Annotated in this window: 50 protein-coding genes, 1 tRNA gene, 3 pseudogenes and 1 CRISPR repeat array (1 of these 55 running past the window's edge); of the genes and pseudogenes, 21 read left to right on the top strand and 33 right to left on the bottom strand. The window is 67.7% G+C overall.

Annotated features, from left to right (window positions below; all coding sequences use genetic code 11):
• Positions 1–217: 217 nt before the first annotated feature.
• Both hrpB and Q0309_RS07370 read right to left on the bottom strand, forming a co-directional pair.
• On the bottom strand, positions 218–2,707 hold the full coding sequence (hrpB, locus tag Q0309_RS07365; RefSeq protein ID WP_299439049.1) for an ATP-dependent helicase HrpB: 2,490 nt from the start codon (positions 2,705–2,707) through the stop codon (positions 218–220).
• Positions 2,708–2,780: 73 nt separating this feature from the next.
• Complete coding sequence (locus Q0309_RS07370) at positions 2,781–3,194, bottom strand: hypothetical protein (RefSeq protein ID WP_299439051.1); 414 nt, start codon at positions 3,192–3,194, stop codon at positions 2,781–2,783.
• A gap of 237 nt (positions 3,195–3,431) precedes the next feature.
• Here Q0309_RS07370 and nth point away from each other — a divergent pair, with 237 nt between their 5' ends.
• Positions 3,432–4,079 (top strand): endonuclease III, encoded by a 648-nt coding sequence (gene nth / locus Q0309_RS07375; RefSeq protein ID WP_299439237.1) that lies wholly within the window; start codon positions 3,432–3,434, stop codon positions 4,077–4,079.
• Positions 4,080–4,121: 42 nt separating this feature from the next.
• Here the strand turns inward: nth and Q0309_RS07380 are convergent, their stop codons facing one another.
• Positions 4,122–5,240, bottom strand: coding sequence for a DUF2125 domain-containing protein (locus Q0309_RS07380; protein WP_299439053.1), 1,119 nt, complete (start codon positions 5,238–5,240; stop codon positions 4,122–4,124).
• A gap of 381 nt (positions 5,241–5,621) precedes the next feature.
• Between Q0309_RS07380 and Q0309_RS07385 the strand changes: the two genes are divergently transcribed.
• Positions 5,622–6,236 carry a gamma-glutamylcyclotransferase gene (locus Q0309_RS07385; protein ID WP_299439055.1) on the top strand — a complete coding sequence of 205 codons (615 nt, stop codon included), beginning with the start codon at positions 5,622–5,624 and terminating at the stop codon, positions 6,234–6,236.
• Here Q0309_RS07385 and Q0309_RS07390 read toward each other — a convergent pair.
• The 9 genes from Q0309_RS07390 to Q0309_RS07430 form a co-directional block, all read right to left on the bottom strand.
• A complete protein-coding gene (locus Q0309_RS07390) occupies positions 6,226–7,110 on the bottom strand; it encodes a bile acid:sodium symporter family protein (RefSeq protein WP_299439057.1) in 885 nt (294 codons plus the stop codon). The two genes, Q0309_RS07385 and Q0309_RS07390, sit on opposite strands and share 11 nt — an antisense overlap.
• Positions 7,111–7,149: 39 nt before the next feature.
• Positions 7,150–8,085 carry a 1,4-dihydroxy-2-naphthoate octaprenyltransferase gene (gene menA / locus Q0309_RS07395; protein WP_299439059.1) on the bottom strand — a complete coding sequence of 312 codons (936 nt, stop codon included), beginning with the start codon at positions 8,083–8,085 and terminating at the stop codon, positions 7,150–7,152.
• On the bottom strand, positions 8,082–8,861 hold the full coding sequence (locus tag Q0309_RS07400; RefSeq protein ID WP_299439061.1) for a class I SAM-dependent methyltransferase: 780 nt from the start codon (positions 8,859–8,861) through the stop codon (positions 8,082–8,084). The genes menA and Q0309_RS07400 overlap by 4 nt, the downstream gene beginning before the upstream one ends.
• On the bottom strand, positions 8,858–9,337 hold the full coding sequence (locus Q0309_RS07405) for a type II toxin-antitoxin system RatA family toxin (RefSeq protein WP_299439063.1): 480 nt from the start codon (positions 9,335–9,337) through the stop codon (positions 8,858–8,860). The genes Q0309_RS07400 and Q0309_RS07405 overlap by 4 nt, the downstream gene beginning before the upstream one ends.
• A gap of 115 nt (positions 9,338–9,452) precedes the next feature.
• Complete coding sequence (locus tag Q0309_RS07410; RefSeq protein ID WP_299439065.1) at positions 9,453–10,058, bottom strand: hypothetical protein; 606 nt, start codon at positions 10,056–10,058, stop codon at positions 9,453–9,455.
• Between the two features lie 39 nt (positions 10,059–10,097).
• Positions 10,098–10,559, bottom strand: coding sequence for an outer membrane lipid asymmetry maintenance protein MlaD (gene mlaD, locus Q0309_RS07415; RefSeq protein WP_299439067.1), 462 nt, complete (start codon positions 10,557–10,559; stop codon positions 10,098–10,100).
• Positions 10,560–10,629: 70 nt separating this feature from the next.
• Complete coding sequence (locus Q0309_RS07420) at positions 10,630–11,127, bottom strand: MlaD family protein (RefSeq protein WP_299439069.1); 498 nt, start codon at positions 11,125–11,127, stop codon at positions 10,630–10,632.
• A gap of 25 nt (positions 11,128–11,152) precedes the next feature.
• Complete coding sequence (locus Q0309_RS07425) at positions 11,153–11,491, bottom strand: NADH:ubiquinone oxidoreductase subunit NDUFA12 (protein WP_299439071.1); 339 nt, start codon at positions 11,489–11,491, stop codon at positions 11,153–11,155.
• A gap of 93 nt (positions 11,492–11,584) precedes the next feature.
• A complete protein-coding gene (locus Q0309_RS07430; RefSeq protein ID WP_299439073.1) occupies positions 11,585–12,337 on the bottom strand; it encodes a TetR/AcrR family transcriptional regulator in 753 nt (250 codons plus the stop codon).
• On the opposite strand from Q0309_RS07430, the gene Q0309_RS07435 reads away from it, so the two are divergent.
• Entirely contained in the window at positions 12,257–12,721 is a 465-nt protein-coding gene (locus Q0309_RS07435; protein WP_299439075.1) for a PaaI family thioesterase, read from the top strand. The two genes, Q0309_RS07430 and Q0309_RS07435, sit on opposite strands and share 81 nt — an antisense overlap.
• Positions 12,722–12,747: 26 nt before the next feature.
• On the opposite strand, the gene Q0309_RS07440 is transcribed toward Q0309_RS07435, so the two are convergent.
• From Q0309_RS07440 to ahcY, 5 genes are all read right to left on the bottom strand, one after another.
• Entirely contained in the window at positions 12,748–14,241 is a 1,494-nt protein-coding gene (locus Q0309_RS07440; RefSeq protein WP_299439239.1) for a cobyric acid synthase, read from the bottom strand.
• 210 nt (positions 14,242–14,451) lie between these two features.
• The gene (locus Q0309_RS07445) at positions 14,452–14,919 is read right to left on the bottom strand and encodes a hypothetical protein (protein WP_299439077.1); all 468 of its coding nucleotides are present in this window, start codon (positions 14,917–14,919) and stop codon (positions 14,452–14,454) included.
• Positions 14,916–15,239 (bottom strand): hypothetical protein, encoded by a 324-nt coding sequence (locus tag Q0309_RS07450; RefSeq protein ID WP_299439079.1) that lies wholly within the window; start codon positions 15,237–15,239, stop codon positions 14,916–14,918. Before Q0309_RS07450 ends, Q0309_RS07445 begins: the two co-directional genes overlap by 4 nt.
• Positions 15,240–15,446: 207 nt before the next feature.
• On the bottom strand, positions 15,447–15,890 hold the full coding sequence (locus tag Q0309_RS07455; protein ID WP_299439081.1) for a DUF411 domain-containing protein: 444 nt from the start codon (positions 15,888–15,890) through the stop codon (positions 15,447–15,449).
• A gap of 159 nt (positions 15,891–16,049) precedes the next feature.
• Positions 16,050–17,342, bottom strand: coding sequence for an adenosylhomocysteinase (gene ahcY, locus Q0309_RS07460; RefSeq protein WP_299439084.1), 1,293 nt, complete (start codon positions 17,340–17,342; stop codon positions 16,050–16,052).
• Positions 17,343–17,541: 199 nt separating this feature from the next.
• Between ahcY and mutS the strand changes: the two genes are divergently transcribed.
• Together mutS and Q0309_RS07470 are read left to right on the top strand one after the other, a co-directional pair.
• Positions 17,542–20,235 (top strand): DNA mismatch repair protein MutS, encoded by a 2,694-nt coding sequence (gene mutS / locus Q0309_RS07465; protein WP_299439086.1) that lies wholly within the window; start codon positions 17,542–17,544, stop codon positions 20,233–20,235.
• Between the two features lie 142 nt (positions 20,236–20,377).
• Positions 20,378–20,647 (top strand): annotated as a pseudogene (locus Q0309_RS07470) (IS4 family transposase); the annotation flags it as partial.
• Between the two features lie 36 nt (positions 20,648–20,683).
• Here Q0309_RS07470 and Q0309_RS18605 read toward each other — a convergent pair.
• Both Q0309_RS18605 and Q0309_RS07475 read right to left on the bottom strand, forming a co-directional pair.
• Positions 20,684–20,827: pseudogene (locus tag Q0309_RS18605) on the bottom strand (hypothetical protein); the annotation flags it as partial.
• A 5-nt stretch (positions 20,828–20,832) separates the two neighbouring features.
• Positions 20,833–21,570 (bottom strand): annotated as a pseudogene (locus Q0309_RS07475) (transposase); the annotation flags it as partial.
• Positions 21,571–22,061: 491 nt separating this feature from the next.
• Here Q0309_RS07475 and Q0309_RS07480 point away from each other — a divergent pair.
• Positions 22,062–23,234 carry an ATP-binding protein gene (locus Q0309_RS07480; protein WP_299439088.1) on the top strand — a complete coding sequence of 391 codons (1,173 nt, stop codon included), beginning with the start codon at positions 22,062–22,064 and terminating at the stop codon, positions 23,232–23,234.
• Between the two features lie 19 nt (positions 23,235–23,253).
• Positions 23,254–25,207: a CRISPR direct-repeat array (repeat unit 32 nt; unit sequence GTTTCAATCCGCGCCCCCGCGCGGGGGGCGAC).
• A gap of 207 nt (positions 25,208–25,414) precedes the next feature.
• On the opposite strand, the gene cas2 is transcribed toward Q0309_RS07480, so the two are convergent.
• The 8 genes from cas2 to Q0309_RS07520 all read right to left on the bottom strand — a co-directional run bounded on the left by cas2 (position 25,415) and on the right by Q0309_RS07520 (position 34,220).
• Entirely contained in the window at positions 25,415–25,705 is a 291-nt protein-coding gene (gene cas2 / locus Q0309_RS07485) for a CRISPR-associated endonuclease Cas2 (protein WP_299439090.1), read from the bottom strand.
• Between the two features lie 37 nt (positions 25,706–25,742).
• Entirely contained in the window at positions 25,743–26,774 is a 1,032-nt protein-coding gene (gene cas1c / locus Q0309_RS07490; RefSeq protein ID WP_299439092.1) for a type I-C CRISPR-associated endonuclease Cas1c, read from the bottom strand.
• Positions 26,771–27,445, bottom strand: a complete 675-nt coding sequence (gene cas4, locus Q0309_RS07495) for a CRISPR-associated protein Cas4 (protein WP_299439094.1) — start codon at positions 27,443–27,445, stop codon at positions 26,771–26,773. The genes cas1c and cas4 overlap by 4 nt, the downstream gene beginning before the upstream one ends.
• Before the next feature lie 14 nt (positions 27,446–27,459).
• Positions 27,460–28,320 carry a type I-C CRISPR-associated protein Cas7/Csd2 gene (gene cas7c, locus Q0309_RS07500; RefSeq protein ID WP_299439096.1) on the bottom strand — a complete coding sequence of 287 codons (861 nt, stop codon included), beginning with the start codon at positions 28,318–28,320 and terminating at the stop codon, positions 27,460–27,462.
• Between the two features lie 3 nt (positions 28,321–28,323).
• Entirely contained in the window at positions 28,324–30,189 is a 1,866-nt protein-coding gene (cas8c, locus tag Q0309_RS07505; protein WP_299439098.1) for a type I-C CRISPR-associated protein Cas8c/Csd1, read from the bottom strand.
• Positions 30,186–30,863, bottom strand: a complete 678-nt coding sequence (gene cas5c, locus Q0309_RS07510; protein WP_299439100.1) for a type I-C CRISPR-associated protein Cas5c — start codon at positions 30,861–30,863, stop codon at positions 30,186–30,188. Before cas5c ends, cas8c begins: the two co-directional genes overlap by 4 nt.
• Before the next feature lie 22 nt (positions 30,864–30,885).
• Complete coding sequence (locus Q0309_RS07515; protein WP_299439102.1) at positions 30,886–33,072, bottom strand: CRISPR-associated endonuclease Cas3''; 2,187 nt, start codon at positions 33,070–33,072, stop codon at positions 30,886–30,888.
• Positions 33,073–33,233: 161 nt separating this feature from the next.
• The gene (locus Q0309_RS07520; RefSeq protein ID WP_299439104.1) at positions 33,234–34,220 is read right to left on the bottom strand and encodes a WYL domain-containing protein; all 987 of its coding nucleotides are present in this window, start codon (positions 34,218–34,220) and stop codon (positions 33,234–33,236) included.
• A 125-nt stretch (positions 34,221–34,345) separates the two neighbouring features.
• On the opposite strand from Q0309_RS07520, the gene Q0309_RS07525 reads away from it, so the two are divergent.
• Positions 34,346–34,690 carry a hypothetical protein gene (locus Q0309_RS07525; protein WP_299439106.1) on the top strand — a complete coding sequence of 115 codons (345 nt, stop codon included), beginning with the start codon at positions 34,346–34,348 and terminating at the stop codon, positions 34,688–34,690.
• Between the two features lie 239 nt (positions 34,691–34,929).
• Here Q0309_RS07525 and Q0309_RS07530 read toward each other — a convergent pair.
• Positions 34,930–35,004 (bottom strand) — tRNA-Gly (locus Q0309_RS07530).
• A 395-nt stretch (positions 35,005–35,399) separates the two neighbouring features.
• On the opposite strand from Q0309_RS07530, the gene trxA reads away from it, so the two are divergent.
• The 8 genes from trxA to Q0309_RS07570 all read left to right on the top strand — a co-directional run bounded on the left by trxA (position 35,400) and on the right by Q0309_RS07570 (position 42,675).
• Positions 35,400–36,320, top strand: a complete 921-nt coding sequence (gene trxA / locus Q0309_RS07535; RefSeq protein WP_299439108.1) for a thioredoxin — start codon at positions 35,400–35,402, stop codon at positions 36,318–36,320.
• Between the two features lie 54 nt (positions 36,321–36,374).
• Positions 36,375–37,040 (top strand): LON peptidase substrate-binding domain-containing protein, encoded by a 666-nt coding sequence (locus Q0309_RS07540; protein ID WP_299439110.1) that lies wholly within the window; start codon positions 36,375–36,377, stop codon positions 37,038–37,040.
• A gap of 100 nt (positions 37,041–37,140) precedes the next feature.
• Positions 37,141–38,541 (top strand): 3-isopropylmalate dehydratase large subunit, encoded by a 1,401-nt coding sequence (gene leuC, locus Q0309_RS07545; protein WP_299439112.1) that lies wholly within the window; start codon positions 37,141–37,143, stop codon positions 38,539–38,541.
• A 16-nt stretch (positions 38,542–38,557) separates the two neighbouring features.
• A complete protein-coding gene (locus Q0309_RS07550) occupies positions 38,558–38,863 on the top strand; it encodes a BrnT family toxin (RefSeq protein WP_299439114.1) in 306 nt (101 codons plus the stop codon).
• Complete coding sequence (locus tag Q0309_RS07555; protein ID WP_299439116.1) at positions 38,856–39,125, top strand: helix-turn-helix domain-containing protein; 270 nt, start codon at positions 38,856–38,858, stop codon at positions 39,123–39,125. Before Q0309_RS07550 ends, Q0309_RS07555 begins: the two co-directional genes overlap by 8 nt.
• A gap of 124 nt (positions 39,126–39,249) precedes the next feature.
• On the top strand, positions 39,250–39,861 hold the full coding sequence (locus Q0309_RS07560; protein WP_299439118.1) for a biotin transporter BioY: 612 nt from the start codon (positions 39,250–39,252) through the stop codon (positions 39,859–39,861).
• A 415-nt stretch (positions 39,862–40,276) separates the two neighbouring features.
• Positions 40,277–40,855 carry a hypothetical protein gene (locus Q0309_RS07565; RefSeq protein WP_299439120.1) on the top strand — a complete coding sequence of 193 codons (579 nt, stop codon included), beginning with the start codon at positions 40,277–40,279 and terminating at the stop codon, positions 40,853–40,855.
• A gap of 236 nt (positions 40,856–41,091) precedes the next feature.
• Positions 41,092–42,675: a bifunctional GNAT family N-acetyltransferase/carbon-nitrogen hydrolase family protein gene (locus Q0309_RS07570; RefSeq protein ID WP_299439122.1), complete on the top strand. Its 1,584-nt coding sequence runs from the start codon at positions 41,092–41,094 to the stop codon at positions 42,673–42,675.
• Between the two features lie 569 nt (positions 42,676–43,244).
• Here Q0309_RS07570 and Q0309_RS07575 read toward each other — a convergent pair.
• Positions 43,245–45,701: a tetratricopeptide repeat protein gene (locus Q0309_RS07575; RefSeq protein WP_299439124.1), complete on the bottom strand. Its 2,457-nt coding sequence runs from the start codon at positions 45,699–45,701 to the stop codon at positions 43,245–43,247.
• A gap of 452 nt (positions 45,702–46,153) precedes the next feature.
• On the opposite strand from Q0309_RS07575, the gene Q0309_RS07580 reads away from it, so the two are divergent.
• The 4 genes from Q0309_RS07580 to Q0309_RS07595 all read left to right on the top strand — a co-directional run bounded on the left by Q0309_RS07580 (position 46,154) and on the right by Q0309_RS07595 (position 50,172).
• Positions 46,154–46,396, top strand: a complete 243-nt coding sequence (locus Q0309_RS07580; RefSeq protein WP_299439126.1) for a hypothetical protein — start codon at positions 46,154–46,156, stop codon at positions 46,394–46,396.
• Between the two features lie 123 nt (positions 46,397–46,519).
• Entirely contained in the window at positions 46,520–48,160 is a 1,641-nt protein-coding gene (locus Q0309_RS07585) for a Wzz/FepE/Etk N-terminal domain-containing protein (protein ID WP_299439128.1), read from the top strand.
• A gap of 15 nt (positions 48,161–48,175) precedes the next feature.
• Positions 48,176–49,063 carry a CpsD/CapB family tyrosine-protein kinase gene (locus Q0309_RS07590; protein ID WP_299439130.1) on the top strand — a complete coding sequence of 296 codons (888 nt, stop codon included), beginning with the start codon at positions 48,176–48,178 and terminating at the stop codon, positions 49,061–49,063.
• Positions 49,064–49,194: 131 nt separating this feature from the next.
• Positions 49,195–50,172 (top strand): AAA family ATPase, encoded by a 978-nt coding sequence (locus Q0309_RS07595; RefSeq protein ID WP_299439132.1) that lies wholly within the window; start codon positions 49,195–49,197, stop codon positions 50,170–50,172.
• Between the two features lie 15 nt (positions 50,173–50,187).
• On the opposite strand, the gene Q0309_RS07600 is transcribed toward Q0309_RS07595, so the two are convergent.
• The 4 genes from Q0309_RS07600 to Q0309_RS07615 all read right to left on the bottom strand — a co-directional run bounded on the left by Q0309_RS07600 (position 50,188) and on the right by Q0309_RS07615 (position 54,998).
• Complete coding sequence (locus tag Q0309_RS07600; protein ID WP_299439134.1) at positions 50,188–52,704, bottom strand: glycogen/starch/alpha-glucan phosphorylase; 2,517 nt, start codon at positions 52,702–52,704, stop codon at positions 50,188–50,190.
• Positions 52,705–52,775: 71 nt separating this feature from the next.
• Positions 52,776–53,303 carry a thioesterase family protein gene (locus Q0309_RS07605; protein WP_299439136.1) on the bottom strand — a complete coding sequence of 176 codons (528 nt, stop codon included), beginning with the start codon at positions 53,301–53,303 and terminating at the stop codon, positions 52,776–52,778.
• A gap of 187 nt (positions 53,304–53,490) precedes the next feature.
• Positions 53,491–54,294, bottom strand: a complete 804-nt coding sequence (locus tag Q0309_RS07610) for a hypothetical protein (RefSeq protein ID WP_299439138.1) — start codon at positions 54,292–54,294, stop codon at positions 53,491–53,493.
• A gap of 56 nt (positions 54,295–54,350) precedes the next feature.
• Positions 54,351–54,998: a polysaccharide deacetylase family protein gene (locus tag Q0309_RS07615; protein WP_299439140.1), complete on the bottom strand. Its 648-nt coding sequence runs from the start codon at positions 54,996–54,998 to the stop codon at positions 54,351–54,353.
• A gap of 565 nt (positions 54,999–55,563) precedes the next feature.
• Between Q0309_RS07615 and Q0309_RS07620 the strand changes: the two genes are divergently transcribed.
• Both Q0309_RS07620 and Q0309_RS07625 read left to right on the top strand, forming a co-directional pair.
• Positions 55,564–56,016 carry a thiol-disulfide oxidoreductase DCC family protein gene (locus Q0309_RS07620; RefSeq protein ID WP_299439142.1) on the top strand — a complete coding sequence of 151 codons (453 nt, stop codon included), beginning with the start codon at positions 55,564–55,566 and terminating at the stop codon, positions 56,014–56,016.
• A gap of 110 nt (positions 56,017–56,126) precedes the next feature.
• Positions 56,127–56,750 carry the 5' portion of a PLP-dependent transferase gene (locus Q0309_RS07625; RefSeq protein WP_299439144.1) on the top strand. It continues 672 nt past the right edge of the window, so 624 of the gene's 1,296 nt are visible here — the first part of the coding sequence; the start codon lies at positions 56,127–56,129; its stop codon lies off the right edge, out of view.

A 56,750-nucleotide genomic window follows, 5' to 3' on the forward strand; every position in this document is an offset into this window, starting at 1 on the left:
GCGATGTCGCGGTGGCCAAGCGCATCAATAATAGACGACATAATTCTGAGTTATCAGTGGAGTAGGTCTGCAAGATCATCACCGGGGCGATGTCATATGCATTGCCCAAGCCATATTTGGCTACAACGATATCATGTCTCCTGGCATGCGCAAAACAAAAAAACGAGCGGACCGTGGAAGTCCGGATCGCAGAAGTTCCGGAAATCCTTACCACCCCCTACCCGTTCGTCCCCCGCGTCGCCGGCGCCGCCAGCGGGTCCTCGGGCCAGGGGTGCTTGGGGTAGCGGCCCTTCATCTCCTTGCGCACCTCGGCCCAGGCGCCGCGCCAGAAACCGGGCAGGTCGCGGGTGATCTGCAGCGGCCGGCGCGCCGGCGACAGCAGCCGCAGCACCACCGGCACGCGGCCGCCGGCCAGGGTGGGGTGCGACTCGAGCCCGAACAGCTCCTGCACGCGCACGTCCAGCGCCGGTCCCTCCGGGTCGTCGTAGTCCAGCGCCAGCCGCGATCCCGTCGGCACGGTCCAGTGGGTGGGGGCGCGGGCGTCCAACTCGCGGGCCTTGTCCCACGGCAGCAGGCTGGACAGCGCCGCCATCAGGTCCACGCGGTCCAGATGGGCGCGCCGCGTCATCCCCCCCACGAACGGCGCCAGCCACACCTCCAGCGACTCCAGCAGGGCGGCGTCCGACAGGTCAGGCCAGCCGGCGCCGCCGTCGTCCCCGGGGCCGTCCACATGGCGCAGGAACATGACCCGCGCCCGCCAGCGTCGCACGCCCGGCGTCCAGGGCAGCGCGTCCAGGCCGAGGCCGCGCACGCCCTCCAGCAGCGCCGCCGTGACGGCGTCCGGATCGGGATCGGGCAGCGGCGCGTCCTTGACCACCAACGCCCCCAGCATGACCCGGCGACGGGCCAGCACCGCCTGCTCGCGCGGCGCCCAGGCAATGACGTCGCGGGTCTCCAGGGGTGCGATCCGGCCGGCCGTCACGTCGTCCGAGTCGAGCGGGGCGGCCAGCCGCACCCGCCCCTCGGCCCCGGCGCGGTCGGCGATGTCCGCCACCGCCAGCCAGTCGGCCGAGGCCAGCGGATCGGCCGCGTCCAGCACGACGCCGCGCCCGCCGGACAGCACGAACCGCCCGCCGTCGCCCCGAGCGCGGCCGATGCGGTCGGGATAGGCCAGCGCCAGCAAGGCCCCCGCGTCGGTCTCGGCCGGCGGCCCGTCGTCGCCCTTGATCCCGGCCAGCCGGCGGACCTGGCGTCCTGCCTCCCTCACGCCGCGCACCGGGCCGGACCCGCCGGCGCGCAGCGCGTCGAGCCGGTGGCGCAGGTCCGCATCGCCGCGGCCGGCTGGGAGCACGTCGCGCTCCGACAACAGGGCGGCGATGTCGGCCGCCAGCCCGCCCAGGCCGCGCGCCCGCCCCTCGGCCACCATGTGCGCCAGCCGGGGGTGCAGCGGCAGCCGCGCCAGCGCCCGCCCGTGCGGGGTAGCGCTCCCGGCCGCGTCCAGCGCCCCCAGCGCGCGCAACACCTCCCGCCCCGCCGCCCAGGCGCCGGCCGGCGGCGGGTCCAGCCAGCGCAGCGCCGCCGGGTCGCTCACGCCCCAGACGGCCAACTCCAGTGCCAGCGGCGCCAGATCGGCCTCGCTGATCTCGGGCGGGGTGAAGGGCACCAGGGCGCCGTGCGCCGCTTTCGGCCACAGCCGGTGGCACACGCCCGGTCCCAGCCGGCCGGCGCGGCCGGCGCGCTGGTCGGCCGACGCCTGGGAGATGCGCGCGGTCTCCAGCCGGGTCAGGCCGCTGCCCGGGTCGAACCGGGGCACGCGGGCGAGCCCCGCGTCCACCACCACCCGCACGCCCGCGATGGTCAGGCTGGTTTCGGCGATGGTGGTGGCCAGCACCACCTTGCGCTGGCCGGCGGGATCGGGGCGTAGCGCGGCGTCCTGGCGCTCGGCGGGCAGGCTGCCGTGCAGGGGCAGGACGGCCACCCCCGGCGGATCGCCCAGGGCCGCCGCGACACGGCTGATCTCGCGCATCCCCGGCAGGAAGACGAGCACGTCGCCCGCGTCCTCCGCCGCCAGCACGGCTCGCACCCGGTCGCGCACCGCCGTCGTCAGGCCGTCCAGGCCCGGCGCCGGCGCCGGGTGGTGATGCACGGTCACCGGATGCAGCCGGCCGGCGCTTTCGATCACCGGCGCGTCGCCCATCAGGGCGGCGATCGGCGCGGCGTCGAGCGTCGCCGACATCACCAGCAGGCGCAGGTCCGGGCGCAGGGCTTCCTGCGCGTCCAGGGCCAGGGCCAGCGCCAGGTCGCCATTCAGTGAGCGTTCGTGGACCTCATCGAGAATGACAGCGCCGACGCCCTCCAGCGTCGGATCCTCCTGGATCTGGCGGGTGAGAATGCCTTCGGTCACCACCTCGATGCGGGTGCGCGGCCCGACGGTGCTGTCCAGCCGGACGCGGTAGCCGACCGTGCCGCCGAGGGCCTCGCCCAGGGACTCGGCCATGAAACGGGCGGCGGCGCGGGCGGCCACGCGGCGCGGCTCCAGCATGACGAGGCGCCGGCCGGCCAGCCACGGCGCGTCCAGCAGCGCCAGCGGCACCCGCGTCGTCTTGCCGGCGCCCGGCGGCGCCACGAGGACGGCGTTTGGTCCGTCGGCCAGGGCGGCCCGCAGGTCGGGTAGGGCGGCCTCAATGGGCAGGTCGCGATGCGTCATCGCCGGGTGCGCCGGTCACGGGCAAACGCTCGAGGCTCGGCGGCCCGGCGGTGGGAGGCCGGCGGCGACGCGGTCACGCCCAGTCGGGCGCGTCCTCCTCGACCGGAAAGCCCTCCAGCATTTCCCGCGCCCATGCGCATTCCTCGATGGCCGAGAATTCGCGCAGCGCCACCTGCAGTTCCAGAGTGTCGACGAAGCCGCTGTTGAGCAGGGTGCCGAACACCTGCGTCGGGGTCATGCCGCCCGGATCGACCCAGTCCTCGTCGGTGGTGCCGAGGTGGCCGGCCCAGTGCTTGCGCCAGGCGATGTAACGGTCCCATGTGTCGCGGTCTTCCTCCGTGCCGGGCGCGACCAGGGCCACCTCGACATCGCGCACCAGGAAATTGTCGGCGCGGTTCCACAGGATCTCCACGTGTTTGCTGGGATAGCGGCCGGACGCGCCCAGGTACGCCGGATCGAAAGCCGGATTTTCGTTTTGACGTCGCATCGATCCTCTCCTGCGCCCGGACGGCGGCCCGGGCGTGATTACCGAAACACCGCCCACCGTGCGTCGGGGCGACGGTGGGCCAAAGCGGCACAAGGATGGGGCGGCGCCGGCCCCTCGTCAACGTCCCGGCGCGCCGCTTTGCGTCGGCCGGCCGGCGGTGTAGGCTGCGCGGCCATGAGCCCGATCGAGAACGCGCCACCACCCTCGCCCGAAACGCCGCCGCCCTCGGCGCCGCCGCTGCCGCCCGAGGCCGTCGAGGCGCTGTACGCCCGCCTGGCCGCCGCGTTGCCGGAGCCGCGCAGCGAGTTGGACTACATCAATCCATACACTCTGCTGGTGGCCGTGGTGCTGTCGGCCCAGGCCACCGACAAGGGGGTGAACAAGGCCACCGCCGCCCTGTTCCCGGTGGCCGACACGCCCGACAAGATGCTCGCCCTGGGCGAGGACGGGCTGAAGGCGCACATCCGCACCATCGGCCTGTTCAACTCCAAGGCCAAGAACGTCATCGCCTTGTCAAAGGCCCTGGTCGAGCAGCACGGCGGGCAGGTGCCGGCCGACCGCGACGCGCTGGAGGCGCTGCCCGGGGTGGGGCGCAAGACCGCCAACGTGGTGCTGAACGTCGCCTTCGGGATGCCGACCATCGCGGTCGACACGCACATCTTCCGCGTCGCCAACCGCACCGGGCTGGCGCCGGGCCGGACCGTGGGCGCGGTCGAGGACGCGTTGGAGGGGGTCACGCCCGACGCTTACCGCCGCCACGCCCACCACTGGCTGATCCTGCACGGCCGCTATGTGTGCAAGGCGCGCAAGCCGGGCTGTGCGGGGTGCGGGATCGCCGACCTGTGCGGCTGGCCCGACAAGCCGGTGGCGGCCGGCGCGCCGTGACGGTGGGCCGTGTGGGACGGTCAATTCCCGGCGCCGTCGGCCCTACTGCTCCGTCCGGATCTTGCCCTCGCGGTCGATCTCGAAGCCCGGCCGGACGCCCTCGGCGCCCAGCGACCCGGGCGGCGGACCCCACGGCATTCGCGGCAGCGCCATCACCTTCACGGGGCCGGCCCACAGGGCCTGAGCGCGCACCACCAGGGGCACCTCCAGACGCGGGATCCCGTCCGGCCCGGGACGCGCCATGCCGCCCAGCAGGACCTTGGCCATCGTCGCGTCGCGCCCGCGCAAGACGCGTTGGTCGTGCAACGAGTCGATCGCCGCCGTGAACCCCTCGATGCGCGCGTTCAGGGCGCCTTCCGGCTGCAACGCCACGTCCAGGCCGAGCCATCCCGCCGCCTGCAGCCGCAACGGCGGCCACACGACCGACAGCTGGTCGAGACGCACCCGACCGTCCTGCTTGCGCCACGCGGCCAGGGCTTGGTCCAGCGAGCGGTCGTGGGGGATCGGCCCCAGGGCCACGGCCTCGACGCGCACCTCCTCGATCACCGATCCCAACGGAACGCCGGCGTCCGGGGCGAGCGAAAGGTTGCGCAGTGTTAGCGACACCTCTTCCGTCACATCACGCGGTCCCGGGTCCCAGAGCGGCGAATGCGCATAGTCGAACGCCAGGCGCTCCAGCGTCGAGACGCCGCCGGCGCTGGCGGACTCGACCCGCAGGTTCGAGACGTCGGCGGTCAGCTCTTGCACGACGCCACTGCCCCGAACAGCCACGTCGATGGCCGCTTCGTCGGCGCGCGCGAACAGGGTTCGCGAAACCGGGCCGCCTGGAAGGGTGATCCGGTGCGGCGCGCTGTCCAGTTCGATGCGGGTGACGCGCGGCTGCATCGGCGAGACCGACAGGACGACTTGATCGGTGCGCCACGTCCAGCCGCCGCGCGCCGGGTCGGCCACGGCCGAGACCTCGCTCAGGATGGCCTTGATGCGCAGGGGAAACCCCTCCAGCTTCGCCGGGCCGTGCGTGATGGTCAGGCCCTGGGCGCTTTGGGCGGCGATGGTGGCGGCGATCGCCTGCCGGAACGTCATGCCGACGAACGCCCAGTAGCCGATGTACCCCAGGGCCAGCAGGGCGGCCAGCACCAGCCACCCCACGGCCGATGGCATCCGCAGGCGCGCCCGCCTCTTGCGGGGGCGGCTCGCGCCTGCCTTCTTCTTCTGCGGGCGGGCGGATGGCGCGGCGTCGTCCTGTGACGTCTCGGATGTGTTCGCGGCGGGTTTGCGAGACGGAGCACGGGCCATGGCGGAACCTCGGAACCAAGGGACACAGGGCGGATCGTGAACAATCTGAATCACCTCGTGTTTCAGATTGTTCACGTGAATCTGCCCTAAACCAAACAGTTAGGGCGGATCGTGACACCCCGGGACCATGCCACGCGACAGGTTAAACTATAGACAAAGCCACCCCCGCCGCGCCACCGTCCGCCTGCACGGTCACGGGACCGACATGAATCGGCCGCCGCCAACGGGGAGCAAGGAGGGGACTCCATGGACGAAGACGGGCCAGCGCCGACACCGCCAGACCCGGACCGCCGGACGGGTCCGCCGTCGTGGGGCCATGAGCCGGAGCCCGGCGAGCGCTGGGTGTTCGGGTACGGCTCGCTGATGTGGCATCCCGGTTTCCCGCACCGCGATCGCCGGCCGGCACTGGTGCGCGGCTATCACCGCGACATGTGCATTCTTTCGCTGCGCTATCGCGGCACGCCGGACCAGCCGGGCCTGGTGCTGGGCCTGCGCGGGCGCGGATCGTGCCGGGGCATCGCCTATTGCGTGGCGCCGGAGGACTGGCCCGACGTGCGGGCCTATCTGCACGAGCGCGAGATGATCACCTATGCCTACATTCCCCGCCGGGTCCCGGTCACGCTGGACGACGGCCGGCGCCTGTTGTGCCACACCTTCGTCGCCGATCCCGCCCACCGCCAGTATGCCGGACACTTGCCGCAGACCGAACGCATCCGCCTGATCCGCCAGGGCATCGGCCCGCGCGGCACGTCCCGGGACTACCTCGCCAACGCGGTCGCGCACCTTGACGACCTGGGGATTCGCGACGGCCACCTGCACGACCTGCTGGATCGGGTCGACGGGGCTCCCCCTAAATCATAAGCCCCGCCCGGACCCGGCGCCGCGCCACGGCGCGCGACCAGGCGATCAGCGCGGCGGCGCTCAGGTTCATCATCAGCGCGTACAGGATCGCCGGCACCACCATCTCCGGCAGTCCCAGCAGCGTGGTGGCGATGAAGATGGCCAGCGCCACGTTCTGCAACCCGCCCTCCATGGCGATGGCCACGGTGTCGGCCAGATCCAGCCGCAACAGGCGCGCGCTGATCAGACCCAGCGCCATGGTGCCGACGTTCAGCGCCAGCACGTACGGTCCGATATCCAGGAAATGGGCCACCATCGTCTCGCGCTGGCCGACGAAAGCGCCGATCACGATGACCGCGAAAATGCCCGTGGCCAAGCCACGGCAGGACGGGCGCACCGCCTCGCTGGTCTGCGGGAAGAGATGGTTGAGCAGCATCCCCAGGGCAATCGGTACGCCGGTCACGCCGAACACGCCGCCCAGGATCTGACCGAGCGGGAGCGCCACGGCCTCCGCCTCGCCCAGCAGCAGCCCCTGGCTCAGGCCCAGGATGAGCGGCACGCTGATGATCCCGACCAGACTGGAAATGGCGGTCATGGACACCGACAGAGCCGCGCTGCCGCCACCCAGCACCGTCAGCAGGTTCGAGGTGATGCCGCCCGGGCAGGCGGCCAGCGCCATGATGCCCAGCGCGAACACGGCCGTATAGGTCGGCTCGTTAGCGTACAGCAGCACCAAGCCGGCGCCGACCAGCGGCAGCAGAACGAGCTGGTTGATCAGTCCGGCACCCAGCGCCAGAGGCTGCCGGATGACGCGCGTGAAGTCGTTCACGCGCAGCCCCAGGCCGATCGAGAACATGATGAATCCCAGCCCCAGCGGCAGCAGGATCTCAATCATCGCGGACGTCCCTCCCTCTCGATCGGCGGCCCGCCCGCCTTAGAAGGCCAGCAGCCCGATCGAACTCGTCAGCACGATGGCCACCTGCACCCGTCCGGTCCGGGCCAGGGCCGCGTTGTAGTCGGCCGAGGACTCGGCGTCCCGCAAGCCGCGCCACACCCTCCAGACCAGGGGGAGGCAAACCAGGCCGAGCAGGGCGCCGGTGAAGGCGGGGGCCAGCAGCGCCAGCCCGCCCAGCCCCAACAGGGCCGCCCCGAGCAACAGGCCGTGCAGGTCCACGGCGCGCGCCCGGCCGATCAGGATGGCCAGGGTGCGCCGCCCGGCGCGGGCATCGCTCACCCGGTCGCGCGTGTTGTTGACCACCAGGACCGCCGCCGCTGGCAGCCCCACGATCAGCCCCATCACGACCGCGGGCCAGCCGACGGTGCCCGTGTGCAGATACACCACCCCGCCGACGGCGATAAGGCCGAAGAACAGGATCACCAGCAGCTCGCCCCACGGCCCGCGCGAGATCGGCCACGGTCCGGCCGAATAGGCATACCCGGCCAGGACCGACACCAGCCCGATGGCGGCGATCGGCCAGCCGCCCAGCACCACCAGCCACGCACCGCACAGGACCGAGACGGCAAACGCCAAGTGCGCCGCCCGCATGACCTGCCCGGCGGTCATCCAGCCGCGCTCGGTCACCCGCACCGGCCCCAGCCGGCTGTCGTCGTCGGTGTGGTTGAGGGTATCGGCGGCATCGTTGTGCAGATTGGTGCCGATCTGGATGGCCAGCGCCGACAACGCCGCCGCCAGGAACACATCAAGCCGGGCAACGCCGCTCGCCACCCAGGCCAGCACCGTCCCGGCCACCACCGGCGACAGGGACAGCGGCAGGGTGTGCGGCCGGATGGCGTGCCAGACCACCACCGGCCAGGACGGACGAGCGGCGGCTGGGGCGTCGCCAATCTCGGGCGGGGGCCGGTCGCTCACGACGCCTCCACCGACCGCGTGCCACCGTGGATGGCGGCGATGCCGAAAAAGAGGTTGCGATAGGACACGTCGACAAATCCCGCGCGCTGCATCCAGGCGACCAGGGTCGTCTGGTCGGGGAAGGCGCGAATCGAGTCCACGAGATAGCGATAGGCCTCCGGCTGGCCGGACACCGCCGCGCCCAGGCGCGGAATCCCGTGCGTCTGCCAAAGCCCGTAAGCCGGCGCGATCAGCGGCGCCGGGCGCGAGAATTCCAGGCACAGCATCCGGCCGCCGGGCGCCAGCACGCGCGCCATCTCGGCCAGCGCCCGCTCCCGGTCGAGGACGTTGCGCAGCCCGAAGCCGATGGTCACCAGATCAAAGGTCCCGTCCGCGAACGGCAGGGACTCGGCATCGCCTCCGACCCATCGCATACGCGGCCCGGCGCGGCGGTCCCGGCCCTTGGCCATCATCCCTTCCGAGGGGTCGCAGACGACCACGGCCCACCCACCGGCGGCCAACTGGGCGGCGATGTCCCCAGTGCCGCCGGCCAGGTCGAGCGCCAAGCCGCGCCCGCGCGGACGCCCGGCCATGCGCCGCAGGCGGCGCTTCCACAGGCGGTGGACGCCGCCGCTCATCAGGTCGTTGAGCAGGTCATAGCGGGGCGCGACCACGTCGAACATGGCGCGGATGCGGCGGGGCTCCTGAGGATGGTCCTCGGCCGCGCGTCGGGACGGCGCCTGGTGAGCGTCCGCCGCCGGCGCGCCGTCGACGGGAGGGGGCCCGGATGCGGTCAAGTGCTCTCCCTTTCCGGAATGAGGGCCATGTCCTCGGGGGCGCCCTGACGCCGCAGTTTGGCCACCCGCCGCCCGACGGCGGTCATGCCGGCGCGCAGCAGGCCGGGGAACACCCGGTTGAAGACGGCGCCCGCCAAACGGTCCGCCAGGGCGTATTCAGCCACCAGATGAAGGCGGGTGCGGCCGCCGTCGCGATCCTCGAACCGCCACGTCTGGCGCAGTTCGCGAAACGGCGGGTCGTGGGAGACGATGTCGATCCGCTCCGGCGGCGCGAACGTGGCCCGACTCAGGAAGGTGGTCGTGATCCCGCCGGCGCCGACGGTCTGACGCACCCGCAGCGCATCGCCATCCCATCCTTCGGTCCGCACGTGCTTGAAGCCCGGCATGAACTCCGGATAGCGCGCGATGTCGGCGATGGCCCGGTACACTGCCGGGCGGGGAAAGGGCAGATCGCGCTGGAGGGTCAGGGTGGGCATGGATCGAACGGGCCGTCCTGGGCGACAGGGTCGAATGGCCCCCTGGTTAGTCTGCCGCCGGGCGCGGGTCAAGGCGCGGTGCGGGCGCCCGGTGATCCTCCGGGTGCCGGTGGGATCACGGGCAGGGGTGGGCGCGGCTGTCGGGGATGCACACCGTCGCCCCCTGCAACACGCTGACCGCGAGGCGCTGGTCCTCTGGCGAGATACCGGGACCGGCCGCCGGGTCGAACGGTGCCACGCGCCAAGCGCGTTGCATGACGTAGACCCCCTCCAGCCCGCGCACGGCCTTGAAGAACGCCGTTTCCCCATGGCCGGTGCGCCGGTTGCGGCTGCACCCCAGAGTCCAGAAGGCGGTTTCGAATCCGTTGGTGTCGCCGTACTGCGGGGCGCCGCCCAGCTTCTGCTCGCAATCGGCCTCGTAGGAGGCGACGGCCCGGGCGTGCAGCGCCGCCAGCGTCGGCGGCGCGGTCGTCTTCAGCACCTGGACGGTGATCATGTCGCGCCAGTCGCCCGGCTGCTGGCCCTCGGGCATCATGTGCAGCACGCGCAGGGCCTCGCCCTCATCCGTGTGCACCACGCCCCAGCCCGCCGGCGCCTGGAAGCGAAGCATCTCGGCGCCGCCATAGGGCAGCGCGCTGTCCGGCGACTGGGCCAACGCCGGGGTGGGCGCGCCCGCCGCCGCCGCGAGCGCCAGCGCCACGACACGAAGCAGTTGGCGCATGGGTTCCCCCCCCGCTTGTCCGCGCGCCGGAACCGGCCGCTATCCGCCGGACCCGGCCGGCTGGGTGGCCAGGAAGATGATCTCGCCCACCAGATCCTCCAGGGACTGGTAGTCCTGCGTGCGGGCCAGGGAGTCCCCGGCGGCCAGCATCTCGTCCGACGATCCCGGGACCAGCTTGACGTAGCTGCCGCCCAGCAGCCCGTCGCTGGTGATGACGGCGCGCGTGTCGCTGGGGAGTTGCACACTTTCGAGCACGGTCATATCGACCACCGCCTCGAATGTCTCCTGATCCAGGCGCTGGCCCGTCACCGATCCCACCTGGATGCCCGCCAGCCGCACCTCGCCGCCGACCGACAGCCCGCCGACCTTGGTGAAGCTGGCGTGGATCGGATATCCCTTGACCTGGCGCAGGTCAGCCGTGGTGTAGGCGAACACCAGGAACACGGCGGCGACCAGCAGAACCAACGCCCCCATGATGGTTTCGAGGGGATTGCGGGTCATGGTCGGTGCGTCCTTTGCGTCTTGCCCCGTGGCCCCAGCGTGTTGCCCGAGCCGCCGCCCCGTTCCGGCCTCAATACCCGACCGGCTCGGACGGGTCCAGGCCGCGTTCCTGCTTGGCGCGGGCCACGATCTTGGCCAGCAGGTCCTCGATGATCACCGAATCCTGCGTGTAGTCAAAGCTGTCGCCGGGCGCCAGCGTGTCCAGCGCGCCGCCGGGTTCCAGTTCGACGAACTTGCCGCCCATCAGGCCGTCGGTGTTGATCATGGCGGCGGAGTCGATCGGCAGTTCGACGGTATCCGCGATCCGGAAGGTCACCACGGCGCGGTAGTAGGGGTCCAGGTCCATGCCGACCACCTCGCCCACCGGCATCCCGGCCAGGCGCACCGGGGTGCCCGGGGCGATCCCGTCGGCCTGGCCGAACCGGGCCGTCAGTTCATAGGAGCCGTCGGCGCCGAGCGGTCCGCCGGCGCGGTCGCCGATCCCCGACGAGCTGTAGGCGAACACCAGGGCCGCCGCCGCCAGGACGGCCATGCCGACCATCATCTCGCGTCTGGCCTCGGTGGTCACGAATGCCTCTCCCGTCCTTTTCCGTTCAGCCGCCGGGCGTCCACGCCTCGTAGTCGCCGGTGGCCGGGCGCCGCTGACCGCCGCGTCGCTCGTCGCCCGAGGGCACGTAGGCCTCCGGCGTGCCCGACAGGTTGGGCACATGCTCTTTGACCCAGGGCCGGGCCACGGTCTCCAGCGGCGCCTCGACGGTGTGGTGCAGCCAGGCGTGCCATTCGGCTGGCACCTTCGACGGCTCCGGGCTGCCCTTGTAGACCACCCAGCGTTTCGGGCGCCGGTACTTCGGCCGGCCGCGTTCCTGGAAATAGACGTTACCGAACTGGTCCGCGCCGACGCGGCGTCCTTTCAAAGAAAAGCCAAGGGGCATGGTGGGTCCGTCCGCTGTGCAAGCCAAGTCGTCACGCCGCAGACCGTAGCCCGGATGGCGCGAGGTGGGAAGAGGCATCGTCAGCGTGCGCCGTCACGCCATGCCCCGGCGGCCGAGCAGGATGGTCGTGATCCGCTCCGAGACGCGCGCGGCCTCGGCCGGGTCGTCGTGGCCTGGGGTCAGCAGGTTCTGGCCGAACACATAGGCATAGAACAGGCGCGCCCGCGCCCGCGCCTCGCCCGCCGTCGCCCCGAGCGCCTCGAACAGGGGGGCGACGTGGGCCAGGCGCGCGCGGTCGACCTCGGCCACCGCCGCGGCGGCGGTCGCGTCGTGGCGCGCCCAGTCGCGCACCGCCATCTCGATGGCCACGCCGCGCGGATTCGGGTGGTCGAGGTAGCGCGCCAACAGCCGCCGCAGCACCGCCTCGGCGTCCTCGCCCGCCTCCGGCATCACATGGCGGGCGATCACCGCCACGCGGCCGTCGCGCCAGTGCCCGAGCATCGTCGCCAACAGCTCCGCCCGGTCCTTGAAATGCCAGTAGAACCCGCCCTTGGTCACGCGCAGGCGCCGCGCCAGCGGCTCGACGCGGACATGGTCGACGCCGCCCTCCGCCAGCATGGCGAACGCCGCCTCCAGCCACGCGTTGCGCTGTGTCTTCGCTTCCCGCAGGAGCCCGTCTCCCGACTCGCGCCGCGCCTTGACGGCCCGAGCGCCGTTCCATACGCTGGCGTATAATTCTTCCGCCGCAGCCGAGGACCCCAGCCGATGACCGAGCCCGCCCCGGCCCCCACCTTCTCGCCCGGATGCCCCAATTTTGTCCAGCGCATCCGCGACAGTTTCGCGCAACAGGCGTTCATGACCACGCTAGGGGTCAGTGTGGCCGACGTGGCGCCTGGGGCGGTCACGCTGGAGATGCCGTACCGGGCCGACCTGACCCAGCAGAACGGGTTCCTGCACGCCGGCGTCACTGCCGCCCTGGCCGACAGCGCCGCCGGGTATGCCGCCTATACCCTCATGCCGGCGGACAGCAACGTGCTCAGCATCGAGTTCAAGCACAACCTGCTGGCCCCGGCCGTGGGGGCGCGGTTTTACGCGCGGGGGCAGGTGCTGCGCGCCGGGCGGCAGATCGTGGTGGTGCAGTCCACCGTGACCGCCCAGGCGAACGACGGCGCCGAAAAAGCCGTCGCCCTGATGCAGGCGACCATGATGCGTGTGGGGGGAGAGGGGTAAGCCCCCACGAGCGAAGCGGGTGCCGCCTACATCGCCAGCGCCAACAGCGCGTCCAGGTCCAGGTTGGCCTCGACGTGGGCGGCGAGCTCGTCGAGGGTTTCCTCGACGCGGCGTTCGTAGTTCAGCCGCACCGCCTCGCCGCCCATGCGGGCCAGCCAGTGGGCGCGGAAGGCATCGCCGCCGAACAGCCCGTGCACATAGGCGCCCATGGCGCAGCCGTCGGCGGACACCGCGCCCTCGTCCCGCACCGGGCCGTTCGGCGTCTCGCTCAGCCGTAGCCACGGCCGTGCCAGTCCGGGGCCGGTGGTGCGGCCCATGTGCATCTCGTAACCGCTGACCGGGCAGCCGCTGACGGCGTCATGCATGGCCAGATCGATGAGGCGCTTGTCGCCGCCGATCTCGGTTTCGATGTCCAGCAGGCCGAGCCCCGGCGTTTCGCCCGCCGGTCCCTCCAGGCCTTGCGGATCCCGCACCACCCGCCCCAGCATCTGGAAGCCGGCGCACAGGCCCACCACCTGGCCGCCCTGCCTCGCGTGGGCCAGGATGTCGATGTCCCAGCCCTCGCGGCGCATCACGTCCAGATCGCTGCGCGTCGCCTTCGACCCGGGCAGGATCACCACGTCGGTGTCCTTTGGAATGGGCGAGCCCGGCTGCACCCAGGAGACGGACACCCCGGGCTCGGCGGCCAGCGGGTCGATGTCGTCGAAGTTGGCGATGCGCGACAGGCGCGGCACGGCGATGCGCAGATCGCCGGCGCCGGGCTCGGCCGGGCGTTCCAGCGCCAGCGAATCCTCGGCCGGCAGGCGCGATCCGTTCTCGAACCAGCGCACCACACCCAGAAAAGGCCAGCCTGTGCGCTCGGTGATGGTCTCGCAGGCGGGTTCGAAGATGGTGAAGTCGCCCCGGAACTTGTTGATCAGATACCCGCGCACGCGCGCATTGTCCTCCGGCCGCAGCAGGGCGTGGGTGCCGACCAACGCGCCCATGGTGCCGCCCCGGTCGATGTCGGACAGGAACACCACCGGCAGGTCGGCCATTTCGGCCAGCCGCATGTTGGTGATGTCGGAGTCGCGCAGGTACACCTCGGCGCCGGAGCCCGCGCCCTCGACGATGATCAGGTCGGCGTCGGCGCGCAGCTTTTCGAGACTCCCAAGCACGGCCGGCATCAGGGCATGGCGCATCTGGTGATAGACCCGGGCCGGGCAGTTGCCCAGCACCCGGCCGCGCAGCACCACCTGGGCGCCGATCTCGGTTTGCGGCTTCAGCAGCACCGGGTTCATGTCGATCGACGGCGCCACCTTACAGGCGCGCGCCTGAAGGGCCTGGGCGCGGCCGATCTCACCGTGCGGATACGTGCCGTCCGGGTTGGGCGGCGCGTCGCTGTCGACCGCCACGGCGGCGTTGTTGCTCATGTTCTGCGCCTTGAACGGGCGCACGGCCAGCCCGCGCCGCTGATACGCGCGGCACAGCCCGGCCACCAGCAGGCTCTTGCCCACGTCCGAACTGGTGCCCTGGATCATAAGCGCCTTGGCCCGCTTGGTCGCCCCGGGCGGCGGCTGCGGGATGGGCAGGTCGGCGGGAATCTCGGGAACCTTGGGAAGAGGGCGCGGCGTGGTCTCGGTCATGATGTCCGTGCGGTCGGCGGGAACGAGCGGCGGACCATGCCGGATCGGCGGGGACGGATCAATGGGGGGAGCGGCGGCGCGGTATGCACCAACCATCACTGCTGGCTATTGCCTTTGCGGAAAACAAACGAATGCCACGAAGGCTCGGCGATCCATCACCGACGCGGAATTGAACCGACGGATGAGGTCTTCGGCAGCATCAATATCCTGAAGAACACTCGCTTTGATGAAACGCTTGCTTGGATCATAATCAGCAGCATGGCGCTTCTGCTGAAAGTCGGCCAAATTTAAGGCGAAGTCTTGAATATCCGTTGGCAACAGGCGGATTGCAGGTTCTTTATGGATGTTTTTCGCCCGGCCGTGATCCAGCGCCCGGTAGGCTCTGGTCCATGCGGCGCCATGCTTCACGGCACCGGGACCGCCGACCAGAAGGTCGGCGGCGTTCCGAGCAAGACAATGAAACAAGGCATAGTAGATCGTGCTCACGGCCCGCCGTAAGAACACTTGTCTCGGGCTGCCCTTGCCCTGCGGAACAAGCTCGCGCGCGGCGGCAATGAAATCGTCCGGATTCATAGCCCCGCATCCTCTGTCCCCTCCTGATCGGGATCGGGGTCAAGCTGCGACACTTCCGACACCGCGACGTAGGAGACGACGGGAAACGCCTCTTCGTCGGCCTCCTCGGTCAACGCCGTCACAAGATGGCGCAGGAACGGGATGGTCACTGCCACAGGGGGGCGCCCCTTGGCATCATCGTAAATGACATTGACCAGCAGGATCGGATCCCCATCCTCGCCCGCCGCCCGCTCCACCTGGGTTTCAAGAACGTCGACGCCCTCAAGCCGTTCGGCGGCCACCGACCGGATCAATTTCTGAAGGGAGTCCATGTCCGGCACGAGCATTTCCTTTGGCAGCATGCAGGCGACAGGCACTGTAGTTCTCGGTGTAGCGAGACACAACGCTGTTTCGCGGTCGGGCATACCCCGGAGCCGCCCCGGAGTCGATTGCTTTTCCGCCGCGCGACACCAGCGGCGCATCAAATGGGACGACTGGGCAATGCCGACGCCGGTCCCGAAAGAAGAAAGGTCCGATTTTGGGAGGTATCAGTGCCGCGAAAACACCTTAGTCTGCCCATCGTCGGTGAACAGCAGGGTCTCGTAAGGCGTGTCGTAGCCCGGCACGTCCATGCCCGGCGAGCTGGGCGGCATCCCCGGCACGGCCAAGCCGGCGGCGTCGGGGGCCTCGTTGAGCAGGCGCCGCACGTCGGCGGCCGGCACATGGCCCTCGATGATGTAGCCATCGACGACCGCCGTGTGACAGGACGCGAGGTCGCCCGGCACGCCGGCCAGCGCCTTCACCTGGGGCATCCCCTCGGTGTCCTTCTCGACCACCGTGAACCCGTTGTCCCGCATGTGCTCTGCCCAGTTGCCACAACACCCGCAGGTGGGTGACTTGTGGACGGTCACGACAGGCTGATGGGACTCGGCCAGGACGATTCCGGGGCCGAGCAACAGGCCGGCGGCGAAGGCAACGGCGGTGATGCGCATGGACGAGTCTCCCTGACAGGACGACGGCCGCGCCGGCCACGGAGTCCGGCCGGCAGGGCCTCAAAATCAAACCGGAGCCGGAATAGACATCCCGGCTCCGGTCCTGTCAAGACGCGTTCGGGACCTTCACGCACCCTTGCGCGCGCCCCCGAATGATTCCTAGTACCGGTACGTATCCGGCTTGAACGGCCCCTGCGGGGTCACGCCGATATAGGCCGCCTGCTCCGGCGACAGCACCTCCAGGTCCACGTCGAGTTTTCGCAGATGCAGGGTGGCCACCTTCTCGTCGAGGTGCTTGGGCAGCACGTAGACCTGCCGCTCGTACTTGTCGGCGTGGTTCCACAGTTCGATCTGCGCCAGCACCTGGTTGGTGAAGGAGGCGCTCATGACGAAGCTGGGATGGCCGGTCGCACAGCCCAGGTTCACCAGCCGGCCCTCGGCCAGCAGGATGATGCGCTTGCCGTCGGGGAACTCGATCTCGTCGACCTGCGGCTTGATGTTGTCCCACTTGCAGTTGCGCAGAGCCTCGACCTGGATCTCGTTGTCGAAGTGACCGATGTTGCAGACGATGGCCCGGTCCTTCATCGCCCGCATGTGATCGATGGTGATGACGTCGATGTTGCCGGTCGCGGTCACGAAGATGTCGCCGCGCGGGGCGGCCTTGTCCATGGTGGTGACCTCGTAGCCCTCCATGGCCGCCTGCAGGGCGCAGATGGGGTCCGCCTCGGTGACGACGACGCGGCAGCCGGCGTTGCGCAGCGATTCGGCCGAGCCCTTGCCGACGTCGCCGAAGCCGGCCACGACCGCGATCTTGCCGGCCATCATGACGTCGGTGGCGCGGCGCACGCCGTCCACCAAGCTCTCGCGGCAGCCGTACTTGTTGTCGAACTTGGACTTGGTGACGCTGTCGTTGACGTTGATGGCGGGGGCCAGCAGCGTGCCCTTCTTGGCCATCTCATAGAGACGGTGCACACCGGTGGTGGTCTCTTCCGAGATGCCCTTCACGTCTTTCATCAGATCGGCGTACTTCTCGTGCATGACCAGCGTCAGGTCGCCGCCGTCATCCAGGATCATGTTCGGGCGCCAGTCGTCGGGGCCGAAGATGGTCTGGTCGATGGCCCACCAGAACTCCTCTTCGTTCATGCCCTTCCAGGCGAACACGGGGATGCCGGCGGCGGCGATGGCGGCGGCGGCGTGGTCCTGGGTGGAGAAGATGTTGCACGAGGACCAGCGCACCTCGGCGCCGAGCGCGGTCAGGGTCTCGATCAGCACCGCCGTCTGGATGGTCATGTGCAGACAGCCGGCGATGCGGGCCCCCTTCAGCGGCTTGGACGGGCCGTATTCCTCGCGCGTGGCCATCAGGCCGGGCATCTCGGTCTCGGCGATATTGATTTCCTTGCGGCCCCAGGCGGCCAGTTCGAGGTCCTTGACCTTGTAGTCGGTGAACGTCATCGGGGTCTCCGGTTACGGGATGAGGAGGACAGAACGGCACGCCGGACCGCAGCCCGGGCCGGTTGGATCGGAATATAAAGATATCTTTATATGGTTATCAAGGACGGATTTTGCGGGCATGACCCATCCCGGCCAGACGTCTAGACTGTGCCGGCCCGCCCGCGCCGTCTCTCCACCCCGTTGCCCCGCAGAGTGGCCCATGACCGACCCGCAGCCCGCCCCAGCGCCCGACGCCACGACACCCATGATGGCCCAGTACCTGGAGATCAAGGCGGCGCACGCGGATTGCCTGCTGTTCTACCGCATGGGCGATTTCTACGAGCTGTTCTTTGACGATGCCGTCGACGCCGCCGAGATCCTCAACATCGCCCTGACCAAGCGCGGCAAGCACCAGGGCGACGACATCCCCATGTGCGGCGTGCCGGTGCACTCGCACGAGGCCTACCTGTCCAAGCTGATCCGCACCGGCCGCAAGGTCGCCATCTGCGAACAGATGGAGGACCCGGCCGAGGCCAAGAAACGCGGCGCCAAATCGGTGGTAAAGCGCGACGTGATCCGCGTCGTCACCCCCGGCACCATCACCGAGGACGGCCTGCTGGACCCGCGCGGGCACAACTATCTGGCCTGCGTGGCCGAGGCCGGCGGCGGGCTGGCCCTGGCCTGGGTGGAGATCTCGACCGGGGCCTTCGCCGTGCGCCCGGTGGACGCCCGCCGGCTGGGCGCCGCCCTGGCGGAACTGACCCCCGGCGAGATCCTTGTCCCCGACCGCCTGCTGGAACGCCCCGACCTGTACGAGGTGTGGGGCGAGTGGAAGCGCGCCCTGTCGCCGCTGCCGGCGGCGCGGTTCACCTCCCAGGGCGGCGAGCGACGCCTGAAGGAGGTGTTCTCAGTGGCGGCGCTGGACGCCTTCGGCGCTTTCGGCCGGCCTGAATTGGCGGCGGCCGGGGCGTTGGTGGACTACGTCGAAGCGACGCAAAAGGGTCGGCTGCCGCGCCTGGACCCGCCACGCCACGTCGGGGACGGCGCCCATCTGGAGATCGACGCCGCCACCCGGCGCAACCTGGAACTGACCCGCACCCTGGCCGGCGAGCGCCGGGGCTCGCTGCTCTCCGTGATCGACCGAACCGTGACCGGGGCCGGGGCGCGGCTGTTGGAACGCTGGTTGGCCGCCCCCCTGACCGATCCGGCGGCCATCGGGGCGCGGCTGGACGCGGTGGCGGCGCTGGTGGACGCGCCGGGGCCGCGCGAGGCCCTGCGCGAGCGCCTGCGCCGGGTGCCGGACGTGGAACGGGCGCTGTCCCGCCTGACCCTGGGCCGGGGCGGGCCGCGTGATCTGGCCATGCTGCGGGATGCCCTTGCCGAGGCGCCCGGCCTGCGCGGCGGTCTCGACGAGGGCCTGCGCGGGCTGGTGCCGGACCTGCTGGCCCAGCACACCCGCGATCTGGGCGACCACGCCACACTGGTGGACCGGCTGGCGCGGGCGCTGGACGTGGACCCGCCGCTGCTGGCGCGGGACGGTGGTTTCATCGCCCCCGGCTATCACGCCGGTCTGGACGAGGTGCGCGCGCTCCGCGACGAAAGCCGGCGCCACATTGCCGCCCTTCAGGCGCGCCTGTGCGAGGAGACCGGCATCGCCGCCCTGAAGATCAAGCACAACAACGTCATCGGCTATTTCGTCGAGGTGCCCTCGCGCCACGCCGACCGGCTGATGGCGCCGGACTCGGGCTACATCCACCGACAGACCATGGCCAACGCGGCGCGCTTCACCACGGTTGAGCTGTCGGACCTGGAGAACAAACTGCGCGGCGCCGGCGACAAGGCCTTGGCGCTGGAACAGGAGTTGTTCGCCGACCTGGTGGCCGAGGTGGTGGCCCGCGCCGATCCCATCGCCCTGGCCGGGCGGGCACTGGCGGCGCTGGACGCGCTGGCCGGGCTGGCGGAGCTGGCCGAGGCGCGGCGGTACGTGCGTCCGCAGGTGGACGACTCACTCTCGTTCGCCGTGCTGGGCGGCCGTCACCCGGTGGTCGAGGCCGCCCTTGAGGCCGAGCAGTCGGGCGGCTTCGTCGGCAACGCCTGCGACCTGGGGGAGGGCGCGCGGCTGTGGCTGGTGACCGGCCCCAACATGGCCGGCAAGTCCACCTTCCTGCGCCAGAACGCGCTGATCGTCCTCCTGGCGCAGATGGGCGCGTTCGTGCCGGCGGAGGCGGCGCACGTGGGCGTGGTGGACCGCCTGTTCAGCCGCGTGGGGGCCGCCGACGATCTGGCGCGCGGGCGTTCGACGTTCATGGTGGAAATGGTCGAGACGGCGGCCATCCTCAATCAGGCCACCGCGCGGTCGCTGGTGATCCTGGACGAGATCGGACGCGGCACGGCGACCTATGACGGCCTGGCCATCGCCTGGGCGACGCTGGAACACCTGCACGACGTCAATCGGTGCCGGGCGCTGTTCGCCACGCACTATCACGAACTGACGGCGCTGGCCGGGCGGCTCGACGGGCTGTCGTGCCACACCATGCGGGTGCGCGAGTGGAACGACGGCATCGTCTTCCTGCACGAGGTGGCGCCGGGCGTGGCCGACCGCTCCTACGGCATCCATGTGGCCCGGCTGGCCGGGCTGCCGGGGCCGGTGCTGGACCGGGCGGATGACGTGCTGAAACGCCTGGAACGCGGCACCGAGGGCACGCCCAGCCCGGCCCGCCTGATCGAGGACCTGCCGCTGTTCGCCGCCGCCACACAGCGGCCGGCGCCGCCGCCGTCCCCCGCCGGCCCGTCGCCCCTTGAGACCGCCTTGGCCGACATCAATCCGGACGACCTCACCCCACGCGAGGCGCTGGAGGCGTTGTATCGGTTGAAAGGGGTGGCGGAGCTCAGGAGTCCCCACATTGTTGACTAACGATATTTAGGCCCCATCTCTGCGGAGCACACAATATGCTGGGTTTGGTTTGAGAGGGGTCACGATGCATGGCACGGACAGCCGCGTTGAACGCAAGCTGGACGACATTCGGGCGTTTATTGACGAGGTGCATAGCGGGACGATTCACGCCAAACGGGTGAACTCTCTGGCGGGGGCGACGCTGGGCGTCATGGAGGGCGCCTCGCTGGCCGTGGGCGTGATCGGACAGTCCCTGGCGCAAGCCCGGGGTCGAGTCACGAAACACGCGATCAAGCCGGTGGACCGGCTGCTGTCCAATGATGGCATCGACGTCTGGGACAGCTTTGCGCGCCGGGTGCCCCAGCGGGTCGGCGAGCGCAAGAGCATCCGGGTGGCGATGGACTGGACGGACTATGACGCCGACAACCAGTCGCAGCAGGGCATCCTCGTTGGGGAAGACGCGCACCTTGCGGGTGCGGCGCTTGATCTCCTGCTGGATGGCACGTTCGATCGGATTGGCGGTGCGCATCCGGCGCCGATGCGCTTGCGGATGGCCAGGGTGGGGGCGTGATGGATGGCGTTCTGGGCCAGATGGAACTGGCAGCGCTGCCATGTGGCACCGCCGAGGACCGCCTTGCGGGCGGCGCGCAGGCCGGGGTGGTCGTCGCTGACGACGACCGTCACCCCGCGCAGCCCCCGGCTGACAAGGTCGTTGAGGAAGTCGCGCCAATGGACCTCGGCCTCGGACAGGGCGCAGGAGACGCCCAGCACGCGGCGGCGCCCGTTCGGGGTGATGCTCACGGCGGACAGGATGGCGGCATCACGGACCACGCCGTTGTCCCGGACCTTTTCATAGCGGGCGTCGAGGAACAGGTAGGTGACCGGTTCGAGTTGCCGCCTCCGCCAGGCATCGAGCTCATCGTCCAGCAGGGCGGCGGCGCGGCTGACCTGGGTCGAGGACAGGCTGTCCAGCCCGAACTCCTTCATGACCTTGGCGGCGTCGCGGGTGGAGACCCCCTGCACGTACATCTGGGCAATGGCCAGCATGACGGCGCGTGAACTGCGCCGGCCGCGCTCCAGGGACTGGGGATAGAAGGGCTCTTCGTGCCCGCGCGTCTTGGGGACCTGGACGGTCAGCGTCCCGGCCGGCGTGTCGACCGCCTTGGGCTTGTCGCCGTTGGCATAGCCCTGGCGGTCGTCTTTGCGTTCGTACCGGCCGGCGCCGATGTGCTGATCGCGCTCGGTCCGCATGGCCAGTTCGAACAGGGCGGTGAACACCCTGGCCATGCCGTCCGGTCCGGTTTTGATCAGCGGTTCCAAGAGCGTGTCCATGATGGTAACAGGGCGTTCGCGCATTCCGGTCTCCTTTTGGTCGAGGAAACACCGGAATGTGGGGCGTCCACGCGCGAGGCAACCCCTCGCGGGTGGGCTGACCCGGCCGCCGCCCGGCCGATTTTACAGACCTCAAGTTACACTGCCCAGGAGGGCCGCCCTCTTACCCTGGAGGGTCTTTCCCTCAACACCCTGAGAAACCAAAGAAAAAGGGGAGGGGTCTGGCGGAGCCTCCGCAGCGGGCATGAGGGGCGCGTGGGGGCTCGGACCCCGAAGGGTCGAGACGTTTCAGGCGGCACAGTGCGCCAAAGTGCGGTCCGGCAGGACCGGACACGTCCTATCCCGTGGCTTGCCATGGCTGTGGAGCCACAGCCGTCTGATGGACGCGACCCGGACCCCAGGCGTCACAGCGCGACAGGATCCTCGCAAATCCAAGAGTCCGTCTTGAATTTTCAAGGACACCAATCCGACAGACTATCATTGCAATCCGAAAGCCTGCTTTTTAATATGCGAGGATGATCACGCGCCGAGCCTTCCAGACCGTCCAGCAGGCCCTGACCCGACAGGCCGCCGTCGCCCTGATCGGGCCACGTCAGGTCGGCAAGACCACCCTGGCCCAGGACATCGCCGACGGAACCGATGCCCTCTATCTCGATCTGGAATCGCGAGCGGACCGGGACAAACTCGCCGACCCGGCCTTGTTCCTCTCGGCCTACGAGGACCGGCTCGTCATCCTCGACGAGATCCACCGCGTGCCGGAGGTGTTCCAGGAGCTGCGGGGCCTGATCGACAAGGGCCGGCGGACGGGCAACCGCACCGGACGGTTTCTCATCCTCGGATCGGCCTCCATGGACCTGCTGCGGCAGTCCGGGGAGAGCCTCGCGGGGCGGATCGAGTACGTCGCGTTGAACCCGTTCGATGTGTTGGAGGCAGCCCCCGATGGCGACGCCCTGCGCAGGCTGTGGGTGCGGGGCGGTTTTCCGGACAGCTTTCTTGCCACCAGCGATGGCGACAGCTTGGCGTTTCGGCAGGACTTCATCCGCACATACCTTGAACGCGACGTGCCGCAGTTCGGCCGCCGCATCCCGGCCGAGACCCTTGAGCGGCTCTGGACCATGCTGGCCCATAACCAAGGGGGCCTGCTCAACGCGTCGCGACTGGCCTCGGGGTTGTCGATCACCGCGCCCACGGTGACCAGCTATATCGACCTGCTGGCGGACCTCCTTCTGGTTCGCCGTTTGACACCCTTCCACGCCAACGTCGGCAAGCGCCTCACCAAATCACCCAAGGTCTATGTCCGGGACAGCGGCTTGGTCCACGCCCTGCTTGGCCTGGAGGACTACAACGATATCGCCGGGCATCCGGTTGTGGGGCCGAGTTGGGAAGGCTTCGTCATCGAAACCCTGTTGGCGGTCGCCCCGCCCCGAACCCGGGCCAGCTTCTACCGCACCGCCGCCGGCGCCGAAATCGACCTGCTGCTGGAGATGCCCGGCAAGGGTGGCCTGTGGGCCATGGAGATCAAGCACGGGCTCTCGGCCAAGCCCACCAAGGGCTTCCACAATGCCCGGGATGACCTGAACCCGGCCCGCGCGTTCGTGGTCACGGCCGGCGAAGAGAGCTACCCGATTGCGGACGATGTGGAGGCCATCGGATTGAGAGCCATGGCGGAATTGATCGCGGGGGGATGAGGGCATCCCGGGTGATCCGGTTTCAATCCGCGCCCCCGCGCGGGGGGCGACAAGGCGATTTCCAGCAGATCAGCGACAGCGGCGAGTTTCAATCCGCGCCCCCGCGCGGGGGGCGACGGGATCACGGTGAAACTCGGCGTGCGTTCCTTGTGTTTCAATCCGCGCCCCCGCGCGGGGGGCGACGTCGGCTGGAGGCGCGAACGGGTCATCGAAAGGGATGTTTCAATCCGCGCCCCCGCGCGGGGGGCGACGCGGACAGCCCAGGGTTCGCGGCCAGGACAGCGGGTTTCAATCCGCGCCCCCGCGCGGGGGGCGACCTGCCCCGGTTGCTACGCTGATCTCGACTACGATGTTTCAATCCGCGCCCCCGCGCGGGGGGCGACACGGATGTCGGCGATTTCGTGGTCAAACCAACTGTTTCAATCCGCGCCCCCGCGCGGGGGGCGACCACAACCCACGCGCACATAGCCCATGAGGGTGTCGTTTCAATCCGCGCCCCCGCGCGGGGGGCGACTAGCCTTCCCGCGCAGGTCGGCCAGCTTTGCTTCGTTTCAATCCGCGCCCCCGCGCGGGGGGCGACATCGACAGGCCCAGGCGGATCGCGTCCAGGAATATATGTTTCAATCCGCGCCCCCGCGCGGGGGGCGACCCGCGACTATGGGAACGTCGATAGTCTCTCCATACGTTTCAATCCGCGCCCCCGCGCGGGGGGCGACGTCGGTGATCTGCTCGGTGCGGCTCTTGGTCGGCTGTTTCAATCCGCGCCCCCGCGCGGGGGGCGACCGGCTTCGGCCGGGGCGCCACGAACCGAGAGGGAGTTTCAATCCGCGCCCCCGCGCGGGGGGCGACGAAGGTGACGCGGACCTTGAGGGCAGGCTGAAGGTTTCAATCCGCGCCCCCGCGCGGGGGGCGACTCATGGCCCGGTCGACAGTCATGGCGGTCGAGGAGTTTCAATCCGCGCCCCCGCGCGGGGGGCGACGGCCATGCAAGGCATAATGCTCGGCGGCGCTCTCGTTTCAATCCGCGCCCCCGCGCGGGGGGCGACCCGATGGCTGGCGTAGACACCTTGGCTTGCGCCGAGTTTCAATCCGCGCCCCCGCGCGGGGGGCGACCAGCGTCAGTTACGGCCTCGGTAGCAAATCCAACGTTTCAATCCGCGCCCCCGCGCGGGGGGCGACACACCGTGTCGTTGGCCGCCTGCCAGTCGCACAGGTTTCAATCCGCGCCCCCGCGCGGGGGGCGACGTGGAACTGGTTCACCCCGCGTGGCGTGCCGATGTTTCAATCCGCGCCCCCGCGCGGGGGGCGACCTTGGTCAGGCCCAGTTCGCGCGCGATGGGCTTGTTTCAATCCGCGCCCCCGCGCGGGGGGCGACGTGATCTGGCGCCGGTCCATGTTGCTGATCATCGCGTTTCAATCCGCGCCCCCGCGCGGGGGGCGACGGCCCGACCCGATGGCCTGGGCATCACCAGCCAGTTTCAATCCGCGCCCCCGCGCGGGGGGCGACGCCCTTGCCGTCCTGGCCGGTGTCTTCGGCGGCCTGTTTCAATCCGCGCCCCCGCGCGGGGGGCGACCCGCCGGGAGTAGATGACGCCCGCGCGCGTGCGGGAGTTTCAATCCGCGCCCCCGCGCGGGGGGCGACTGGGGCACCGCCCGAGCCATCGGCCCCGGCACGCTGTTTCAATCCGCGCCCCCGCGCGGGGGGCGACGCGTCCCCGCGCTGCTGGCGGGCGATGGTGGACTGTTTCAATCCGCGCCCCCGCGCGGGGGGCGACCTGGCCCGACCCGATGGCCTGGGCATCACCAGCCAGTTTCAATCCGCGCCCCCGCGCGGGGGGCGACCCAGGTCCTCGTACAGCGAGTGCGCGGCGGTATAGTTTCAATCCGCGCCCCCGCGCGGGGGGCGACACAAATCGTCTTTCCCCCACCGGTGGGGAGCGCGTTTCAATCCGCGCCCCCGCGCGGGGGGCGACTCCGTCTCTGTAACCCGTTGCCGCAGATAAGAAAAGCGCATATCCGACGCCAACCCGCTCTTGTGTCGTGGCGACGGACCATCCGCACGGGTCCTCATCCTTCACACTGTCAAAGATCACAACGACTTGGCGTTGGCGCGAACCTCCCGGGGTTCCGACGTCCGCTTGGGGTCCGCGCGCCCTCAAACGGATCGGCCACCAGCGGCGTCACAGAAGGAGGGGACCATCAAGGTCAAGCGGTCGGCGTCCGCCAATATGCTCGATCTTGCGTTTCCCGTCCGCCCCCAGGAAATAGACCCGCAGGCTGTCCCGCTCGGTATCCATTTCGTCGATGAGCCGTTGGCGCAGGGCGACCCATGCCGCCGGGGTGATCTCGCACTCGAACACCGAAAACTGCACCCGCTGGCCGTGATCCTGACACGCCCTGGCAATGCGCCGCAAACGGCGGCGGCCGGCCGGATCCGTCGTTTCCACGTCGTAGCTTACCACCACCAGCATTCCGGTCCCTTTCCGCGCGTGGGTTCAATCAATCACCTCAGCGCCACAGGCAGGGCGGATAGCCATCCAGGTCGCCGCGCAGGTGGCGTTTGAACAACAGCGCCTGGAGATGCCAAAACAGGCCGATGGGAACCACTTCGTCCAGGTAAGGGTGACGCCGCTCGTCGCGTTTCCGCTCCTGCCAGGCCTCGATCACGGTGCGCCGGGTGGCGTCGGTCATGGTGACGGCGCCGCCCTCCTCGGTTCGGAAGCCCTCCTTGCGAACCTGGCCACGGTTGACCAGGGTCAGTGCCAGGCGGTCGGCGAGGACCGTGCGAAATTCCTCCATCATGTCCAGCGCGAGACCGGGGCGACCGGGCCGGTCGCGGTGCAGGTATCCGACCTGAGAATCCAGTCCCGTGGCCTCCAACGCCGCGCGGATGTCATGGGCAAGCAGCGTGTACAGGAACGACAGCAGAGCGTTCACGGGATCCAGCGGTGGACGCCGGGTGCGCCCAGTGAAGGACAGCCCCTGATCGCCGCCGCCAAGCAGGGCGGGAAAGGCCGCCCAGTAGGTCCGCGCGGCCTCGCCTTCCAGGCCACGGAGCGCGTCAACCGTGGTTTCGCGCGGCAACCGCCCCAACAGCCCGTCCAGGCGCTCTACGGCCTCTGTCAGGTGTGGCGCGTTCGCCTTGCCGGAGGCCTCCCGCGCGGCGCGCCGCATCACGAGCCGGGCGTTGGCGATCTTGCCGGTCAGGAAGGCGCGGGCCAGATCGGCCGAGGCCACGGGATCGTCGGCCTTGCGGTATTGGGTCCGACGCACGAGCACACTGCCGGAGGTGGCGCCCTCCAGCCGGGCCAGGAAGCGGCCGGACGCGGTCAGGTGGGTCAGGGCCACGCCGTTCTCGGCGCAGTGCGCCAGGGCGTGGGGGCTGTGGGACACGCGCCCCAGGCAGACCACGCTTTCCAGGCCGGCGATGGGAATGCGGGTCGGCGGCCGGTCATCAATCCTGACCGCCAGGCTTTCCCCCTCTTTCGCGACGTAGGCCCCCTCGGTGGCAATGAACAAAGTGTTCAGAAGGCGCTTCATGGGTCGGCGTCCTCCTTGGGGTCTGGGTCCGCCAGCCGCCGCGCCACCCAGGCGGCCACCGCCCCGCCGCCGCCGCGCGTCGGCCGGCGAACGGCGTCGGGACGGCAGATCGGCAGCAGGGAACAGGCCTTGCATGGCGCCACGTCGGGCGGTGGCGGGGTGACGCCGGTTTCGAACAGAGCGTGGACAGCGGCGGCGACTTCAATGGTGCGCCGACGCAAGGTGTCGTCGAACATCACGTCGGTGCGCCGCCGCCGCTCGCCGTAGAACAGGGCGCCGGCGGGCACGGGGCGGCCAAGTATCTCCTCCAGGCAGAGCGCCTGTGCGCACAGTTGCACCCGATCCTCGTCGCCGCGCTTGGGTCGGCCCCGCTTGTGCTCCACCGGAAACGGAACCGCCGGCCCGCCGGACGGCGCCGGGTGGAACTCCACGACGTCAGCCCGGCCAACGAGCCCGAGGGCAAACGAACGCAAGGGCACGCCGGTGGCGCGGCGAACACCGTCGCGGGCCGCCACGCCGGCCTTGTCCACGCGCTCATGCGCGGCGCGCCCCTCGGCGGTCAGGGCGCTCTCGACCCAGGCCTGCTCCAGGTGGATCAGCGCGCACTGGCGCGGACACACCACGAAGTGTTGCAGGGCCGAGAGCGGGACCAGGGCATCCTCGGCGTACACCGGCCGGGCCTCGGCTACACCAACTCCAGCACCTCGATCCCGGCGGGCAGGTCGGCGCGGTCGAGGGTGACGGTGAAATCGGTGAAAGCCCTTGGGGTCTCCTTCGGGTCGTTCTGCTCGACCGTGATCCGCTCGAACAGCTTGTGGGCCGGGGCGTTGCCCAGCCTGCCGTCATGCCGGAAGACAATCAGCCGGCGGGTGGCCATCAAGCCCCGGGCGGCGGAGCGGTCGAAGTCGAACATGGTGCCCAGGGCCTCCCACAGCAGCGACAGGTCGCCGTCGGAAAAGCCGGTCCCGTTCGCGCCGTCGGCCAGATGCGGCGAGACGAAGCCGTGCGCCCGGTACAGGCCATAGGCGACGGTGGCCTTGCCGCCCATTTCGGTGCGGCCACCCTCGGCCGCGCGGGCCTCGGTCTCGCGGGCGACACGGGTGATGGTGTGATCGACCGGCAGCACCCGGTTTTCCGAGCGGGCGAAGGTCATCTGCACGGGTCCGCGCACCTGGCCGGCGTTGAACTTCTTGGTCGACATCACGGCGCCGAAAGCGCGCACGTCGAAGAAGTTCTCGCACATGAAGCGACGGGCGGTTTCCTCGGAGGCCTTCTCGCCTTCCTTCAGCCCCTTGTAGGCGTCGGCCCGCTGGATCTGGAGCACCGAGCCCTCGCGAACGTAGATGGCGTTGGGCGGTGCGTCCTCATGCTTGATGCCGACGTAGTTGCGCACCTTGCGCTTCAGGGCCACGTCGGTGACCAGGCCGTGGCCGGTCTCGGGATCAACGCGCGGCAGGTTGCCGGCGTCCGGGTCGCCGTTGGGGTTGCCGTCCTTGACGTCAAACAGCAGCACGAAGTCATGGCGGTTCTGGATGGGGGTGGTCATGGCTCAGGCCTCCGTCTCTTCGGTGTCGTCGTGGGGGTCGGAAAGGGCGTCCTCGGGCAGGGCGTCTTTCGCTGGCCAGAGCGCTGCCCTTTGGTGGTGATAGCCGAGGATGTAGCGCCCCTGGTCTTCAAGCGTCAGGGTGGCTGGGAAGCCGTCGTTCGCCGGTATTTTGTCGAGAATGGAGTCGAACTCCTTTTCCCGCTTCCGAACAAACCCCGGCTTGCTATGGCGCAGTTTCTTGAGATGCGCGTCGCGCAGCTTCATGAGGTCCCTGACCACGGAACGCGGCGCGGTCATGACGGCTGAGAAGTACCGGTCCCGAATCGTGGCGTTGATGGACGCATCGGACCCCCTTGCCCTGACAGACTGGTATTGCACGTCCTCCAGCACAGCGAACAGGCGACCCAGCAGGTAGCCGGGGTTGGTGTTTTCGGGATCGAGGCTCACGGTGATCTCCTTTGCGGGCATGTCGGACAGGCGGGTGCGGCGGTTGAGGGATGCCTTGATGAGCGCGGCCCGCACGCGCGTGACGGACTGGCGGCGCTCCCCAGAGCGCGGGTCACGTTTTCCCTGCTCCGCGCGGCAACGCTCGACAACGCGTGCCAGCAGGGTTGCCGGATAGGGCGTTCCCTTGAGGATCGCGGTCATCATTTCGGCGGCGAGGGCCGGGCGCAGTCTTTTCGGACGAAGATTATCAATGTCATTGTCCTTAGATGCGGCAGCGAGCAACCGCCGCAGGCCCGGGGTTTCGGACGGACCGTCGAAGCCGTCGACGGTCAGGTCCTCGAAGTGTTGGGCGAACCGCTCCAGCAGGTCGCCCACCGTACCCTCGTGCCACAGCCGCACGGCCAGCCGCGCCGCGTTGGGGGCCAGGGCGAGCACGTAATACGGCGTCGGGTCGTCGAAGGCCGGCGGGCGACCGCCGCGCCGGGCGCTGGTCAGGGCGGCGCGAACCGCGCTGCCGTCGGCTTCCGTCTGGACCGCCGGGGGCCAGAACACCATGGGGATGTCGGCTTCCAGAGGTGTTGTCTCGGCGGCCCAGAAGACAAACGTGACCTCGCCCTCGACATGATGGTGGGTGTGGTTGTCTCGGCGGAGGAGTTGCTCCAAAGCCTTGACATAGGCGTCGGCAGTATGTCGTCCGACAGGGGCATTCAGCCCTTGCGTCCAGCCATGCGACGTAAACGCATCTTCTTTGAACGAAACAAGTCGAACTCCCATGGACTGGGCTGTCCCCATTCCATAAATAGCAGGGTGTAGCCTAGCCAAGAACTCGCGGTGCCCCGTGACCAAGCATCGAACTTCGGTGTCGCTCTCGCCCTCTGCTTCGGCCAGGGCGGCGATGGCCTCGCGCACGGCGGGGCGCTCGCACACCAATCGGGCCTCGCCGGCGAGCTTGAAGGAGACGTTGGCGTTGGCCGCCGTGACCTCCGCCCACCGTGGGTTGGCGGTGAGATCTGAAAAGTCGCCCGCCTCCAGGAAGGCGCGCACGGCGTCGAGGCCGTCGTCGTCACCCACCGTCTCGGCCAGCGCGCGCAGGCGCTCCAGGAACGCGGCGTGACGCACCGGCACCTTGGCGGCCTGCTTGGCCTTAGCGCCGTCGCGCGGGATGCCGAAGACGTACTCGGGATTGTCCCAAAGAGCATTCGGAACGATTTGATCAGACGTTCGAGACACTCTGAAGGGGACCACAAATGGGGCGCCCCGCTTGCCGTCGCCGGTGGCGATCAAGGTCCGGTAGCGGCCATCCGGGTGAAGCTCGACGATCCAACGGATCTCGGCTTGTTGGAAGCCGAATGGCTGTATGGCACCTTTGGCGCCCTCGGCCAGCAGACGGTCGTAATAGGCGGTCAGGGCTTGCAGGATCATCGCATCACCTCCGGCGCGTCGGGGCGCGGCACGGTCATGCGGCCGTTCTCCAGTTTCGCCTCGAAGAACAGGGGCGTGGGCGTCGGCCCCGCGTGGTCGATGTCGAGCAGCATCCAGCCCAGATCCCGGGTCTCGGGGATGGGCGCGGGCGTGGCCTCGTCCACCGGCTCGAAGTCGGCGGCGAACTCGCGCGTGCCCAGATAGGGGCGGTGGAAGCACTGCCCGGCGGCGGCGCGGCGGCGGAACATCTCGTGGTACTTCTGAAGGCTGTCCCCGGCGCCGGCCCGGGGCGTCAGGTCGATGCGGGCGTGGATCACGTAATCCACGTTCTTCAGCAGGATCGCCGCGCGCTGTTGTCGGTCGGCCACCGTATCGATACCCAGTGCCGCCGTGCCGCCGCCCATGACCTTGCGGACGTTGGCCAGCGAGGCGCGGTGCCCCACCTCGTTGCGGCGCACGGTCTCGCGGGCGATGGGGGCCAGCACGTCGATACCCTCGACGATCCAGCGCATCTGCGGCTTCCAAAGGATGGCCTCCAGGACGCCCCGCGCCGCCGACGGCGTGATGACGTCGTAGCTGACCCGCTCGGTCTTCATCTCCGGGCGTGAAAAGCAGGCGTTCCGCCCACGGACCCTGAGACTGAGAGGGGCCGAATGTCCTGATTCGTTCGGCATGTTGCCTCCTTCACGTGCGTGCCTAATGGATGAGTGCCGCGTCACCCTCGAACCGCAGGCCGACCTCGGCGTCGTAGAAATCCGCGCGTTCCAGCACGATCAGGCCCTCCACCTCGGCCAAAGCACCGGCGTCCGAAAGGGCTTGATGCGCCTGACGGGTGACCGGCACGGTGAAGCGTTGTAGCCGACGCAGCAGGTCGCGCGACGGCCCGTCGCGGCGCAGGGTCTCGATCAGGTCCCTGCCGTCTCCGAAGGGCACGAGGACGGGAGTCTGACCGTCCTCGATCATCCGGAAGGCCTCGGCGGCGGATCGGAATTGGAACGCCAGGGGGTCGCCCTCGCGTCGCTGTTTGCCCATCCGCAGAAGCTTGCAGATGCCCGGATCGTCCAGGGCCTCCCCCTTGGCGAAGTACAAGTCCTGGAAAAAGCACTGGAACGCCTCGGGATTCAGGGCCGCGGAACCTTGCTCGCGCAGGATCGGCTCCGCCGCCGCCGCCGCCTGTCCGAGATGCCCCTTCGGGGGTCGCGTTTCGGGCCTGAAAACGACGAAGCGGCCGAGCCCGTCCAGCTTCCCTTCCCGATTGCAGCGCCCGGCCGCCTGGGCGAGGCTGTCGAGCCCGGCCATGGCCCGGAACACCGCCGGGAAATCGAGGTTGACCCCGGCCTCGATCAGGGAGGTGCTGACCACATGGATCGGCTTGCCGTCCTTCAGGCGCTGACACACGGCGTCGAGCAGCCCCGCGCGATGGGCCGCGCACTGCCAAGTGGACAGGTGGATCGTTCCGGCCGGCAGCCGCTCATGCAAGGCACGCGCATCGGCACGGGTGTTGACGATGGCCAGCGCTTGGCGTTCCTCCGCGATCTCCGCCGCCAGATCGTCCCACGACGTAACGTTCGGGCGCACCTCCATCCGCACCCGTTCCAGCACCGCGAACAGGCGCGGCGGGTCGGGGGCGATCTCGGTCGGCGTCGGCAGATCCGGGAACACCGCGCCCAGCGCCGGCTGGGTGGCCGTGCAAAGCACCACCGTGGCGCCAAAATGGCGCAACTGGTCGATCATCATGGTGATCGGCTTCAACAGGTGCGCCGGCAGCGCCTGCGCTTCGTCCAGGACGACCACGGAGCCGGCGATGTTGTGCAGCTTGCGGACCCGCGAGGTGCGGCTGGCGCACAGGGACTCGAACAACTGGACAGTGGTGGTGACAACCACGGGCGCGTCCCAGTTCTCCGACGCCAGTCGCGCCCGGGGCGAGACGTCGTCCGGGTCCAGGTTGCTGTGGTGCTCCAACACACCGTCCAGATTGCCGAAGGCCTTGCGGAAATCGTTAGCCGTCTGATCGATGATGCTGGTAAAGGGCGCGGCATGGATCACCCGCCGCAGACCGTTCGCAAGGGCGTGGTCGAGGGCGAAGGTCAGGCCGGACAGGGTCTTGCCGCCGCCGGTCGGCACGGTGAGTGAGAACAGCCCCGGCGGATCAGTGGCCCGGGCGCGGCAGGCGGCCAGCACCTCGGCTCGCACGGCGTTGACCCGTCCGCTCGCGCCATCGAACCCTGACATATAAGCGTCCAGGCGCGCCTTGAGGGCGGTCAGCTCCGGCCAACCGGCGCGCGCACCGGCCCGCGCATCATCAAAGAATTCTTCGGTGTCCAGGAAGTCGGCATCGAACAGGGCCGATGCCAGCATCCGGATCCAAAGCGCGGCATCGACGTCCGCAGGCGTCGAGAGAGACGCCGTCTGGTTCAGAATATCGCCAGGTGGCGCGGCGGCGCGCATCGCCTCCAGATGGCGGCGATCCGACAGGCGTTCATCGAGCCCGCGCCGGCCGCCGGCCGCGTTCCAGTCGGCCAGGCCGGCATGGTGACCGGCGATGACGTAGGCCAACAGGCGCCCGACATACGGACCGAGCTGTTCCATCTCCACCGCCCACTGCGCGCCGGCGGTGGAATGATCGACTCGACGCCGCCCGGACGGTGCGCTCTGGCCCTCCAGATGCGCGTGCGTGTCGGCGGCCCGGATCATCGCTTGAAAGTCGGCGGCATACTTGCCCAGGTCGTGCCACAGCCCCGCCAAGCGCGCCATATCCCCGGCGCCGAACGCGGCGGCGAAAGCGGCGGCCCGGTCTGCCGTACCCTTGAGGTGATCGGTCAGGCCGTGGGTGGCCCTGTCCGAGGCGCGCAGGTGCGCGATGGGTGATGACGTCTTGTTCACGATCAACCTCTCTCTTCAGCACGACGGGAGTGCCCTGGCTCGGGTCTTGTCGACATCGGATCGAGATCGCGCGAACGGTGTCGGCCGAACGTTCCGGATGGACAAGTCTGGACCGAGCGGCATTCTGCCGTATCCGGGGTGCCCAAACCGGTCACTCCGGGTTACGGCAGCGCCTTCCAGCTTCGGCGGTGGGGATGGGCCATGTCGGCCAATTCGGGCGGCGAAAGCACCACCACCGCATCGCCCCAGGTGTACAGGTGCCAAGCCATCTCCAGCAGGCCGCCGGCGCGGAAGCGAACGATCAGGGATCCGTCCGGCTGATCCTCCAGCGTCTGGTCCGGGTGGAAGACGAAGGCCTTGGCTTCGGCGGCGGCCTCAGGGGCGAACCGCCACACCACATCAACGGGGTCTTCCTGGAACACCCCGAAGGCCCGGCGCGCGAATGCGCCCAGGTCGAAGTCAGGATCGCGTTCGGCCGGCTGGTCCAGCGGCTCGATGGCCGCGATGCGCGGCAAGCTGAAGGTCCGCACGCCCTCGACCGCCGGCTCGCTCTGGCGGCCGACCAGATAATGCCGGTGACCGTGCAGCACACCATAGGGATGCACGATGCGCGCCGTCGGCGTCGGATCGCGGCGCGAACCGTAGGTCAGGCGCACGGCGACCCCGGCTTTCAGTGCCTCGCGCAGGGTGGTCACGATCTCTGGGTTCAGGTAAGGGCGCGGTCCCGGGCGGCAGGCCAGCCCTTCGGCCTCCAGGAGGGCTTCCAGGTCCGGCTCGACCCGGCGTGCGTGCGCGATAGGCATGAGAGCCTTCAGCTTGGCCGCCAACGCCGCCAGTGTGGCGGCCTCCACCGTGCGGTTCTGGTCCTCCATCAGGCGGACGGCGGATTCCAGCACGGCGAGGTCGTCGGCCGGCACGGACACCAGCCGGTCCAGCGTGCCCGGCGGGATGTGCCAACGTTTCTGACGGTCCTCACCCTCGGTCTCGACGGCCTGGGGAAAGACGCGCAACACCGCGTCCTTCATGCGCATGGCGGTGCGGCGGGCGACGCCGAATCGATCCTGGATCTGGCGCAGGGTGACGCCGGAACGCGCCGCCTGCATGTCCAGGGCCAGGGTCAGCAGGGTCTCGCCATTTTCATGGCGCATCGCGGTGGGGTCCTGGTGACGGCGTGGAACGGAAGGCGAACATGTGTGACCGTTTCTGACTCCCTCATGGACGCATATGATGGGGATCGGGATATCGGGAGCCCCCGGATATGGAGTCCGCGCCCATGCCGAAGCCTTCGCGTATCGGCGCCCTGCTGCTGCCGGCCGGACACCTGTGGCTGCGGCGCCGGGACGGCATACTGGTGCTACCGCCCTGGCAAGGACGCCTGCGCGCGGCTTGGGTGACCGAGACTGGCACACCGCAGGCGTTCACGCAAAGGGTGGTTTTGTTCGACCGACGCGGTGTCTGGCTGTGGCCGTCGCCGCTGCTGCATGACGATGCGGAAGCAGGGGGCCACGCCGACTACGCCGCCTTCTTCGCGGCGATCCCTGTCGCGGCGCGGTTGCGCATGGCCGGGGAGGCCGTGGATGTCGATCCGGCTACGAGCACGATACCGGAGACCTCATAGAGTTTGGTGGGCCATAGGTTAACCAGGACCATCCCCAAGGCGGGTGAGGCGACGGTACCAATATGCCAGGACGGGGTCTGAAATTCAGGCATCCGACGGCACGGATCGGCTCAGAGGTCCGCCAAAACATCCCCCCGCCTGCTTCCCCCATGCTTCCCCGGGTTTCGCGCACGAAAAAGGGCGCCCCCTGTTGGGTCTTTGGGGCGCCCTGCAAAGTCTTGATTTTGCTTCGGAAAAACTGGAGCGGGCGATGAGATTCGAACTCACGACCCCAACCTTGGCAAGGTTGTGCTCTACCCCTGAGCTACGCCCGCATCCTGGGTCGGACACGCCGCCCGCCGGCCCCCACGAAACGCGACCGGGGACGGGCCGTGCCCGTCGAGGTGCGCGACTATACTCGGCTGGCCGCCCAATGCAACAGGGAATTTTCGACCCGCGTCGGGGTCCTGCGCCGCCGCCCGCGCCGCTGCTCGCGCCGCCCCCTGCACACCCAGCCGGCGCACCCATCCCGCCGGCGCGGGCCGGGGCCGAGACCACTTGCCTCGCGCCCCCGTCCCGACCAAGTATGGGCGCAGGATCACGTCTTCGGCCGCTGCCGGGCGCGGTATCGCTCCGCATCGCCCCCGCCAACCGGCCCGGACACCACCAAGATACCAAACACCACTAAGACACCAACACGGGCAAGACACACAAAAAAACGGGACGCACCATGGCACTGATTCTGGATGGCGAGAGCACCACCGTCGGCACCGCGGCCCCCGCGGCCGGCGGCGATCTCATTAAGGACGGCACCACCGAAAGCTTCATGGCCGACGTCATCGAGGCGTCGAACCACGTTCCGGTGGTGGTGGACTTCTGGGCGCCCTGGTGCGGCCCGTGCAAGACCCTCGGCCCGATGCTGGAGAAGCTGGTGCGGCAGATGGGCGGCGCCGTACGCATGGTCAAGATCAACGTCGACGAGAACCAGCAACTGGCGGCGCAGCTGCGCGTCCAGTCGGTTCCCACGGTGTACGGCTTCCGCCAGGGCCGGCCGATCGATGCCTTCGCCGGTGCGTTGCCGGAAAGCCAGATCAAACAGTTCCTGAAGACCCTGACCCACGGCGCGACCAATACCGTCGACGCCCTGCTGGAGCAGGCGCGCGAAGCGATGGACGGCGGCGACTTCGAGGGCGCCCTGGGGCTGTACCAGCAGGTCCTGCAAGCCGACCAGGGCAACACGAAAGCGATCGCCGGCTATCTGCGCGCCCTGGTCGGCAACGGCCAGTCCGGCGACGCGGCCCAGATCCTCGCCCAGTTGCCCGCCGAACTGCTGGCGGATCCGGACATCGCCGCGGCCAAGACCAAGCTGGAGCTGTCCCAGGAGAGCGCCGGACCGGTGACCGACCTGAAGGCACGGGTCGAGGCCGACCCCGACGACCACCAGGCGCGCTATGACCTGGCCAACGCGCTCTATGCCGCCGACCGCACCGAGGAAGCGGTCGATGAACTGCTAGAGCTGTTCCGCCGCGACCGGGCCTGGAACGAGGACGCGGCGCGTCAGCGCCTGTTGAAGATCTTCGAGGCCCTGGGTCCCGGTCATCCGGTGGCCGCCAAGGGCCGGCGCCGCCTGTCGGCGCTGATTTTTGCCTGACCCCTTCACGCCTGACCCCTTCACGCCTGACCCCTTCACGAAAGACCCCACGGCATGGTGCGGACGTTCCAGCCCCGGTTCGACGAACTGCCGGACACGGTGCCTGTGTTTCCCCTGACCGGCGCCCTGCTCCTGCCCGGCGGGCGGTTGCCGCTCAACATCTTCGAGCCGCGCTACCTCAGCATGGTGGAGGACGCGCTGGCCGCCGGCCGTCTGATGGCCATGGTGCAACCGCGCGGCGACGAGGCGGAAACGCAGGAGGCGACTCCGGCTCTGTACGACGTGGGCTGCCTGGGCCGGATCATCTCGTTCGAGGAAACGCCGGACGGCCGCCTGTTGATCACCCTGCTGGGCCTGAACCGGTGCCGCCTGGGCGAGGAACTGCCGCTGACCCGGGGCTATCGCCGCGTGCGGGCGGACTATGCGCCGTATCCGCGCGACCTGGACGACACGGCGCCCGTCGACATCAACCGCGACAAGCTGTTCGCCGCGCTGAAGCCGTTCGCCGCCGGGCACGGCCTGTCCTTCAACTGGGACATCATGCGCGAGGTGGAGACGCGCCCGCTGATCACATCGCTGGCCATGGCCTGCCCGTTCGAGCCGCGCGAGAAGCAGGCCCTGTTGGAGGCCGAAACGCCGCAGGCGCGGGCCGAGCTGATGCTGGCGCTGCTGGAAATGGGGGCCATCGGCGCGACGGCCGGGGGCGGCGCGCGGCAGTAGGCAGGCGGACGGCCGCCGCGTCTTGCCCGGCGCGCGGGGTCGTGCCATGTCTTGCCTCCGCCAAACAGACACACCGAACCCCGACAGGAGACCCCGCGCCATGCCCCGCACGCTGTTCGACAAGATTTGGGCCAGCCACCTGATCGAGCGTCAGGACGACGGCACCTGCCTGATCTATATCGACCGGCACATGGTGCACGAGGTCACCAGCCCGCAGGCGTTCGAGGGCTTGCGCCTGGCCAAGCGCACGGTGCGAGCACCCAAGGCGACTCTGGCGGTGGCGGACCACAACGTGCCGACCACCGACCGCGCCGCCGGCATCGCCGACCCGGAAAGCGCCTTGCAGGTGCAGACGCTGGAGGACAACTGCCGCGATTTCGGCGTGCAGTACCTGTCCATGGCCGACGTTCGCCAGGGCATCGTGCACATCGTCGGGCCGGAGCAGGGCTTCACGCTGCCCGGCGCCACCATCGTCTGCGGCGATTCGCACACCTCGACGCACGGCGCGTTCGGCGCCCTGGCCTTCGGCATCGGCACGTCGGAGGTCGAGCACGTGCTGGCCACCCAGACCCTGCGCCAGAGCCCGGCGAAGAACATGCGCGTGCTGGTCAAGGGCCAAGTCGGTACCGGGGTGACCGCCAAGGACATTGTCCTGGCCATCATCGGCCGTATCGGCACCGCTGGCGGCACCGGCCATGTCATCGAATACGCCGGCGAGGCCATCCAGGCGCTGTCCATGGAAGGCCGCATGACGGTCTGCAACATGAGCATCGAGGCGGGCGCGCGGGCCGGCCTGATCGCCCCGGACGAGACCACGTTCGCCTACATCAAGGGCCGGCCCATGGCGCCCAAGGGCGCGGCGTGGGAAGCGGCCGTGTCCTGGTGGAAGACGTTGCACTCCGATCCCGACGCCACGTTCGACAAGGAGGTGGTGATCGACGCGGCCGACATCGCGCCGCAGGTGACCTGGGGCACCAGCCCGGAGAACGTGTTGCCCATCACCGCCGCCGTGCCCGACCCGGCGGCCGAATCCGATCCCAACCGCCGCGCCGCCATCGAACGATCCCTGGCCTACATGGGCCTGACCCCGGGCACCAGGCTGACCGACATCCCCGTCGACCGCGTGTTCATCGGCTCGTGCACCAACGGCCGAATCGAGGACCTGCGTGCCGCCGCCGCCCTGGCCAAGGGGCGCAAGGTCGCCGACGGCGTCGGCGCCATGGTGGTGCCGGGCTCCGGCCTGGTGAAGGAGCAGGCCGAGGAGGAAGGCCTGGACCGCGTGTTCCTGGAGGCCGGCTTCGAATGGCGCGAGCCGGGCTGTTCCATGTGCCTGGCCATGAACGCCGACCGGCTGGAACCGGGCGAGCGCTGCGCGTCGACCTCCAACCGCAACTTCGAGGGCCGTCAGGGGCGCGGCGGCCGCACCCACCTGATGAGCCCGGAAATGGCCGTCGCCGCCGCCGTGACCGGGCGTCTGGCCGACGCGCGAGAGCTGGGGTGACGGCGGAGCGGCTTGCTTGACGGCACTCCGCTCTCGGCGTACTTTTTTGACCATAGGCCGCGACCGCGACACTTTCGACCCGGCCAAGGATCGCGCGAACCAGGAAAAGCACGGGGTCTCACTCTCGTTGCTGGGGGCCGTCCTGGCGGGTGAAACCGTGACGTTCCCCGACGAACGGCGAGGATACGGGGAAATCCGCTTCATCACCTTCGGCTATGTCCAAGGGCGCCTTCACGTCGCGGTCTGGACCCAACGCGGCGACACGCTCCGAGCCATCAGCGTTCGAAAGGCCAATGCCAGGGAGCAGAAAAGATATGGATGACGACCTCCCCGACGACTGGGACGACAATCCCGACTGGAGCGCGTACACCCCCCGCCCCCTGACGGACGGCGAACTTCTGATCGTCGCCCGCGCCAAGCTGGGCCTGACCCAGCAGGCGGCGGCGGACCTTCTCGGCATTTCCGTCGCCACCCTGCGCAACTGGGAGCAGAAGCGGACCAAGCCCGAGGGGCCGGGGCGGGTCCTGATCCGCCTGCTCTACGAGCATCCGACCGAGATCCGCGACTGGCTGTCGGCGGCGTGACAGGCTGCCCACGCTTGCGGCGAACCCGCTGTGCGACTAGGATCCGCCGCCAAGCCGCCCGCCGGGCCGGCCATCCGACAACCGGCCCGCATGATCCCCGGGCCCCAGGGAGAGAGACCGACCCATGACCACAGCGACCCTGACTCACGACACCCTTGCCAAGGCCCTGTGGCCGACCCGCGCCGATGCCGGCCCGCTGTCGCCGGTGCTGCGCGCCGTTCTGCTGACCGTGGCCGGCAGCCTGCTGCTGACCCTGTCGGCGAAGATCCAGGTGCCCATGTGGCCGGTGCCCATGACCATGCAGACCTTCGCCGTGCTGGTGATCGGCGCCGCGCTGGGCTGGCGCCTGGGGGCCGCCGCCGTGCTGCTGTATCTGGCCGAGGGCGCGTTCGGCCTGCCGGTGTTCGCCAACACGCCGGAGCGCGGCATCGGGCTGGCCTACATGATGGGTCCCACCGGTGGCTACCTGATCGGGTTCCTGGTCTCCGCCACCGTGCTGGGCTGGCTGGCCGAGCGCGGCTGGGACCGCTCCGTCGTCGGCACCCTGGGCGGCATGACCCTGGGCACCGCCCTCATCTTCGGCTGCGGCTACGCCTATCTGTCCACGCTGATCGGCCCCGAGGCCGCCTGGAGCGCCGGTGTGCTGCCGTTCCTGGTGGGCGCGGCCTTGAAGATCGCGCTGGCGGCGGCGGTGCTGCCGATGGCCTGGACGCTGGTGAACCGGCGCGGCGGCTGATCACGGCCCTCGCCCCTTTGTGCCGACGGCCTGGCCCCCCGCGCGGGGGCCAGCGCTGTTGGACCGCTCATCCTTGGGATATGAGGTCAAGCGTTGGCGCGGGAGCAAGATATGGGCAGGGAAACCGAGTTGCCGAAAGAGGAGGGCGAAGAGAAAGGCGAAGCGTCGACCCTAAAGTACATTGATTTTTTGAGTAGCGTCGCCCCGGACAGGGTATGCCATGTATGCGGACACGATAAGTTTGTTGCGTGTCTTTCCCAGCATGGCCCACAAACATTTCGCGTCACGATTCCTGAACAGGATCGCCATCCGTTTGAAGACGGCTCGGAACCGAGACTGGATTGCTACGCACACTTCTGCGACAGATGCGGCACGGTGACGTTCACGCTTAAGCAGCTTGTCGAGGAACGCACTCATGGCGACGTATAGGGGGGAAAACGTCGTCCCCTTGGCCAACGTTCATCATCCCGGTGGTGGCGATGGCGGTGGAGGTGACATGGACGAGCGCGTCGGGCGACTTGAAGTGGACATGAGGGACGTCAAGGCCGTGTTGAACGACACGGTCGTTCCCGTTTTGGCGCGCATCGATGAACGCCTGAACCACACGGCGACAAAGGCCGAATTGCAGGGGGTCCGTGCCGATCTTGACGGAAAAATCGCCGACCTCGACCACAAGATGGACGGCAAGCTGAACGATCTTGAACGCACGATCGACGGGAAGTTGACTGATCTCGAAGGCAGATGGAACGACAAGCTAGCCAATCTTGAGGGTCGATTGAGTGGAACGCTAACTGATCTCGAGGGCAGATGGAACGACAAGCTAGCCGGTCTCGAGGTTCGGTGGAACGACAGGCTGACCGATCTCCATGTCAGGCTCGCGGAAAAGCCCGGCAAGGGCTTCATCGTGGGCACCGCGCTCACCATCGTCGTCGGCGGGATCACCTTGATTGCCGCGACCATCGCGGGGATGCAGTACTTGCAGACACATTTCTGAACGGAACCGCCGTTGGGCGCATGGCTGTGTTCTCGATGGCCATGATGACGCTCCCGCGGCGACCCGCCATGCCGCACCCCTCACCAGTCCATCGGTGGCGGCGCCAGCGAACGCTGAGCACGCCTTGGACCCTCGCGCCGAAACGGCACACCAAGAGCATTCGGTCTTCTAACGACCCGCCGGCCTTATCGCCAAGGCCGCATTTCAGATACGCAGACGCGAGAAGGACTTCTTTTATGACCGACGACCAGGTGCCCGAATCGCATGGCAAGACGGACGAAAAACCCCGCCTCGTGGTCCGGCCGGCGGAGATCGGCGACATCGAGGCCATTCGCGCCCTGTGCGCCAAGGTCTATCCGGACGTCGCGCCCTACAGTAGCGGGCACCTGCGCGGCCAGATGCAGAACTTCCCCGACGGGCAGTTCGTGGCCGTGTTCGAGGGGCGCATCGTCGGTTACTGCGCCACCTTTCGCATCGGCGAGGCGGCCGCCTTCGCCCCCCACACCTGGATGGAGATCACCGGTGGCGGGCTGGCCTCGCGCCACGATCCGGACGGCGACTGGCTGTACGGCATGGAGGTCTTCGTCGATCCGGCCTATCGGGGCTATCGCATCGGCCAGCGTCTGTATGGCCAGCGCAAGGCGCTGTGCCAGCGTCTGGGGCTGAAGGGCATTGTCTTCGGCGGGCGCCTGCCGGGGCTGCGTCGGCGCATCAAGAAGGTCGGCTCGGCCGAGGCCTATGTGCAGGCGGTGCGCGAGCGCACCATGCGCGACCCGGTGCTGTCCTTCCAGATGCGCAACGGCTTCGAGCCGATCGGCGTGCTGTCCGGCTATTTGCCGTCGGACAAGGACTCCATGGGCTATGCCGCGCATCTGGTGTGGCGCAATCCGAAGTTCAGCGGCGACCAGGGCGGCGGCCGCCCGGCGCGCCCGCGCTACTCCCAACGCACGGTGCGCGTCTCCATCGTGCAGTACCAGCAACGCCGGGTGCGCTCGTTCGAGGAGTTCGGCCACAACGTCGAGTACTTCGTCGACGTGGTGGCGGACTACCGGGCCGATTTCGTGGTGTTCCCGGAGCTGTTCACGCTGCAACTCCTGTCCATCGAGAACCAGCGCATTCCGGCCTCCGAGGCCATCGCCACCCTGACCCGCTACACCGAGCCGCTGAAGGAACTGCTCAGCCGGCTGGCGGTCAGCTACAACATCAACATCATCGGCGGCTCGCATCCGACCATGAGCGAGTCCGGCGAGATCCTGAACATCTGCTATGTCTGCCTGCGCGACGGCTCGGTGCACCAGCAGGTCAAGATCCACCCGACGCCCAACGAGCGCTTCTGGTGGAACATCGAGGGCGGCGACCGCGTCGACACCATCATGACCGACTGCGGACCGATCGGCGTGCTGATCTGTTATGACGCCGAGTTTCCGGAACTGCCCCGGCATCTGGTGGACCAGGGGGCGCAGATCCTGTTCGTGCCGTTCTGCACCGACGAGCGCCAGAGCTACCTGCGGGTGCGGTATTGCTGTCAGGCGCGGGCGGTCGAGAACCAGTGCTACGTCGTGCTGTCCGGCAACGTGGGCAACCTGCCCAACGTCGAGAACATGGACATCCAGTACGCCCAGAGCTGCATTCTCACGCCGTGCGACATGCCGTTCGCCCGCGACGGCATCGCCGCCGACACCTCGCCCAACGTGGAAATGGTGGCCTTCGCCGACCTGCGCATGGAAGATCTCGCCGCCGCCCGCCAGAACGGCACGGTGCAGAACCTGCGCGACCGCCGGTTCGATCTGTATTCGGTGGCGTGGAACAGGAAGGGGTAGGACGGCGCCCCCCGTGCCTTTTGGCTCAGCCGACGCCGGGTTCGCCATCCTGGACCTGGTCCGACAAAGCATTGGCCTCGAAGAACTGCTGCAAATGCTTATCCTTGAAGTGTGTCGCGATCTTCAGGTCCTCGGCCACGCTGCCGAAGTACGACGACCACCTGTCGCTGTTCCGTCAGGCCGAGATCCTGGCCTGCCACGGCGCCGATATCCCACGCTTGACCCTCATCGACTGGTGCGCCCAGGGTGTGGCGACGCTACGGCAGGGTAATCGCTCGAACCATTCAAAACTTCGGGGGATTTCCCAACCGAATATGTGAATCCTGAGGGGCCGTCCGGAAAGTCTCGAAGACCACAATATGTGGGGTGCCGGTCCCCAGAACGAACACCGTCCATGGTACCCATAAGGGCTTTCCGGACAGACACTTAGAGGTCGATGGCTTCTGACGCGCTTTGACAGATGCACGATACCATCGTTTCCGCCAGGAACTAATGATTGCGTTTTTTGGCATGATTTCAATCGGCTCTTGTCCTGACTTGTCAGGACAAGAGCCACACGCCATCCCTCGCTATTGATTGGACGTCTCGGCGACCCTCTCGCGCGCGGTCGCAAGGGCGTCGCGTGCGTCCTGGATCCCCAGGAAGGGTTCTTCGGCGTTCACAGCCGTCTCAAGGTGCGTCACAGCGCCAGCGGCATCGCCCAGCATGAGGTGGGCCTGGCCGAGGTGGAAATGGGCTTCGGCCAGATCGTTGTCGAGGGCGACAGCGCGTTCCAGAAAGGCCTGGGCCTGGCGGGCATCGCCAAGGCGGAGCAGAACCGCGCCGATCGTATCGAGAAGATACGGATTCTCGGTGCGTTGGAACGGATCGAGTAGCTCTTTCGCCCGTTCCAACTCGGCGGTGTTGTCCGGCTCCAGGCTGGCAAGCAACGAGGCGTAGTTGTTCACGGCCAGGGCATTGTCAGGCTGCAGTTCCACCAGTGTCCGGAAGGTGTCCAGGGCTTCGCCGTGCGCCTCCAGTTCCGAGAACATCCCCCCGAGTTCGGCCAGGAGTCGCGGGTTTTCCGGGTTCGCTGCCAACCCCTCTTCCAACGTGGCCACGGCGTCCTCCTGTGCGCCGAGCGCCCAGTGTGCCTTTGCCAGGCCGACATACGGCGATGGGGCATCGGGGCGCAACCGCACGGCCTCCGCATAACTGGCCTTGGCCGCTTCGGTCTCTCCTTCCCGCATCAACAGATCGCCCTGCAGCGAGGCCGGGAAGGCATTCTCGGGCTGTTCGGTCCGGATGGCCTCCAGGTGATCCAAGGCGCGCTCTGTTTGGCCTGCGGCGACCAACGCATCGACACCGCCTGAAATTGCGGCCGTCGATTGGGGCGCGGCGGCCCGGACGGCTTCGAAGCCCTCGAACGCGTCCTCGAACCGGTCCTGGGTGAACCGCAAACGCGCCAAAAGCAGGCTGGCCAGGTTTTCCTGGTTTGGCAGGTCCCGCAAGGCCGCAATCGCCGCCTCGGCCCTGTCCCCCCAGCCCTGGCCGGTCGCCAGTGTCGCCTTGGCCGCCAACAGATTTGGGGAGTCCGGCTCCGCTTCCAACGCTTGGTTCAAGGTTTCGAGGGCGCGCTCCGGGTCCCCCTGGCGGGCCTGGAGTGAGGCGAGCGTCCCCAGTGCCGCGGCGTCTTCCGGCGCGACGTCGACGAGCCGGGTGAGTGTCTGCGTGGCGAGGGCTTCGTTGCCCTGCGCCAACTCGGCCCGGGCAAGAAGGCGCAGCGCCTCCGCATTGTCCGGATTGCCGCGCAGAACGGTGCGCAGGTCGGAAATGGCAGCCTCGATGTTTCCATCCGCCAGGTTGATCGATCCCTGAACGAATCGGGCACCGCTGTTTTCAGGATCGGTCGCCAGGACCTCGGCGATCAGCTCTTCCGCCGCGGCGCGGTTGCCGTTTGTCAGTTCGAGCCGTGCAAGCGATGTCCTAGCGTTCAAGCCGTCCTCTTCCAAACCGGAACGATCGATAACCGCGCGCAATGTGTCGCGCGCGGCGTCCGCCTGGTCTGTCTGGAAAAGGGCCTCGGCCAGCGCGAACCGATAGGTATTGACATCCGGCTCCGCCGCGATGGCGTCCCGCAGTTCCTCGATCGCGGCCTCGCTGCCTTCTGCCCGCCCGCGTACCGTTGCCAGGAGCAGCCGAGGATCGGATCCGCCGACGTCATCTTCGATGGCCTGACGCAGAACCTGTATGGCGGCGTCCGTCTCTCCCCGCCGCAACAGGAACTGCGCCAGTTCCCGACGGGGCGCGAACTCCTCGGGATGGCGCCCAATGATGTCGCGAAACTTTGCGTCCGCCTCGTCGTAGCGTTGTGCTGCCATCAACATTTGCAGGGACAGCCGGTGGAGCTTGTCGCTGTCGGGCAGGCGTTCCAGCGCTTGATTGACCAAGTCGATCGCCTGATCCTGCTCGCCTCGGCCGCTGAGAACGCCGGCCAGAATGGAGACGGCACCCTCGGAGGCCGGGTCCGCGTCGAGAACGCCCCGGGCCAGTCGCTCGGCTTCGTCCAGATTGCCTTCCTTCAGGGCGATGCCGGCGCCCAGGACTTGGACCTCGCGGTTTTCAGGCGCCAGGGTCATCAACTCTTCATACTGGTCCTTGGCCCGCTCGACCTGCTCCGCCAGGAGCAAGTACTGGGCAATGCGCAAGCGCGAAGGAACGTGGGTCTCATCAAGTTGCGCAACGGTCCGAAAGAGTTTAAAGGCACTTTCGAAATCCGCGTCCTGTTCCGCAATCAGTCCCAGATAATATCGACTCTCAATGTGCTTGGGCTCGATCTGGAGGACATTTCGGAATTCAACGCCTGCCCGGGCGTAATCGCCCGACTCATAGAGCTCTATGCCACGAGACAGGTATTCGCTTTGGCGGCTTTCCGCATCGCCGCAGGCCACGACGCTCAGGGAGAGGACGAGGGAAAGAATCCCAACCCCAAGAACCTGGCGGACTTTGGAAAAGATCTCGGCGACAGGCGTTGAAAGAGCGTCCATTGCTTTGGCGATCCTGTGTCTGGGTCGGTCCCAAAAATGGCACGGCCCGCGTTTGGTGGCGTGCACAGGCCCGACGGATGAGCCCGAAATCCGTGTTGCATCATGCGGGTCCGCGCCGGTTCCTTTGACGGTGAGGCGACACCGCCGTTCGGGTGTTTGTCCGAGTTCGCGGTGAAAACGTGGCAACGGCCGACGCGTCCTGCTGTGTCGGCGAATGGCAGCGCCCTTGCGTGCGTGCGGAACAATGAGCAGACGAGCGTCAACGGAGGCGTTCCGATCCGATGCGTCCACCGACATCACCCCAGACTGTCCGTGTCGAACCCCGTCCGATGTCCCGCGCGTACAATGGCAATCGTAGGTCAGCGGCCTCCCAACCGAGGCGGCTCCACCGCGCCCCGAAGGACAGACCGAGTTTGAACTCAGCCAGCCGGAGCACCCGAGTGATGCTTAAGATGCCTGACACTACCTGCGTTCACGCCGTGTTTCAACCGCCGGGGCGGGCGCCCGTCGTCGACGTCCGCGCGCGGGTGGGCGTTCATGCCAAGGCGCCTCTGACTGAATGCAGATTGCGGCAAGGTCCGATGATCCCCATAATGGAAGTGCGAATAGAGCCGACGGATGCGATGGAATTGTTTGTCGATTTGCAACAAATTCGGTTTGTCGGCCGTGCGAAAGGGCCTTTTGTTGTTGAATGATGCGTGACTGCAGGGCGGGCGCCATCGGCCTCTATCTGACGCCACGACGATGCCGCAAACGCCAGGTAAAAAAAGAGGGATGGGCCCCGACAAGGGATGGATCCCGGTCAAGTAAGGCGGACGATGAGCACGAGCACCTACGACGAACAGCCGCAGGCAATGAACATCGACATCGGCGCCATCTGGCGAATGGTGCTCCGGCGGTTCTGGCTGTTCGTGATCCCGTTGGTCGTGTTCGGTAGCCTGTCCCTTCTCGTGGCCAAACTGCTGCCGCCGACATACTTGTCGTCCGGGCTGATTGTGATCGAACAACCGAACGTGCCGCCTGACCTCATTGAATCTACGGTGCGGAGTCTGGCGGCTGAGCGGATCGAGTTGATAAAGCAAAGATTTGTTGCGACAGACAATCTGGTTTCTTTGATTCGGGAACACGATCTGTATTCGTGGCGGCGCGAGACCGAAACGCTGACCCAGTTGGCAGAAGAAATGCGTGATGATATCGATGTCAATCTTATTCAACAGAGTTTCGGTCGACAGATATTCACTGTCGCTTTTCGCGTTGGCTTCAAGTATAGATCTCCGCAGAAGGCGAAGGCTATTGCCGACGTTCTTGCCTCTTGGTACCTGAGCGAGAACGCGCGGACGCGGCAGGAGCGAGCTCAGGAAACAAAGGCTTTTCTTGCACAGGAGACAAGGGCCGCTGAACAGGAAGTGGAACGCCTCGAGAACCGCATTGCGGAGTGGAAGAAACAGTACGGCAGGCGACTTCCGGAACAACAGCCCTTTATGCGAGAGCAGCTTGATGAGTTGCGCCGTCAACGACGTGACATCGGCATTCGTCTCGAAGTCCTGGAAACAGAAAAGGCTAGCTTGGAAGCGCGATTGGAAAGCCTGCGCAATGCGCCTGCCATCGGGGGTGGTACTGGATCGGCGGAGGCGGCGCGCCTTGCCGAGATGCTGGAGAGCTTGCGCAGCCAGCGAGTGGCGTTGTCGACAACGGTGACTGAAAAGCACCCAGATCTTGTGCGTTTGAACCGGCAGATTGCAGAAGTCGAAGCGCAACTGGAAGAACTCCCCAATACCGGAGGATCGACATCGGCCACGGCCGGTCGCGGGCGCGACCCGGTGCGCGAGGAGGAACTGGAACTGCGCGTCGAGTCGCTCAACCGCACGATCATGGCGATCACGCGAGGACAGGCTTCCGCAGAGGCGGATATCAAGGATCTTGAGGAAGGTTTGGCGGAAAGCGCGCGCATCAGCGATGAATACCAGGCATTGTTGCGGGAACATCAGAACGCAGTGCAAGATTTCAATCTCTTGCGTCGGAAACTTCTGGACGCGGAGATGGGGGCGTCCCTGGAACTGAGCCAGAAATCGGAACGGTTCACGCTGGTCGACCCGCCGCAGATGCCAAGGTCGCGCGAAGGGATACCTCCGATCATGGTGGCGCTCGGCGGCATTGTCGCGTCGGCCGGTCTTGGTGTCATGGCAATGGTCGGAACTGAATTGCTGGATACCCGTTTGCGCAGTTCGAAAAAGGTCGAGAAACTGGTTGGTTTGGAGCCGCTCGTTGTGATTCCCGAGATCACAACACGCCGCGAGAGGCTGGTCCGATGGTCGTTACGCATTTTTATTGTGTTGGCGATCATCGGTGCTATCGCGGGAGCGGCATTCTATGTCCATACCCGAGTGATGCCTTTGGACATCCTTTACATCGTGTTGGAGCGGAAGATTCAGACCCAATTGAATGCGTTGGGTTTGTAAGCCAGGAAGGCGAACATGGAAAAGATCCAAAAGGCTCTTCAGAAATCGCTCTCGTCTGAAGAGGCCCGGGCGCGGAGCGGTGGGCTGCCCTCCTGGCCTCAACGGACGTCGACTGAGACCCCGGATCCACAGGTTGTCCCGGCCGGCGCGCCGAAACGGCGTGCCGCCGATCCGGCCGAGATTTCCTACACCAGGACCCGTGTTGCCCCAATTTCCGAAAAGGTACTTGAAAAACGGCGCCTGATCGCCGGGTTGGAGGATCACGCCCTCACGGATACGTTTCGTATTTTGCGCACGCGGGTGCTCAACCGCATGGAGGAACGCGGATATCGGACCCTTGGGGTCGTGAGCTCCGTAGGCCAGGAGGGAAAGAGCCTCGTGGCCAGCAACCTGGCCCTTAGCCTGGCGAACATCCTGACCCGCACGGTGCTGCTGGTGGACCTCGATTTGCGGGCACCGAGTGTGCATTCGTATTTCGGCATCGATCCCGAACCGGGCCTGCTTGGGTATCTGCGCGAAGGCCGCGAGTTGTCCGCGTGCCTGGTGAACCCTGGGATCGATCGGCTCGTATTGCTGCCGAACGGTCGGCCGGTGAGAAGCTCGTCCGAACTCCTGACAATGCCGCGGATGCTTGGTCTGTCTCGCGAACTGCGAGAGACCTATAAGGACCGCGTCATCATCTACGATTTGCCGCCCCTGTTGCACACCGACGATGCCCTCGCTTTTCTCCAGTATTTGGACTGTTGCCTGTTGGTCACGAGTGAGGGGCACACGAAGGAGCACGAACTGAAACAGGCCGTCACCCTGCTCAAGGGCTATCCACTGATCGGGACCGTTGTGAACCGCTCGTCCGAGAGCCCGAAGCATGTCAAGAAGAGCCGGATGACGCGTATGACTCGCTGAATCCGCAGTCGGAGCAGACAGAGTCGTCGTTCGTGCCGTGCCGCGCCATGCCCCATTCCATTTTGGCGGGGACTCTTTGGTGGGTTGGGGACGGTCAATGGTTCTTGTGACCTGGCCGGACGGACACCTGATTGGACACGAAGACGCGGAAAGGTCGCCGAATGTATGCCTCACACTTCGGACTGCAGCGAAAGCCGTTTTCATTGCAGCCCGACGCCTCTTTCATGTACATGGGGCGGCGGCACAAGCTTGCATTTCATCTTCTACAATATGGCTTGCTTGATGGAACGGCCTTGTCGGTCATCACCGGTGAGATCGGCGCCGGCAAAACGACCCTGATTCAATATCTGACGCGGACGATTGTCGACGATATTGAAATGGGGATCGTCACGCATACGCATTCGAACTTTGGCCACATCATGCGGTCGATCGCCGGGGCCTTCGGCATTCCCGGGTCCGATGTTGACTATCATTCGCTTTACGAACGCTTCGTCGCGCGCCTGCGGGAGATCTACCAGTCCGGCAAGCGCGCGGTGCTGGTGATCGACGAGGCCCAGAACCTGTCCGTCGATACGCTCGAAGAAATGCGGATGCTGCTCAACATCAACACCGGAGAACACGTTGTGCTCCAGGTGATTCTTGTGGGGCAGCCGCAACTGCTCGAAATGCTCAAACGGCCGGAACTGGTTCAGCTTGTGCAGCGGATCGGGATTAGCCATCACCTTGAAACCCTGGACGTTCAGGAAACGATGGCCTACATCCGCCACCGGCTAAGGCTTGCCGGGGCCACCCGCGACGTCTTCAACGACCTTGCGTGTGCGGCCGTTCACTATTTCTCGAACGGCACGCCCCGCCTGATCAATCAGTTGTGCGATTTCGCGCTGGTCTATGCCTATAGCGACGACCATGAGGCCGTCACGTTTGAAACCGTCTTCGAGGTGGCGGAGACGCGCCTTGGAAGCGGGCTGAGCGCGTTGCGACCGCTCCCGGCGGGAGGCTCCGCCGAGAGCCTCAAGCAGCAATTGATGGGGCAACTCTATGGATCGCCTCAGCGAACAGGGTCGGCGCCAAGGGCGGTGCAGACGGGCACCGACGGAACGTCATCCTGACACCGCCCCCTGGCGTCACGCCATCCCCAGGGCGCTGGGGTCCGTTTGCACCGGCACGCCCCAGATGTCGGCGGCGTAGTCGGCCACCGTGACATCGCTGGAGAACCGGCCCATGCGGGCGACGTTGAGGATGGCCTTGCGGGTCCACTCGTCTTTGTCCAGGAACGCCTGGCCGACCCGCTCTTGGCAGGCGATGTAGTCGGCGTAGTCGGCCAGCAGCAGGTAGTAGTCGCCGTGCCGCGTCAGGCTGTCGACGATCAGGCGGTAGCGGTCGGGCTCGCCGTGGCTGAAACCGCCCTGGCCGATCATGTCCAGCACGGCCCGGAGTTCCGGGTTGCCCGTGTAGTGCCGCCAGGGATCGTGTCCGCCGTGATGGCGTAGTCGCTCGGCCTTCTCCACAGGCAGGCCGAAGAAAAAGATGTTCTCCTCGCCCACTTCCTCGCCGATCTCGACATTGGCGCCGTCGCGAGTGCCGATGGTCAGCGCGCCGTTCAGCGCCAGTTTCATGTTGCCGGTGCCGGATGCCTCGGTGCCGGCGGTCGAGATCTGCTCGGACAGGTCGGCGGCGGGGATGATGTGTTCGGCGACCGAGACATTGTAGTCCGGCACGAACACCAGGCGCAGGCGATCGCTGGTCTCCGGATCGGCGTTGATGACGCGGGCGACGTCGTGAATCAGGCGGATGATCAGCTTGGCCATGTGATAGGCCGGGGCCGCTTTGCCCGCGATGATGACCGTGCGTGGTGGTGTATCTCCGGCGCGGCCCTCCTTCAGCCGCAGGTACAGCGTCACGACGTGCAGCACGTTCAGGAGTTGGCGTTTGTACTCGTGGATGCGCTTGACCTGCACGTCGAACAGCGTGTCGGGGTCGAGTTCGATGCCCAGCCGCGCGTCGATGTAGCGGCACAGGGCCTCCTTGTTGGCGTGCTTGACGGCGCGGAACTCTTCACAGAAGGCGGCGTCCTCGGCCAGCGGCAGCAGACCGCGCAGGTCCTCTAGGCTCGCCACCCATCGCTCGCCCAGGTGCCGCGTGATCAGCGCCGACAGCGGCTGGTTGGCCGACAGCAGCCAGCGCCGGGGCGTGATGCCGTTGGTCTTGTTGACGATGCGGCCCGGGAACTCGGCATTCAGGTCGGCGAAGATGCCGGCGCGCATCAGGTTGGTGTGCAGCGCGGCCACGCCGTTGACCCGGTGGCTGCCGACGAAGGCGAGGTGCGCCATGCGCACGCGGCGGCCGCCGCCCTCGTCGATCATCGACAGGCGGGCGAGGCGGGCGTCGTCCGGCTGCTTGGCGCGCGCCCGGACCCCTTCCAGGAACCGGTGGTTGATCTCGTAGATGATTTCCATGTGCCGGGGCAGCATCTCGCTGATCAGCCCCACCGGCCATGTCTCCAGCGCCTCCGGCAGCAGGGTGTGGTTGGTGTAGGCGAAGGTGCCGGTGCAGATGGCCCAGGCCTCGTCCCATCCCAGGTCATGCTCGTCCAAAAGGATGCGCATCAGCTCCGGCACCGCCAGGGCGGGGTGGGTGTCGTTGAGTTGGATGGCGACCTTGCGGGGGAAGGTGGTGAAATCGTCGTGCGTGGACAGGAAGCGCCGCACGATGTCGCGCAGCGAGGCGGCAACGAAAAAGTACTCCTGCTTCAGGCGCAGCGCCTTGCCCACGCTGGTGGAGTCGTCCGGATACAGCACGTGCGACAGGCTTTCGGAGAAGCTCTGTTCGGCCACGGCGTTGATGTAGTCGCCCTGGTTGAAGCGGCGCAGGTCGAAGTCGCGCGACGCCTGGGCCGACCACAGGCGGATGGAGTTGACGGTCCAGCAGCCGTGTCCGGCCACCATCAGGTCGTGCGCCTGGGCCAACACTTCCTCGCCGTCGATCCAGCGGCGGGTGGGGTGACCGTGCGGCCCCGGCGTGGTTTCGGTGCGGCCGAAAAAGCGGACGGGCACCGACAGGTCCGGCCGGTCGAAGGCCCAGACGTTGCCGTGGCGCAACCAGCGTTCGGGCAACTCCACCTGCTGGCCGTCCTCGATATATTGCGAGAACATACCGTAGTCGTAGTAGATGCCGTAGCCGTGCGCCGGAATGGCCAGCGTCGTCATGCTTTCCATCAGGCACGCGGCCAGCCGGCCCAGGCCGCCGTTGCCGAGGGCCGCCTCCGGTTCGCAGTCGCGGATGGCCTCGAAATCGAGCCCCATGTCGGCCAGCGTGTGGCGGGCGAGGTCGAGCGTTCCCGTGGCCAAAAGGTTGGTCGACAGGGACCGGCCGACCAGGAACTCCATGGAGAGGTAGTAGACCCGCTTGGAGTCGTGAGCATAGGCGCGGTAGGTGCTGTCCATCCAGGTTTCGACCATCAGGTCGCGGGTCGACAGGGCCAGGGCCATGTACCAGTCAAGCGCCGTGCTGCCCACCGCGCCCTTGCCCAGGGAATGCCTGAGGTGGTTATGCAGGCGGCGCTTCAGGCCGTCGATATCGTCTCGCGATGGCGCCGGGCCGCTGCCCTTCAGGGCTGGCCGCGATACTGCGTCGTCCGCCATGTTCTTCCCTCTCGAACGCCGATGAATGCTTGCCACCGGTGCCATGACCCTATCCCCGCTGCGGCCGGAGATCATCCGTGACGTGCCCGTGGATCCTCGGTCAGGTGTGTGTGCAGCGCCGCCCGCACGGGGTCCGGCATGGGCATCGACCGGCCGGCGTTGGTGTCGGCCCAGACGCAGACGTTCTCCGCCGTGCCGAAACAGGCCTCGCCGATGAACAGGCCCTGACCGATGACGCAGGACGTCCGGCCGATGCGCAACACGCGCGAGCCGATGTCGACGTCGGCCGGGTACTGGGCGACGCTGAGGAAGTCCAGGATCAGCCTGGCGATGACCCAGCCGGTTCCGCTGCCGTCGGTCGACCCGGGCGTCAGCGCCTCCAGGAAATCGACGCGGCCGGATTCCAGATAGATGGCGAAGGAGACGTTGTTGACGTGCCCAAGACGGTCGAGGTCCTGGAACCGAACGATATCCCGGGTCCAGAAGCGGTACGCGGCCCTGTCGCGCGGGCCGGGCATCGCCGCGGCCTCGGTATGGCGCTCGCTCCCTTCGGGGGCACGAGGGGCGACGGGCAGGAAGCGCGGCGAACGATGGACCATGCGGGACCTCGGCGGTCAGGGGTGTCCGGACCGGCGCGGGCGGTCGGGACCTGCCGGTGATCATTACTCCCTCCCAGGGAGGTCCCGCAACGTGCTCCTGCACGCGATCACGTGGCGCGACGCCTGCCACGCCGCGTCCGGCCAAGCCTAATCGCTCTTGTATGCACCGGATGGCGACAAGCGAACGCTATCGGTTCGGCGCCAACGCGCCGTCAACCACGCGATAGGCCTGTGGAATCCGCGAAACCAACCGCCAGGTCCTGTCGCCGAGGATATCGTAGCGTTCCACCGCATAGCCCGCCTCGTCATGCCGAAGGCGGATGACGGCGCGCGCGGCGAACAGGTCCGCCTCGCGCCGCCATAGCGTGGCATGGGGTGGGTCGGGTGGTGCCCGTTCGGGGTAGTCAGCGGCGGCGTCGACGTCGTCCGGTGGCGGCCCGTCCGCCCGCCAAAGTGGCACCCAGGTTTCGGCGCCATCTCGGGTGTGATAGGCTTGGTGTCCGCCGCCGAACGGGACTTCTGAGAACACGATCAGACCATGGCGGTGATCGAACATGCGGAAAAGGGCGACGCCGCTCAGCGTGTCGAGGTCTTCGAGGGGGATAGCGCACCACGTGCGCGCTGCGTCGCGGCTGCGCAGCACGTAAAGGGGCTCTTCAGCGCCTTCTTGCCCCAGGCTGACGATCCCCCAAACCGAGGTCCCGCCATCCGCCACGAGGTGTCCCAGGTCTGCGCCGTGAAACCGTAGCGGAATGGTCGACCAGGTTTGGCCGCCGTCAGCCGACGTCAGCAGCACCGGATGCACCGTGTTGCCGGGATCGCGGAAGGCCCCGGCCAGGACCACCGTCTGTGGCGGCAGCGACACCATCTCGTTCAGATCCAGGTGGATCTCACCGTCGTAGCTGGCGTAATCGAAGGTCTCAGGCAAAGGGTGGCACGGAGCCTCGCGCGCGGCGGCCCCGGGTACCAGGACAAGGCCCGCCGTCAGCAAGGCCGTGGCTGCCAGGATGCGTCGTGTGGCCGCCGAGAGCCGTTTCATTGGTCCGTTCATAGGTAGTTGGACATAAAATCGAACTTGTACTTGTTCCGCTTCAGAGCTTGAACAAACTGGAGCAACTGCTGCCGGTCCGTGATGCCTTCCATTTCGCTCTTTGACGCCCGAAACATCGTATCATGCATCAGAACAATGCATTTGTCGGGCTTCTGGGTCCCGCCGGCTCGGCCCAGGCTCGACGCAATTTGGCGAACCAGATCACTGGCGCGCTGATCGGGATGGCCGGCGCCCTCGGCGGCCGAGGCCCCCGTGCGGCGCCACTCAACATCCCAGCCAAAGATACGATAGCCATTCTGCGCCAGACGGTTCGCTGCGGCGCCGCTGTCCGAACCGTTGGTCGGATCGGTGCGGACGATGGTGCCAGCGCGCCAAGTATTGCGCCCGGGCAGCCGCGCATCAATGGGGGTGCCGGTTATCCCAAGCGTTTTGGTGGCCTTTTTGAACCCTTTAAGGACGGCCTCCGCATCCTTGTAGTATCCGGTGTGGTTGCCACCTGCGTGTGTATAGCTGTGATTGGCAACCTGAACGAAGCCACTGCTGTGAGCGTCTTGGAGAACGCCACGCCGCCAGTCCGACGAGACATGCTCCCCGACCATGAACAAGGTGCCCTTGACCTGTTCGGCGTTCAAGACGGCAATCACGTCACCGGCTTATTCACTTGGCTCCGGTAACCCCAACATGGGTTGCTGGACAGGTGTTTCATCGTACCAGATCGCGCCTCTACCGGAGCCAAGTGAATAAGCCTTTCACGTCATCCGTGCCCGCCAACGGTCCGTCGTCGAAAGTCAGGTAAATCGTTGCTGTTTTCGGTTTATCTTCGGCCAAGTCTGAAACCTTTTGGCGTGCGTCTAAGAGCCAACTCTCCTCACTGCGTCTACCACTCGCCCTTTACCTTTTGAGCCGTCGGCGCGAGAACTTTCCAAGTATGAACCATCACACCATCAAGGATACCTCGGACGGGGTCGCGAGGCAAGCGCTATGGTGTTTGATTGTCATGAGACACACCGAAGGGTCACGGTGAGGCGTTGCCCGTCGGGCCGTAGGATGTCCGAGCTGTCCGGATCGGCTTTGGCGGCGGGGACCTGGAGGTGACCATGACTCCGTCCAAGGGAGCCCCGATCCGATGCGCCCCGCCGTGCGACGTCGGGTCTGTGGTCCGCCCGGACGCCCCTTCCGGCCGGCCCGGGCCGTTCCCATATGCCGCGCATGACGACGAAGACGACGACGACCGAGACGTCCCGCGACCAGGAGGACGCCGCCCCCGGACCGGGCGCGACGCTGACGACGTACTATAATGGTGCCTGTCCGGTGTGCCGGACCGAGGTCGAGCACTATCAGGACATCGATGCCCGCCGGGGCCTCGGCCTGGGCTGGCAGGACGTGAGCCAGGATGTCGGCCCGTTGGCGGCGCACGGCATTGATCCGGACTCGGCGACGAAGCGGCTGTACGCGATTGACGAGGCGGGCCGGCTGCACGCCGGCGTCGACGCCTTCATCCAGGTCTGGCGCCGTCTGCCGCAATATCAGTGGCTGGCGCGGGTGGTCTCGTGGCCGGGGATGCGCTTTGTCGCCGTCGGGGTCTACGAGGGCGTCCTGGCGCCTGTCCTGTACCGCTGGAATCGCTGGCGTCGGCGCCGTCGGCAGGCGCAATCCACTTGATTCAATCGTACAATTTGACAATTCCCGTTTTTTTGGGTGGATTGTAGCCGCACCGAAACGAGGCCGGCCGTGCCGGTTTTGTTCCTGACGTTCCGCAACGGAGACCACTCGTGCCCATCCAGTCCAAACACCCCGAGACCCTCGCCGTCCACGCCGGATTCCGCACCGCGCCCGGCACCCACAGCGTGGCGGTGCCGATCCACCAGACCACGTCCTATCAGTTCGAGAGCACCGAACACGCCGCCAATCTGTTCGCGCTCAAAGAGCTGGGAAACATCTACAGCCGCATCATGAACCCCACCTGCGACGCGTTCGAACAGCGCGTGGCGGCCATGGAGGGCGGCGTGGCGGCGCTGGCGCTGGCGTCGGGGCAGGCGGCCAGCACCTATTGCGTCCTGAACCTGTGCGAGGCGGGGGACAACTTCGTCACGTCGACGGACCTGTACGGCGGGACGTGGAACCTGTTCGCCAACACGCTGCGGCAGATGGGCATCGAGGCGCGCTTCGTCGATCCGACCGATCCGGAGGCGTTCCGCCGGGCGGTGGACGAACGCACCCGCCTGTTCTATGCCGAGACGCTGCCGAACCCGAAGCTGAACGTCTTCCCCATCGCCGAGGTGGCGGCCATCGGCCGCGAGCTGGGCATTCCGCTGGTGGTCGACAACACCTCGGCGCCGGTGATCTGCAAGCCGCTGCAGATGGGCGCGGCCGTGGTCATGTACTCGGCGACCAAG

Origin of the sequence: uncultured Rhodospira sp. (assembly GCF_937138205.1) — a bacterium.
Classification (GTDB): Bacteria; Pseudomonadota; Alphaproteobacteria; order Rhodospirillales; family Rhodospirillaceae; genus Rhodospira.

What these genes read in the sequence shown, in the direction of transcription:
- Q0309_RS07410 (WP_299439065.1), bottom strand. Translation starts at nt 10,058, where the DNA reads ATGCGCCAACTGCTTCGTGTCGTGGCGCTGGCGCTCGCGGCGGCGGCG.
- Q0309_RS07520 (WP_299439104.1), bottom strand. Translation starts at nt 34,220, where the DNA reads ATGCGCCATGAAAATGGCGAGACCCTGCTGACCCTGGCCCTGGACATG.
- Q0309_RS07480 (WP_299439088.1), top strand. Translation starts at nt 22,062, where the DNA reads ATGATCACGCGCCGAGCCTTCCAGACCGTCCAGCAGGCCCTGACCCGA.
- ahcY (WP_299439084.1), bottom strand. Translation starts at nt 17,342, where the DNA reads ATGACGTTCACCGACTACAAGGTCAAGGACCTCGAACTGGCCGCCTGG.
- Q0309_RS07585 (WP_299439128.1), top strand. Translation starts at nt 46,520, where the DNA reads ATGAGCACGAGCACCTACGACGAACAGCCGCAGGCAATGAACATCGAC.
- Q0309_RS07445 (WP_299439077.1), bottom strand. Translation starts at nt 14,919, where the DNA reads ATGAATCCGGACGATTTCATTGCCGCCGCGCGCGAGCTTGTTCCGCAG.
- cas1c (WP_299439092.1), bottom strand. Translation starts at nt 26,774, where the DNA reads ATGAAGCGCCTTCTGAACACTTTGTTCATTGCCACCGAGGGGGCCTAC.
- cas5c (WP_299439100.1), bottom strand. Translation starts at nt 30,863, where the DNA reads ATGCCGAACGAATCAGGACATTCGGCCCCTCTCAGTCTCAGGGTCCGT.
- leuC (WP_299439112.1), top strand. Translation starts at nt 37,141, where the DNA reads ATGCCCCGCACGCTGTTCGACAAGATTTGGGCCAGCCACCTGATCGAG.
- Q0309_RS07385 (WP_299439055.1), top strand. Translation starts at nt 5,622, where the DNA reads ATGGACGAAGACGGGCCAGCGCCGACACCGCCAGACCCGGACCGCCGG.
- Q0309_RS07540 (WP_299439110.1), top strand. Translation starts at nt 36,375, where the DNA reads ATGGTGCGGACGTTCCAGCCCCGGTTCGACGAACTGCCGGACACGGTG.
- Q0309_RS07570 (WP_299439122.1), top strand. Translation starts at nt 41,092, where the DNA reads ATGACCGACGACCAGGTGCCCGAATCGCATGGCAAGACGGACGAAAAA.
- Q0309_RS07605 (WP_299439136.1), bottom strand. Translation starts at nt 53,303, where the DNA reads ATGGTCCATCGTTCGCCGCGCTTCCTGCCCGTCGCCCCTCGTGCCCCC.
- Q0309_RS07440 (WP_299439239.1), bottom strand. Translation starts at nt 14,241, where the DNA reads ATGATCCAGGGCACCAGTTCGGACGTGGGCAAGAGCCTGCTGGTGGCC.
- Q0309_RS07580 (WP_299439126.1), top strand. Translation starts at nt 46,154, where the DNA reads ATGCCTGACACTACCTGCGTTCACGCCGTGTTTCAACCGCCGGGGCGG.
- Q0309_RS07390 (WP_299439057.1), bottom strand. Translation starts at nt 7,110, where the DNA reads ATGATTGAGATCCTGCTGCCGCTGGGGCTGGGATTCATCATGTTCTCG.
- Q0309_RS07620 (WP_299439142.1), top strand. Translation starts at nt 55,564, where the DNA reads ATGACGACGAAGACGACGACGACCGAGACGTCCCGCGACCAGGAGGAC.
- Q0309_RS07425 (WP_299439071.1), bottom strand. Translation starts at nt 11,491, where the DNA reads ATGCCCCTTGGCTTTTCTTTGAAAGGACGCCGCGTCGGCGCGGACCAG.
- Q0309_RS07380 (WP_299439053.1), bottom strand. Translation starts at nt 5,240, where the DNA reads ATGCCATCGGCCGTGGGGTGGCTGGTGCTGGCCGCCCTGCTGGCCCTG.
- Q0309_RS07370 (WP_299439051.1), bottom strand. Translation starts at nt 3,194, where the DNA reads ATGCGACGTCAAAACGAAAATCCGGCTTTCGATCCGGCGTACCTGGGC.
- cas8c (WP_299439098.1), bottom strand. Translation starts at nt 30,189, where the DNA reads ATGATCCTGCAAGCCCTGACCGCCTATTACGACCGTCTGCTGGCCGAG.
- Q0309_RS07405 (WP_299439063.1), bottom strand. Translation starts at nt 9,337, where the DNA reads ATGCCCACCCTGACCCTCCAGCGCGATCTGCCCTTTCCCCGCCCGGCA.
- Q0309_RS07590 (WP_299439130.1), top strand. Translation starts at nt 48,176, where the DNA reads ATGGAAAAGATCCAAAAGGCTCTTCAGAAATCGCTCTCGTCTGAAGAG.
- mlaD (WP_299439067.1), bottom strand. Translation starts at nt 10,559, where the DNA reads ATGACCCGCAATCCCCTCGAAACCATCATGGGGGCGTTGGTTCTGCTG.
- hrpB (WP_299439049.1), bottom strand. Translation starts at nt 2,707, where the DNA reads ATGACGCATCGCGACCTGCCCATTGAGGCCGCCCTACCCGACCTGCGG.
- Q0309_RS07525 (WP_299439106.1), top strand. Translation starts at nt 34,346, where the DNA reads ATGCCGAAGCCTTCGCGTATCGGCGCCCTGCTGCTGCCGGCCGGACAC.
- Q0309_RS07575 (WP_299439124.1), bottom strand. Translation starts at nt 45,701, where the DNA reads ATGGACGCTCTTTCAACGCCTGTCGCCGAGATCTTTTCCAAAGTCCGC.
- Q0309_RS07455 (WP_299439081.1), bottom strand. Translation starts at nt 15,890, where the DNA reads ATGCGCATCACCGCCGTTGCCTTCGCCGCCGGCCTGTTGCTCGGCCCC.
- Q0309_RS07560 (WP_299439118.1), top strand. Translation starts at nt 39,250, where the DNA reads ATGACCACAGCGACCCTGACTCACGACACCCTTGCCAAGGCCCTGTGG.
- cas7c (WP_299439096.1), bottom strand. Translation starts at nt 28,320, where the DNA reads ATGACCACCCCCATCCAGAACCGCCATGACTTCGTGCTGCTGTTTGAC.
- trxA (WP_299439108.1), top strand. Translation starts at nt 35,400, where the DNA reads ATGGCACTGATTCTGGATGGCGAGAGCACCACCGTCGGCACCGCGGCC.
- Q0309_RS07600 (WP_299439134.1), bottom strand. Translation starts at nt 52,704, where the DNA reads ATGGCGGACGACGCAGTATCGCGGCCAGCCCTGAAGGGCAGCGGCCCG.
- cas2 (WP_299439090.1), bottom strand. Translation starts at nt 25,705, where the DNA reads ATGCTGGTGGTGGTAAGCTACGACGTGGAAACGACGGATCCGGCCGGC.
- Q0309_RS07435 (WP_299439075.1), top strand. Translation starts at nt 12,257, where the DNA reads ATGACCGAGCCCGCCCCGGCCCCCACCTTCTCGCCCGGATGCCCCAAT.
- mutS (WP_299439086.1), top strand. Translation starts at nt 17,542, where the DNA reads ATGACCGACCCGCAGCCCGCCCCAGCGCCCGACGCCACGACACCCATG.
- Q0309_RS07565 (WP_299439120.1), top strand. Translation starts at nt 40,277, where the DNA reads ATGGCGACGTATAGGGGGGAAAACGTCGTCCCCTTGGCCAACGTTCAT.
- Q0309_RS07555 (WP_299439116.1), top strand. Translation starts at nt 38,856, where the DNA reads ATGGATGACGACCTCCCCGACGACTGGGACGACAATCCCGACTGGAGC.